The organism is Desulfosoma sp. (genome assembly GCF_052743555.1).
Window position 1 is genome coordinate 1 of sequence record NZ_JBRAHS010000022.1, and the last position, 43135, is coordinate 43135.

Consider the following 43135-nt stretch of genomic DNA (forward strand, 5'->3'; position numbering starts at 1 on the left):
TTGACGACATCTTCCTCTCAAAAATTTGCATAACTGTGCCGCCGTAACCAGGGAGTCGGGATTTTTCGCCAGGCATTTTCTAAGCAAAGACAGTGGCTGCGGGTCGCAAGACGCTAAAAAGAGATCGGGCAAATAAGATTCCGGAGCCAGATGCGAAGCTTTCTGAAAGCAGGCGCGAGCCTCCTGGATCCGTGCGTTTCGCAGGCACGTCAACCCTGCGCGCAAAGCCGCTTCAAATGCTGTGGGAAGAAGAAAAAGGCTACGACCGTATCGCCGCCCGCCTTCCAACGCGGCCCAAGACTTAAAACGTTGCAAAGCAGGATGCGAAAGAGTGCGGTATCCAGAAGTTTGCATCAAATCTCGGTAGAAAGCGATTCTTTGCTGAGCGTCACGCTGAGGGTGTCTCATTTGGCACACATGCGCTCGCGCTGCATTTGCCAGAGTGATGCGATAAGCATCGTCGTCGACAAGCCTTTTCAGGTGCAGCAGTAACTCCTCAGGCGTGTCAAAAAAGAGCCCCGTCTTTCCGTGTTGCACTAAACTCACATAAGGTTGGCTCCGCTGGACCACAGGAGCCACCTGGTGCACTGCATACTCCAGGTACTTCACGTCGGAACGACATCGGTTATACGGAGTATCCAGCATAGGCGCTATACCGATATCGAGACCTCTTAAGAACTGACAATAGTCGATGATGGAGCCTGGAGGGGTCCACGCCTTTCGATCATCGGGAAGCGCGGAAAAAACGTCCCGTACACTGGGAACGCCCATGACGTGCCACCGCACATCGTCGCGACTTTCAAGCCATCGTATGAGAGGACCAGCTATGGCTCGTAGATCTTCAAGATGCCCCACCGAGCCACCCCAGCCCAGCACTAAAGGCCGATGCTTTTCGAGGGTCCGCGGTGCCGGCACATATCCAAGATGATTCGGAAAAACCGCGCTTGGGGCGTCCGCACGAGCATATCGGTTTTTCAATTCTTCCGTACTGAACTGGAGCGCGTCCACCGTCTCCAACAAACGAATCAGAACTCGACGATTGAAGGCATTGTCCCAAAAACCTTTGGATGGGTTTGCACTCGCATGATGAAAGACATCATCATTCATTTCATAGATCGTCAAAAGTCCAGCCCGCTTTCGCCGCTGAATGACCGGAATCAGATCCGCGTCGGCCAACATGTTGAGAATCAGTACATCTGCCGACTCCATTAACGAAAAGCGGTAGCGATGCTCGTTCGTCAAATTGATGACATAAACCCCAGGCAGAGCCGCCAATGCGCGGGCTGGAAGAAAAGCACGATAGTAATAATCCCCTTGCGTCTCATCGCTAGGGACGTTGACTTGCACAATGAGCATTTCGTAAAGGACCTCGGAACGCACAGTGCCTTCTTTAAGACCCCTTAGGCAAACCAGAGTTGAACCACCCTTTCCCTTGCCAAGCGTCCTGCGAGCCTGCCGATCTACGCGCGAACCCGGTTCGTCTCAGATGCTCGTGCCTTGTGGGTTCCACTGCGTTGGTTCCCTTGCATGGTCACCTTTCTTTGTGCAAAGACCGTTCCTTTTTTGAATCAGCAGCTTTCTCGACCGACATCTCTGTTGATTACGGGTCCTTTGCGCCTGCACGCCACGCGCCCTCACCACGCAAATCAGGGCTCTGACAGCCTGCCTGAGAATGCCGATTTTGTCCGAGTATGGCCTTGGAAATCAATCAAATGGCTGACGGCGGAGCACCGCGCGGGGGACAGCCAATTGTGGAACGCGTGCCTAAGGTCTTGGCCTAGGTGTGTCAATTGGATGACGGCTCACTTCCTTCATCTCGGCAAGTGAGCCTTAGGGAACGCATCCAATGCGATGCATGGTTCAAGTATTTTGCGCACCGGTCGGGTTTCGCTCACGATGCCCCATAGGGGCGGTTTCGCGTCCCACGAAAGGCGGATCACTGGCAGCGCTGACCATTTTTTGTCTTGACGATGGGAACCGCATCCTTCAGGTTCATCCTGGCAAGGCTCCAAAGGCCGAAGCAACCGGGCGAAACCACATCGTTCAAGGAGTGAGGGCAGATGTCGAAATGCGCCTTTATCACGGGAATCACAGGGCAGGACGCGGCGTATCTGGCGAAGTTGCTTCTGGAAAAGGGCTACGAGGTTTATGGGGCTTACCGTCGCAGTGCCGCCGTCAACTTATGGCGCCTCCATGAGCTGGGGCTTGACGGGAAGATTCAGCTCGTCCCCATGGACCTTCTGGAACTGACGAACATCATGCGGACTTTGCAAAAAATCATGCCCGACGAAATCTATAATCTGGCAGCCCAAAGCTTCGTGGGCATCTCCTTTGACCAACTGATCTACACCACCAACGTAAACGCGGTGGGTGTGGCGTACCTTCTGGAGTCCGTGCGCACCATTTGCCCGGAAGCCCGGTTTTACCAAGCTTCCACGTCGGAAATGTTCGGCAAGGCTCAGGAGGTTCCCCAGACGGAAAAGACGCCTTTTCACCCTCGCAGCCCCTACGCTGTGGCCAAGCTCTACGGCCACTGGATCACGGTCAATTATCGCGAAGCCCACGGCATACACACCTCTTCCGGAATTCTTTTTAATCACGAATCGCCCCTTCGAGGCCGGGAGTTCGTAACGCGAAAGATTACGGCCAGCCTCGCTAAAATCAAGTACGGTCAACAAAAGGTGCTTGAACTGGGGAATCTGGACGCCAAGCGGGATTGGGGCTTTGCCGGCGATTACGTGGAGGGGATGTGGCTCATGCTGCAACAGTCCACAGCCGACGACTACGTCTTGGCGACGGGAGAAAGTCACTCGGTGCGCGAATTCGCTGAGAAGGCTGGAGACTGCCTTGGATTTCGCCTCATCTGGGAAGGTGACGGCCCCGACGCACGTGGCATCGATCAAAAGAGCGGCAAGGTCATCATTCGCGTGAACCCGGGCTTCTACCGCCCGGCCGAAGTGGATTTTCTCCTTGGGGATGCGTCCAAAGCCAAAGAGCGGTTGGGTTGGGAACCCAAAGTGCGATTTGAACGCCTAGTGGAAATGATGGCCAAAGCCGACATGGACCGCGCCGCCCGCGGTGAACTGGAGCACTTGAACTTTTAAAGCCGGTGCCATGGGGCCCGCCGCTTTCGCCCACTTTTTAGGGGGACATGCGCCTTCAGGTAAGAGCACGAAGGATATGCTGCTCGAAAAGGCGACGCGGTCGTCGGCCGCTTGAATGCCACGTTCTCAGAATCCATGAAATGATGGCTTAAGCGCGGGACATGCGGCCTGCGAAGGCGCCCTCGCGGTCTTGTGCCAATCTTTTGACGTACCTATGGTTCATGTCTTTGCAAGCCTTTGTCCCTGGTCGGCGCCTCATGGAAGCCAGTCTGAGGACGCACTCAATGAGTCGGACGCAAGTGGCAATGGCCTTTGTCGTGCCGAGGGGCGGCGCTGGGGTTTTGAACGCGTACGGGCTCGAAGGCGCTTTTGCAAAGAGGTTCCTAACCGCGGGTGAGGCGATCGGAATAAAGGCTCCGTCCCATGGAATGCAAAGTGACGTGAGTGGTGCCGTGAAAAACTCGCAGGAAAAAAAACCAAGCCGCGCCTGCTGGTCCTCACGTCCACCTATCCACGGTGGGCGGAAGACCGGGAACCGCGTTTCGTTTATGATCTTTCACGGCGTTTGGCTCGCACTTTTGAAGTGCATGTGGCGGCCTCTCATGCTCCCGGGGCCGGATTAAGGGAACGCATGGACGGCATGATGGTGCACCGCTTTCAGTATTTTCCGCAAAGGCTCCAGGAGCTGTCTTACGAAGGAGGAGTGCTGGAAAAAATCAAACGTAAGCCGTGGGCGCTTTTCCAGGTTCCCGGTTTTCTCGCAGCGCAGATTACCCTCATACGGCGCCCCACGGCCCAAATTCCCTTTGACGCCATCCACGCCCGCTGGATTCTGCCTCAAGGATGGTGCGCTGTGCTGGCACAGACGGGACGGCGCTTCAAGGTGCCCATTCTGTGCACCAGCCCCGGTGGAGACCTTTTCGGCCTGCGGGGCCCGCTGTTCGACGCTCTTCGCCGCTGGGTTCTGCAACGATTGGCCGCGGTCACGGTGGTCAGCCGCGCCATGGCCGAAAGAATGGCATCCTGGGGCATCCGGACCCCTCGCCATGTCCTTCCCATGGAAACCGACCTGACCACGCTCTTCACTCCCACTCCCGAAACGCCTCGCCGGAGAGCGACCATCCTCTTCGTGGGTAGACTGGTGGAAAAGAAAGGCGTGCGCTATCTCATCGACGCCTTTGAGGACGTGCGCCGCCGAATGCCTCAAGCGGAACTGTGGATCGTGGGTTCGGGTCCGGAAGAAACCTTTCTCAAAAAACGGGCATCTGCCGTTGCACCGGTGCGGTCCCGGGATTCCCTTCCCCGGAATTTTCGGCCTTCAGCGCTGCATCCTCACCCGGGCACCATCACTTTTTTCGGCTCGGTGGCCCACAAGGACCTTGCCAACTTCTACCGGTCAGCCACCGTTACGGTTGTCCCCTCTGTGGCGGGTCGAAGCGGCGACCAGGAGGGTTTGGGCCTTGTGCTCGTGGAAGCTATGGAGTGCGGCTGCCCCGTGATCGCCTCTGACCTTCCCGCCGTCCGCGACGTCATCCGCCACGGCGAAACGGGACTCTTGGTACCGCCAGAAAAAGTGCGTCTAATGGCTGACGAAATCACCAACGCGCTCTCAACACCTCATCTTCTAGAAAAGCTTTCAAAAAACGGATCTGAATGGATCCGTGCACGTTTAGACTGGAATCAAACAGCGGAAAAGTCTAAGAATCTTTTCTTGAGTTTGATATCAAAGAATAGCCTTTAAGGCCGATAAAGCTTTCGAAAAGCCGCAGGATTTTTTTTGGTAGAGATTGCACAATTTCAAAACGAGCCCCGACGATGATGAAAAAGACCGATATCGAGCCCGCTGTGTAGTTTCCCACCATTCGCTGCGGCACGGGCACCGATGTGTTCACTATACGTCTTGTGAAAGGTTTGTAAAAGTGCGGCATTCGGGCCGAGATCTGCTGGCTCCCGCACCGGTCAGAATATACCCCGTGGACGGTACCGATTCCCAAGCCGCCAGCCTGGGCCAACATCGTCCATATTAACTCTTGGCTGCCCCACGCTTTGTGCCCTAGCATATTTCCCTCGTGGTTGCGATACATCACAATGTACACGGCACTCAAGGAAGTGCCGTTTTGCAACGGCTTTATCACCTTCTTTGGAACAGGACCATCGAAAAAGCCAATTTTTCCAAGGCCACCGTGCTCACTACCGTCAGCAACTTCAGCGCCCGCAGCGTCGCCGCAAGTTTTGGTCCTTTAAAGATTGTGACAATCCATAATGGCATTGATCTAAACCTCTTTTATCCCTCTAATCGTCAAAGCCCCTCTCATCCTTTTCGGCTTATCTTAGTCGGAACTTGGTCGCGATGCAAAGGATGCGATTTGGTCTGTCCTATAATGCAACACCTAGGTCCAGATTGTGAGCTCATACATACCGGGCGGCCGAAGCTTTGTTATCCTAACAATCGCGCCGTCGCATTTCTTAATGAAAACATGCTTTTGGAACTTTATCACCAGGCCGATGCATTGTTGCTCCCCTCCCGGTTGGAAGGCTTTGGCCAAGTAGCGCTAGAGGCGATGGCCTGCGGGGTACCTACGATAGCAACTCGTGGTTCGGCATTGACCGAGCTCATCGAAAACGGGGTAACAGGAACTCTTTGGAGTCAGAACGATATTCATGCTTTTGTCAATGCTGCCAAACGGTTGGCTGGCAACCCAGACTTATGGCGAAACATGCGGATTGCCGCGCGGAAATGTGCGAAGCAAAACTTCAGCATCCACGCCATGGTTGACCGATATCTTGGCCTCTACCAGCTGGCACTCGTTAAAAACTTGTCGGACAATAAGTTCTGAATGGTCACAGCCATGGCTTCAGCGGCCTGCTTCCACGAGTGCTGAAAATTCATCGCACCTGCTAGAAAATCGCGTTTGGTGCTTAAAACGTATTCATGGCACGACAGCGAGGCGCTCGCTATTCCGTCAGGTGTCGGGGTAAAATAATACCCCTGATTACCTGAAGCTTCTCTGAGCTCTGGAAGATCGCTAGCACGTACAGGAGTTCCGCAAGCCAAGGCTTCTAAAACCGGCATGCCAAAACCTTCGTAGAGAAAGGGCATTACAAATGCGTAGGCGCCGGAATATGGAAGGGGTAAATCATCCGGTGGAACATAACCCAACCAATGCACTCGATATTTTCTGGATTCTGTGACCAGTTTTGTTAGACACGAGTTCTTCCAGCCGGAAGCCCCAACGAAGACCAAGGAATAGTCTTTAAGTCTACCTCGTTTTTTGAGAGCCACAAAAACCTCAACGAGCATTTGTATATTTTTACGGGGTTCAAACGTACCGACTGAGAGAAAATAAGGAGACTCTATAGCTAATGCAGATAACTTCTCCCGAACAGCCTCTGAGGGTTGTGGGACGTATTGCCTGCTCACGGGCGGTTTGATGATGTAATCGGCGTTTTGTTGGAAACGAACAAGTAAACGATTGGCCGTGGATTGCGAATTTGCTATAATTGCATTTGATCGGAGAACATCCTTAGCAAACCACGCGGCATGCGCCAATCGTGTCATAAGTGGCATCGTATGTGGAACAAGAAAGTAATTTAAATCATGGACTGTCGAGATTGTTTTCAAATATCGTGAGCGAGCTGGCAGTATGGTTCGAGTACCCCAAAATAAATCCACCCTGTCTCGTTCTGCCGCTGTGGCCACGGCGGTTTTAAGCCATAAATAGGACCTAGGAAAGCGCCTGCCAATGCGCATCTCTTGCCATTTTGGTGAAGCCGGTTTCTGCAAAAGCGGCTCTGGGGTGTAAAGGAAAAAAACGGGTTTTTGGCATCAAAAGCGCAAGCTCGTTGCAAATTTCCACTACATAACGCCCTATACCAGTAAGTGATTTCGATAATGGAAATGCGTCGATTCCAATGATCTGAGTCCATATCATTTTTCCGCTATCTCTATTAGATTAGGATCAAAAACATGGGGGCTAGTTAAGTCAGCAAACGAATACAAGGCCCGATGGATAAAGTTGTTGCAATACCACCGGACACGATTGGCGAGCCGAAACAGTGCCCTGTGGGGTGTATGCCATGACCAGAACAAACGTGGCGCCTGGCTCTGGAGGGCTATGCGATAGGGGTCGAAGCCAGAGGCTTCGAGGACCTGGAAGAGCTAAATTTCGGTGAACGGTGTGACATGAGTGAAATGGGAAGCCATGAGAAAAACACCACTTAACCCTGCAAGATTGGGTACACGCACGCTGAGGCGTCCCCCTGGGCCAAGGACACGGCGGACATCCCGCAAAACATCCACAACAGTCTCACGAGGCAAATGTTCAAGGACATCGTGAAGAAACACCACATCGAAACTCTCATCCCGCTCTTCTTTAAGACACTCACACAAGTCGGCTTGAATCAGGCGGACCGTTTCGGGCAATAGACGCCGCACGCCGCTCAGAAGTTCGGATGAAAGGTCTGCGCCGGTAAGGCGCGTATAGCCCACACGTCGTAAGGCTTCCAAAAAGTGTCCCTGGGCACAGCCTAGGTCAAGGATGCGGGCATCTCGCGGACTTTCGGATAGCCAAGGAGGCAGACGGTCGCGCTTCAGTTTTTCCAAGTCTTCGGGCAGGCGCTCGTGACGGGCCATGCTGTGGTAGTGGCGAGCATACTGGGAAAACAATGCATGATTCAGATCTTTCAACTTTCATCTCCTCTAGACCGTAAGCAGACCTTTGAAATTTAAAATTCGCGATGACAAGCAGACAACACAGGCCTAAACTTTACGGAAAAACAGGACTGCCAACATCATGCTCATGAAAATCTCAGATGCGTAAGTTGCCGCCGCTGCACCCTGCCACCCCCACAGGGGAATCCACCATACTGTTAAAATGACGTTTACCACCGCGCCAAGTAGAACGGCCATCATTCCCAGCCGCTGAGCATCTCCCGTGGCCGCAGCGTATAGAAGCAAAAGACGCGGCAGCCCCACAAGAGGCATCCAAGAAAGCCATCGCACCACCTGAATAGACCCGACATAGTTCTCGCCCAATAAACGACCAATCAAGGGTGCGGCCAGCCACATTCCTATCCCAATGCTTAAGGCATACCCTAATGCCGGCCATACAAGCGGCAAACTCCCGCTCAGAGCGAATGCCGGACCTTGAGCGCCAGCACGAAACAGACGAGGAACCGCCGCATCCAGCAGGGCATGTAAGGGGAGAAAGGCGAGATCAATAAGACGGTAGCCAGCGGAATAGATCCCAGTGATTTCCAGTGAAGCCATCCTGGCAAGAAGGAATTTGTCCGCATCGACATAGATTTTGTTCGCGCTCCCCCAAAAGGAAAACGGCAAGCCGTCAACAATATACGGCCACAAAGTTCGGCGGCTGGGCCATGATGGTCGGCCTAGATCGCGCGTGGCACGGAACAAGGCATACACCGCAGCCATCAGCGAGGCAGCGGCATAAAGCCATCCCCAGAGCGTTACGCGTTCGGCTTTCGTTTGCCAATGGACCAGGCCCACCAGCGCGAAAGCTGCCACCAGCCGGGCAAGCACCGGCGTCAGTAACAGCCGAGCCGAACGCCCCATGCGCTCAAAGCCCCTGTAGGCGAAGTCTCCGGCGTTAGCCAAGGGCCAGAAAACCAGTTCTGCAAGCCCAAGACTGACCAGCAGCCAGCAGGATAGATCTGGTAAAAGCCTCCAAGCGGTCCAACCAAAGACCACCAGGACGGGAAAAGTCCCAAGCGCCATTGCCGCCAGGCTCAGGCCCCAGTTTTGCGAAAAACTTTCAGGATCGCGGGCGACATTTCGGATCAGGATGACAGGTCCCCCCAACCCACAGAAATGAACCCACACCCCCGCCCAGGCAAGCACTGCGCTAAACGCTCCATAACCTTCGGTACCTAAGGTGCGGGCAACGATCAGGAACACCAGCCCTTGGACCAGCGCTCGCAGCCCCATTCCCATTCCAAGGGCTATCGTATTTTTCGCTAGCCGTCCCGGGCGCCACCGCCGTTGTTCGAAAAGTGACATTGTTGTCAATGACGAACGGTCCTCGTGAATTGGCCCCATCTGTTCCAACTTTCAGGATGATGGTTTTTGCGCTCAACCGTTGGAGCCTGAGTTTTTTGAAACTTTATCACTCAACATCGCTCATGACATAAACAAACAATCATAAGGGACCTCATGCCTGAAACTATTCCTGTTTTCGAGGCAGCAGCCGGTACACAAGAGTGGGCACGAGAAAATAGAACTTACGAAAAACGCTCGGCGGTATTGCTCTAAACATACGAGCATTAAAAGCATGGACCACTTCCGTACGCAACATTTCACGTATAGCGGCTTCGGCCAAGTTTTGGTAATAAAAACCAGCGCCTTTCATGCATCGCTCGAGAAGACTCGGGGTAAGGGGATTGCAGTCGTAATTTTCTCCTTTTTTTGTTAATCGCACATAAAAATGTCGCAAAGAATCCGGCAGCCAGCTCAAAAAAGGCAGTCGATAATGAGGCTCCATGACCATCCATCGGTTTGGAGTGGCCAGATATCCCACACCATTCGTGGTCATGACACGGCGCATTTCTCGAAGGTGATTCTTCTGCTCTTTCATGCTCCCGACATGTTCGATGACATGGTTGGATATGACCACATCGAAAAATGCGTCTGGGAAGGGAAGGTCAGTATTTTCCACCAATAGGAATTGGAAACCGTCTTTGATCAGACGTTGATCCACAATATCCACAGCTACCACATCACAGTGGAGATTTCGATGCGTCGCAAAGTAATGGGCAATGGCCCCCGAACCCGTTCCGATATCCAGGAGCTTGAATGGCTGACGTCTGTCGCAGAGACCAATCAGCCTCTCAATTTTAAGCGCCTTGCGTCTTCGCGAGTCAAGATCCAGTACCGCATGAGATTTTCTCATGGACAAACTATACAGGGATGGCTCCTTCCGCTCAGTTGAACTTATACAAAATCCAGCAGACAGTCGACTGCTTTAATCTTTTATCCTCCGTCGCTGACGCGGTCGTAGCGCAGTTGGGTGATCTGTTCGCTGACGAGGCCCATCATGAAAAGGATGACGGAGGTGATGAGGAGCAGAGCGGACATGTTGGTGAAACGGTGCTGGGTGATATAGGTGTAGGCGTAATTGGCCAGCCCGAGCAGGAAAAAGGAGCCGCTCACGGGAAGAAAGATCCTCAGGGGCGAAAAGAGTGTGGCGATTTTCAAGATGATAAGAAAAAATCTTACGCCGTCTTTCAAAGGTTTAATCTTGCTTTTTCCGTGACGCTTTTGGGCCTCAATGGGCACGTAGCACACCGAACGGCCGCTTCGAAGATATGCCATCGTCAAGGTCGTGGGATAGGAAAAGGTGTTGGGTAAAAGATAAAGGTAGCGAAGCACCGTTTCCCTGTGCACGACACGGTAGCCGGATGTCAGATCCTTGATGGGAAATTTGGTGGTGTAGCGGGCCAGCATGTTGTAAGCGGCATTGGCTAGGCGGCGAAAAGCATTGGCGTGGCTCTTGGGATCACGAGCCCCCACCACCATGTCGTATTTTTCGGCCGCTCTTAGAAGCCGAGGAAGGTCTGCCGGATCGTGCTGGCCGTCGCCGTCCATGAGCACCACGTAGTCCCTGGAGGCCATGCGAATGCCGGTTTTGATCGCGGCACCATTCCCGATGTTGTAGGGATGCGACCACACGTAAGCCCCAGCACGCCTGGCTTGTTCTGCCGTTCGGTCTCGGGATCCGTCATCCACCACAATCACTTCCGCTTCGGGAAGGATTTGCAGGATTCGAGAAACGGTTCGGGCGATAGCCCCCTCTTCATAATAGGCTGGAATGACGATCGAAACGTCCGCGCCTCTGGTTTCCACACCGACTCCCTCTTCCTGGATTCACTCACGCCTTTCCAGCAAAGCAATAGATGGGCCACAAAGCGACTCATTCAAGCCGGGGTTTCCCATGCTTGAGCAGGCGCAGAATTTTGTATGCTGCGAGAATCCAAAAGCCAGCCCCAAGCATGGCTGCAGGGGCGCCTCGGCGAAACCGATGCGGCCCCCGCGCACGATTCCCCAAAACCATGGAAGCAAGGGCGGCTTGCATCGAACCGTCAAAGCCACGGAAACGCCTTTCTGCGGCATGAGGTCATGACGCCAGCACATGCGATCCCTTGGCCGGTGACTCGGTCGAGTGGATCCCTTTCTTTTGACTCTTGTTCACGCCCTGTGCTAGTCACAGGGGCGGTCAGACGCAAAAAAGGCTGAAACGCTGAATCGGAGCCGCTCCATGAACGCCCCTTTTGCTTCCACCCCCATTCCTCGCAAAGGCTACCTTTATGTCATTGTCGCCGCCATGCTCTGGGCCGTTTCCGGATCCGCCGGAAAGTATCTATTTAACCACGGGGTCACACCGTACCAGGTGGTGCAGATGCGCGTCACGCTGGCGGCTGGCCTCCTTTTTCTCTGGCTCGTCGTATCAGCCCCCCGAAAGCTTCGCATCGCCTGGCGCGACGTCGTCTATTTCATGATCCTGGGCATTACCGGCCTTGCCATGGTTCAGTTTACATACTTTTACACCATCAGCAAGATTAAGGTGGCTGCAGCGATTCTTTTGGAATACCTCGCCCCGGTGCTCATTGCCCTGTATTCGGTCACCATTGCCCGTGAAAAGCTCACCTGGCCCACCATGGTGGCCGTCACCGGCGCCACTTTGGGCTGTTACCTGGTGGTGGGCGGCTACAACCTGAATCTTTTTCATCTGAACAAGGTGGGGCTGCTGAGCGGTCTGGCTTCCGCAGTGAGTTTTGCCTGGTATTCTGTCCATGGCGAACACGGCATGCGCCGTTACAGCCCATGGACTGTGCTCTTTTACGCTTTCTTTTTCGCCGCCCTCTTTTGGAACATCGCTCACCCCCCTTTGGAAGCCTTTCGTCACGCTTACGCGCCCGTGCAGTGGGCTTGGATACTTTACATCGCCGTTCTGGGAACACTCATGCCCTTCGGCCTTTACTTTCACGGCATCAACCTCATACGATCCACTCGAGCCAGCATCACCGCGACTCTAGAACCTATCCTGGCAGGATTCGTGTCCTACTTTTTCTTGGGAGAAACCCTGGAAAGGCTGCAGATCATCGGTGGCTTTCTGGTCATCGGCGCCGTCATTTTGTTGCAGGTGCGTCGGGAATTTGACGACGCCACGCCGGAGCTTTTGCGGGCACGGCAGCACGGCGTGTCGTGAACCGTGCAGCGGTGTCAGTCCGCGCATGGACTCTTAGCTCGCCACAAGGCGGCAAAGCAAGGTGAAGGTATTGAAGTTCTGCGGGGAGCGTGCGTATCTTGATCGCGCCCTGTACCGTCAGTCGATGCGGATCTGAGACGGTCCGGCTTTTCTGGAATGGAGCATCGAGGCTTGCGCGGCTCCCAGAAAGTGAAAAGTTTTCGTTTCATTCAGTAGGAGCGGCGCAAGACGCAACGAGGCATCGCGGCGTGCGCCGCTCCTACTGAAGGTGTGCTTAGAAAAGCCCCCCAGGAATTTGTTTTGTGGCTGGATGAAGCCTGCAGCGCACCGTTTTTGAGTGGTTATGGCACCTTTGATCACACTGATGACGGACTTTGGACTCCAGGACAGCTACGTGGCGGCCATGAAGGGCGTGGTGTTGGGCATAATGCCTGAAGTGCGCTTTGTGGACATCACCCATCTCATACCTCCTCAGGACATTCGGTGGGGATCCTACGTTCTAAAGAGCTGCTATGCGGATTTTCCCCCCGGGACCATTCACCTAGCGGTGGTGGATCCTGGCGTGGGAACACATCGGCGGGCCATTGCGATCCAAGCGGCTCGGCAATTTTTTATCGGCCCCGACAACGGCCTCTTTTCCTATATCCTGGAAGAAGAAGCTTCCGCGGAAGCCCGCCTTTTGGAAAACCGAACCCTCTTTCGGGACACGATTTCTTCCACCTTTCACGGTCGGGACATTTTTGCTCCCGTAGCGGCGCATCTGGCTGCCGGAACACCCTTTGACTCCCTTGGCCCTTTTGTGAATCCTTTGGTGAGTTCGTGGGTGCGGCCCACCATCGCCGCCTCTTCTTTGGATGGTGAAGTTCTGGGCATTGACCGTTTTGGCAACATTGTCACCAATATCCAACGAAAACACGTGGCCGAATGGGGCCAAGAAAGCGCTTTGGAAATCTTTTTGGAAAACCAAAAAATCCCCGTTTTTGCCCTGACCTATGCGGATCTTTTCCCAGGTCGGCCTTTGGCCCTTTGGGGCAGCTCGGATCATCTTGAAATCGCCGTGAGTCAGGGAAATGCCGCCGCCTTCTATGGCGCTCGACCTGGGGACAGGGTTCGCCTGATGCGGCAGGCCTGAATCTCTAGAAATCTTCCGAAACCATACCGTTTTAGCCAACGTTTCTCGCATTGGCACCCGCCGTCGGCCAGCACACCGCTCGAATCTACCCCCAAGAGGCGTCAAATCGGGCGGGGGAAACGGTAACTTTCCGTGAGAAAGGTTCATGAAAGGCCATGGGTCTTCTCTGAAAGGTGCTTAAATTGGGCTCTGAGTACATCACCGGCTCCATGGTCCGTTGAATTTCGGAAAACAAGGAGGAGAAAATGGAACAGAAAAAGGGACTCGTGTTGGTGGAGGATCTCTACCAAGAGCTGGAGGTTTGGTATCCTCTGCTGAGATTGCGTGAAGCGGGAGTGCAGGCGGCCACGGTGGCTCCGGAGAAAGGAAAAATTTACAAGAGCAAGCTTGGCTACCCCGTAACCTCACAATTGGCGGCCGACGAAGTATCCGCTGCCGAGTGGGACGCGGTGATCATCCCCGGTGGCTATGCCCCGGACCTCATGCGCCGCCATCCTTCCATGGTACGATTGGTCAGAGAAGCCTTTGAAACGGGCAATGTGGTGGCCGCCATTTGCCACGGAGGTTGGATGCTGGCCTCGGCGAATATCCTTAAGGGGAGAAAAGCCACATGCTTTTTTGCCATACGTGATGACCTGGTTCACGCAGGCGCAGAGTATCTCGATCAGGAAGTGGTCGTTGACGGGAACCTCATCACCTCACGCACTCCCGACGACCTGCCGGCATTCATGAAGGCGGTGCTGGAACGGATCTAGTCGGCGGCGCTTCCCCAAAAAGGCTTGGGGCTGTATCTGCAGATCCTTTCAAATCCAAGAAGACTCAAACGAATTGGGGCCGAATCACGGCGCCAATAGACCTAGCCTATTTTTTCCATATTGACCCGTGAGCCGAAAAGCACTCATTGTGCAGTCCACATTGCCGAGAAACGCGTGGCTTCGCCCAATAAGGAAAAATTCAATTCCCTGATGGAAAACGCCGAGGAGTAAAGTGAGGGTTCAACAAAAGACACGGGCGTGAGGATGTATGAGCTTCCCGCAAACTCCATCTTTACGACGCCTCCCGCCGTGCTTAAAGTATGTGTGCAATGAAACAACCCCAAGGAGGCTGAGATGGATAAGAACAACGTTCTCGAGATGCAGCTCGATGTGCTCAAAGGGACCGAGATGGCCAAAGAGGGGCTTCAGGCTCATGAGGCTTTGGAATCGGCCAATGCGCCCGCTCCGTCCGTGGACAAGGACACGACCGCCCATATGGAAAGCGATATACCCGAGAAGAAGCTGCAGGAAAGAATCGAGCGAAGCATGGATGCCATCAAGCACTTCATTCGCAACATCGACATCAACAGTTTGTGATTCGCCTTCCCGCAGACGAGCCAGGCCCCTCCGCCCATCATCGGGGAGAGGGGCTTTTTTTCGTGCCGACGCCGTGGCGATGATCCTTGTTGGCATAGAGCGCTTTGTGATAGAAGCCCGATGCGTGGGCACGGTTTCAAGCTGCGGCGCCGCCGGGTTGACATTGCACATCGTCCAACAGGTTGCGACGCAAAGTTTTTCTGCGGCGGTGGCGATTGGTTTTATCTAACAAACTAAGGACAACTCATGGACACTTTCTCCACCGTGGCTCTTGGCGTGCTTCAAGGGATCACAGAGTTTCTTCCCGTGAGCAGTTCCGGTCATTTGGTTATCGGGCAGCATCTTTTAGGATGGAAAGAACCCAATGTGTTTTTTGACGTGTGTCTTCACGTGGGCACCTTTCTGGCCGTCGCTTTGGTGTTTCGCCGGGACATCGCTTTGCTTGTTCGAGGCGGGTTGAATTGGCTGCGGCATCCCCTGAGCGGCAATCCCCACGAGCGCGATGAAGCCCGGCGCATTTTCACCCTTGTGCTGTGGGGGACCGTGCCTACTGGGATTATAGGCTTCGCTTTCAAGGACCTTTTTGAACGCCTGTTCTCTTCGGTCACCGCGGTGGGCTTCAGCTTGCTCGTGACAGGAACCCTTTTGTGGCTCAGCCGCCGCAAAAGCCTCTCATGGGGTTTAAGCCCTATTGATATGCGCTTTCGACATGCCCTTCTCGTGGGACTGGCGCAGGGCTTGGCCATCGCTCCCGGTCTATCGCGTTCGGGAACAACCATCGCTGTGGGACTTCTTTTGGGGCTTCAAAGGGAATGGGCCGGGCGGTATTCTTTCCTGCTTTTCGTGCCGGCCGTGCTGGGGGCCGTTACCCTCGAAGCCTTTCATTTGAAGGCCGTGCCACATCCTTTAAGTCCGGTCCTGTGGGGCACCGTCGCCGCCGCGGTCACGGGGGTTGTGGCTTTGCGCTTTTTGCTGGCCATGGTGCAACGGGGCCGCTTCCATGTTTTTGCTCCTTATTGCTGGGCCCTAGGGACCATCAGCCTCGCGGTGATGCTTTTCCACCATGGGAATCCATAACACATGACAGCACTTTTTCATGATCTGGCGGTCTGGGTAGTGGCTTGGGCGCATACCCCTCACGCTTCCGCGGCCCTAGCCGTTTTGGCTTTTGTGGAATCCAGCTTCTTTCCCATCCCTCCCGATGTGCTGCTCATTTCCCTGGCGCTCATTCAGCCGCATCAATCCTTTGGCTATGCCCTCATCTGCACGGCCTTTTCTGTGCTAGGCGGCATGTTCGGTTATGCCATCGGCCGCTATGGAGGACGGCCCATATTGGAGCGGTTCATGAGCATGCCCAAAATTCAGGTCGTGGAGCGCTATTACCAGCGCTATGATGTGTGGGCTGTGGGCATGGCCGGCTTCACTCCCATTCCTTACAAGGTGTTTACCATCAGCGCCGGCACATTTCTTCTGGATTTCAAGCGCTTCATTGTGGCGTCTGCCCTGGGCCGAGGGGGGCGCTTTTTTCTAGTGGCCGCGCTGTTTTATTTCTTCGGCCAACCCATCGGAGAGTTTGTCAAGAAATCTTTGAACACGCTGTCGGTGGCTTTCGCCGTGCTTCTTGTGGGAGGTTTCGCCGTGATCCACTGGTGGTCCAAGCGCCACGGGCATGGGGCGGCACCGCCCGACGCCGAGCGCACCGAAAAACCTTGAGACCGCAAGGAACTGGTCGGGCCATGGGGCTGAAGGCGTTTTTTTTCGGTATCATCGTGGCAGTGATTGGAGCCTGGTCGGCAGGGCCTTTGTTCGCGGCAGAAGCCGTCGACGGCGATTGGCTCATCGTGCACCTGGGGGCCGAACCGGGGACACTCAACCCCATCACGGCCACCGACGCCTACGCCGGCCGGGTGAACGACCTGATCTACGAATCCCTGCTTCGCCGAGACCCTCAGACGCTGGAATTGGTTCCCGTCCTGGCTGAGTCCTGGAACATTTCCGAAGACCGCCTGACCTACACGTTTCATCTGCGCAAGGATGTGCGTTGGCAGGACGGCACGCCCTTTACGGCTCGGGACGTGTTGTTTTCCTTTGAAAGGATCAACGACCCCGCCGTAGATGCCGCCCATCTTCGAAATTACTACCGAGACATCGAAAAATTGGAAATCCTGGACGATCATACCATTCGCTACCGGTACCGCATGCCTTACTTTCGAGCGTTGGAGTTTTGCGGAGGCATCCCCATCGTTCCGGCGCATCTTTTTAAAGAGGGGGAAGATTTTAACCAGCACGCCATCGGGCGAAATCCTCTTGGAACAGGCCCGTATCGTTTCGTGCGCTGGGATACGGGCAGGGAGATCGTTCTGGAACGCCACGAAGACTATTGGGGAAGAAAGCCGCACCTTAAGCGCATCATTTTCAAGATCATCACGGACAACACCGTCGCCTTGCAGGTGCTGAAAAAGGGCGGGCTGGACCTCATGAATCTTCGGCCCATTCAGTGGGTGAAGCAGACCGGCAGCGCCAGATTTCAGGAGCGATTCCGTAAACTTAAGTACTACCTGCCCAGCTATACGTATATCGGCTGGAATCAGAGGAAACCCTACTTCGACGATCGGCGCGTGCGCCAGGCCATGACGTTGCTGCTCGACCGCGAGATGATTCTGCAGCGCCTGCTCTTTGGGTTGGGGACCGTGGTGAGCGGCACCTTTTACATCAACAGTCCCGAATACAATAAGGCCGTCGCGCCGTACCCTTACGACCCCGAGCGCGCTCGGACGCTGCTCAAGGAAGCCGGCTGGGAAGACCACGACGGGGATGGTGTCCTGGATCGCGAAGGCACTCCTTTTCGTTTTGAATTCCTCATCTCGGCCGGATCCCTTTTTGCCGAACAATTGGCCACCATCGTGCAGCAAAACCTCAAAAACGTTGGCATCGCCATGACCATTCGAAAGCTAGAATGGGCCGTGTTCATTCAAAAGATTCAATCCCATGAATTCGATGCCTGCACGTTGGGCTGGAGCCTGGGGTGGGAAACGGATCCATACCAGCTGTGGCATTCGTCCCAGGCAGACAAGGGATCCAACTTTGTGGGATTTCGTCACGCGGAAGCGGATCGCCTGATCGAAGAAGCCCGCCGGGAATTCGACCCGGTCAAGCGCCGCGCGCTGTACCACAGATTTCACGAAATCCTTCACGAAGAACAGCCGTACACGTTTCTGTTCACCACCGAAGCTTTGGTGGCCGTGGACCGACGTTTTGAAGACGTGAACGTCTATCCCATGGGGCTGGAAGTGCGAGAGTGGTGGGTACCGCTGGAAAAACAACGATACCGGTAAAAGGCGCACGGCGGCGCCACCTTTTTTTGTGATAGGGGCGGGCGACCCATGCGGGCGTATCTGGTTAAAAGGTTGTTACAGATGATCCCGACGCTCTTGGGGATCACTTTCATCACCTTTTGCATCATTCAATTGGCACCGGGAAACCCCGCCATGTTGAAATTGCAGATGGCGTCTCAAGGTGAGATGGCCGATACCGCCTACGCCAGGCAGATGATCGAACAGACGAAAAAGCTCTACGGCTTGGACAAGCCTCTGCCCGTCCAGTACATGCTCTGGGTCAAGCGGGTGTTGACCTTAGACTTCGGGACTTCGTTCAAAGATCACCGCAATGTGATGGACAAGATTGCCGAGCGGCTTCCCATCACCATTCAAATCAATCTCATTTCCATCTTTCTCGTTTACCTTATCGCCATCCCCTTCGGCGTCTATTCGGCAACGCATCCGGACACCTTTGCGGACAAGGTCTTGACACTCCTTTTTTTCTTTCTTTACTCCCTGCCTAACTTTTGGGTGGCCGTGCTCCTGATTATGCTCTTCGGCGGCGGCGACTTCTGGAACGTCTTTCCCATCTACGGCATCTCGTCCCTCAATACGGAAAATTGGCCTCTGTGGCGCCAAATTCTGGATCGTCTTCACCACCTGGTGTTGCCCGTAGCTTGCCATACCTACGGCGGTATTGCCTATCTTTCGCGGCTTACACGAGCGGAACTGCTGGAGGTGATTCGCGAGGACTACGTGCGCACGGCTCGAGCCAAGGGGTTGAGTGAGCGGGTGGTCATTTTCAAGCATGCCTTTCGCAACGGGCTCTTGCCTATTGTCACCTTGCTGGCCTTTTTGCTTCCGGCTATGTTTGGCGGCAGCGTCATCATTGAAAGCATCTTTTCTATTCCCGGCATGGGACAATTGGGCTTTGAAGCGGTACTTTCCCGTGACTATCCGGTGATTATGGCCATCACCACCATTTCGGCGCTGCTCACTTTGGTTGGGCTGCTGCTTTCGGACGTCCTGTACGCCGTGCTGGATCCCAGAATTCAGTTGGATTGAACAGATGTCTTACTGGAAAGTCGTCTGGCATCATTTCAAGAAAAAGCGCCGAGCCATGGCGGGCCTGTGGATTTGCGTGTTCTTGGCGGCCGTGGCGATCTTGGCCCCTGTGCTGGCCAATGACCGGCCCATTGTGGCTTACTGGCAGGGCCGTTTAGTTTTTCCCGTATTTGACGAAGAACTTCGTCCGGGAACGGGTACATGGAAGGATTTCCGGAATCCTGAGGTTTTTCTCTTTCAACAACTTTTGGGCGACCCTTCCTCCTGGGCTCTGTGGCCTCCGGTGCCTTACTCCCCATCCGAATACGATCTGCTGGAAAATCTTTCACCCCCTACACGCAAACACTGGTTTGGTACTGACGATCGAGGAAGGGACGTGCTGAGTCGCATGATTCACGGCGCCCGCGTTTCCCTGTCCGTGGGCTTTGTAGCCGTGAGCATCGCTTTGGTGATCGGCGTCATTTTAGGAGGACTTGCCGGCTATTTCGGCGGCAGGATCGATGCCTTGATCAGCCGCCTCATCGAAATTCTTTTGACTATACCCACTTTTTTTCTCATCATCGCCATCATCGCCTTCTTGCCACCCAGCATTTACAACATCATGGTCGTCATCGGACTGACGGGCTGGACGGGTGTGGCTCGGTTCGTGCGGGCCGAGTTTTTCAAGCTGAAGCGGTTGGACTTTATACAGGCCTCGGCGGCCCTAGGGGCATCACACCTGAGGATCATTTTTCTGCACATGCTCCCTAATGCCATGGCTCCCGTGTTGGTTTCGGCGGTCTTTGGCATTGCGGGCGCCATTTTGACGGAATCCAGTCTGAGTTTTCTCGGCTTCGGCGTGCCACCGCCGACACCCAGCTGGGGGGATATTCTCAACCAGAGCCGTGACTACATTGAATTTGCCTGGTGGCTGACCACCTTTCCGGGTCTGGCCATCTTTTTGGGCATCACGTCCTACAACCTGGTGGGAGAAGGCCTTCGAGACGCCATGGATCCCAAACTCTTTGAATAAGGGCGGACAGTTTGTCCCAAGTTCGGCCCAAGCTGCAGCTTTATTGCGGATGCGCTTTGTCCAAGCGCTGCAGGGTGGCTATTCATTCTCCGAAAGCGCCGTCCCTTCGTCAACTTGGGCGGATAAAATTTACAATTCGAGACTGAGTGTTCTTGGAGCGCCTTTTCGGTAGCTCCGCCGGCTGTCAAAAAAACGTTGTGGGGTAAGCTTCAGGATGCCGAAACCTATCCGTTTCATTGCACAAAGGAACTCCTCGCCATGCCCGTGATCTCACCCTTTGCCACCACGGCATCGTCGGTGGTTATGACGGTCAGCCAGCTGAACGCGCGCATCAAAGGCCTGCTGGAAGCCAACTTTCCCTATGTGTGGGTTCGAGGGGAAATTTCCAATCTGAGAATTCCCGTATCAGGGCATGCGTATTTCACGCTCAAAGATAAGAACAGTCAGATTCGAGCGGTCATGTTTCGAGGCCAGTTCGGTCGGTTAAAGTTTCGTCCCGAAGACGGCATGGCGGTCCTGTGTCAGGGGCGGCTCAGCGTGTATGAACCCCGCGGGGAATACCAGATCATTGCCGACATTTTGGAACCCGAAGGCCTCGGGGCTCTGCAGCTGGCCTTTGAGCAGCTCAAGGAAAAGCTTGACAAAGAAGGCCTCTTTGATGCCTCGAGAAAACGCCCCTTGCCGGTGCGACCGCAACGGATCGCCGTGATCACGTCGGCAACGGGCGCGGCCGTGCGGGATATCTTGAAGGTGTTCCAACGCTGTCCTTACCCTCTGACGGTGACGCTGCTGCCTGTGCGCGTGCAAGGGGAAGAAGCCGCGCCGGAAATCGTTCAAGCTTTGCGGGCGGTGTCTACCCTGAAGGACGTTTTTCGTTGGGACGTGGTGTTGGTGGGCCGAGGCGGTGGCAGCCTGGAAGATCTTTGGCCCTTCAATGAAGAAATGACGGCGCGGGCCATTGCCCATTGCACCGTTCCGGTGATTTCCGCCGTGGGCCATGAAATTGATGTGACCATCGCGGATATGGTGGCCGATTGGCGTGCCCCTACGCCGACGGCCGCCGCCCAGTGGGTGGTGAACCGCCTGGAAGAGGTGGAACGGCAGCTCGACGATCACGCCAAACGCCTGCGTGCCGCATGGATCGCTCGACTGGAACGCGCTCGAACCCGGCTTGCCCACGCCGAAGCCCGTCTCATCGATCCGCGCCGTCGCCTCGTGGACTGGCGCTTGGCCGTGGACGATCGACTGGAGCGCCTGGTGCGCGCCATGACCCATCGGCTTCGTGTCTGGCATATGCGCTCCATGCACGCGACTCAAAGACTGCAGCAGGTGCATCCACAAAAGCGCCTGGTCGATTTGCGCACCCGACTTGATCTTCTTTCCCGACGCATGCTGGCAGAAAACTTTCGGGTCATGGAACGGCTTCGCCTGCAGCTTGAAGCCGCCTCGGCTCGCTTGGAATCCTTGAGTCCTCTGGGGATTCTTGCACGAGGGTATTCCTTGACATTCAAGCTGCCGGAAAAGATTCTGGTGCGGCGCACATCTCAAGTGCGCCCGGGAGACATGGTGCGCATTCAGCTGGCTGAAGGGCAGGTGAAGGCTCGGGTCATGGAAATCAACCAAGAGCTTTTGGCAGATTTATATGTGCCAAAGCCTTCGTAGAGTTGTGCATCGTTGATGAGAGAGGATTTTCCCATGGTGAGTGCCGAGGCCCAGAGCAGAGCTAAGAGAAAAAAAACCGAGAGCTTCGAAGAGGCCATGAAACGCCTGGAAGAAATTGTGGACAAGCTGGAAAAAGGTGATCTGCCTTTGGAAGAGGCTATGGAAGCCTTTACCGAAGGGGTGAGCCTTGTGCGGCAGTGCCACGAAAAGTTGGAAGAAGCCGAAAAGAAGGTGCAAATGCTGGTTCAGGGAGAAGACGGGCGATGGATCGCAACACCCTTTGATAAGCCATCGGAAAACAACGAACCGTAGCGCCGACGCAGGGCCTTGCGATCGCACCCGTGGGCTGAGAGCACCTCAAAGGTTGTTTGAGACATCGGCTTCATGGATTTACGGCTTAGCCATTTCAAATGGTTCCCCGGCAAAATTTGTCTGAAGTTCCTAGCTTGAGACATGCGCTTCGAAGTATGTCGCAAAATACCTTCGGTAGGAGCGGCGCCAGCCGCGATGCTTGATGGCGCCTCGCGGCGCTCCTACAGCCTCAAGGCGAAAGGAGGTGCCCGCGCTGTTCTTGGATAGGCTCCTCGGAAACCACGCAAGCGTGCCCTTTTCAGCTCCATGTGGCCTTGTCGCGGGTTGAATTCTCAAAAATAGATTTCCCACTGGCATGGAACACGGGTTCATGATACAAGGAAGCCCAATTTGAAGAAAGAGGGTCTTTTTCTGTGGAATCCTTTGACCTTAAAGCCTATATGGCCGAAAAGCGCCAGGCGGTCGACGAAGCCCTGGATCGGTTATTTCCCGCGTCCTCAGGCCTTGAAAAAACCGTGGTGGAGGCGGCCCGTTACAGCCTTTTCGCCGGAGGCAAGAGGGTGCGGCCGGTTTTGTGCCTGGCGGCCGCCGAGGTGGCGGAAGGATCCGTGAGCGCCGTGATGCCGGCGGCGTGTGCCTTGGAAATGGTGCACACCTATTCGCTGATTCACGATGATCTTCCGGCCATGGACAATGACGATTTTCGGCGAGGCCGGCCGACGAATCACCGAGTTTATGGAGAAGCCGTGGCGATCCTGGCCGGAGACCTTTTACTGACGGAAGCCTTCGGTCTTCTCGCTGCGCCGCCGGCTGTCGAGGACGCCGTCATCCCTGCTGAAAGGCGCCTACAGGCCGTCGCCATTTTGGCCCGAGCTTCCGGTGCGCAGGGCATGATCGCCGGCCAGGTCATTGACCTGGAATCGGAAGCTCGTGACGTGGATCTCACCACGGTAGAATATATGCACATTCGCAAAACGGGAGCCCTCATCAGTGCGTCCCTGGAAATCGGGGCCGTCCTTTCGGGAGCTTCGCCTGAAGCTGTGGAAGCCCTGACCCGATACGGGCGGCATGTGGGCTTGGCTTTTCAGATCACGGACGATCTGCTGGATGTGGAAGGCAACCCCGAGGTTATGGGAAAATCGGCGGGATCGGATGCAGCGAAAAACAAGAAAACTTATCCGGCCCTCGTGGGAGTGGTGCGCACGAAAGAAATCGCTCAAGACCATGTGCAACAGGCCGTGAAGGCTCTGGACGGCTTCGGGCACAAAGCCGATCCTTTACGGGCTTTGGCGCATTATCTGCTGATTCGAAAAGCCTGAGGCTCAAGGCCATGAAGCCCGCTCTTGAGAACTTGTCTGAACCCGCTCCTGTGATTTCGCCTCGTGCGCGTGCCGGAAAGTTTCATGAGGCTTGGTAGGGTGTACCACTTTCACAGGTTGCCTTTTTGGACAAGCTTCGAGCACATCGCAACAGAACGTCGCGGATTCAAGGAGAAACAACTGGACGTGGAACGAAATGTTGACCGTCAACGGGGACCCAACAACGCCGAGACCCCTCTGTTGCAAACCATCGATTCACCCGCGGATCTCAAGCGGCTTTCCATCAAGGAACTGGAAGCCCTGGCCGAAGAAATTCGACGGGTGATCATTCAGACCACTGCGCGCACTGGAGGCCACGTGGCCTCGAACCTCGGTGTGGTAGAACTGACCTTGGCTCTGCACTATGTTTTTGATGCGCCCACCGATCGCATTGTTTGGGATGTGGGGCATCAATGCTACACGCACAAACTGGTCACCGGCCGGCGTGACCGTTTCCACACGCTGCGCCAATGGCAAGGAATCAGCGGATTTCCCAAGCGCGAAGAAAGCCACTACGACGCTTTTGGAGCGGGCCACGCCAGCACTTCCATCTCCGCCGCTTTAGGCATGGCCAGTGCCAAATATCTCAAAGGATGCCCAAGCCGAATCATTGCCGTCATCGGGGACGGCAGCATGACGGGAGGCATGGCCTTTGAGGCGCTCAATCATGCGGGAGACCTAGGCCGGGATCTCATCGTTGTGCTCAACGACAACGAAATGTCCATTTCCCCGAACGTGGGCGCCCTGTCTTCTTTTCTCAGCCGCAAGCTGTCCAGCCGCGCGGTGATGAGCTTTAAAAGGGAAGTGGAAAACACTCTCAAGGCTATTCCCGGGGTCGGATCCAACATTGTCCAGTTGCTCAAGAAAAGCGAAGAATCCTTTCTCTCTTTTTTCACGCCCGGCATGCTTTTTCAGGCGTTGCGGTTTCAGTACATCGGTCCGATCAAAGGGCATCGGCTGGACCGCCTTATCGAAACCTTTGAAACTGCAAAATCCCTCAAGGGCCCCGTGCTCATTCATGTGGGTACCGTCAAAGGCAAGGGGTACGAACCTGCGGAATGCGACCCGGCTCGATTTCACGGCATCGGCTGTTTCAACCCCAAAACGGGCGAAACCAGTAAGGAAAAGATACCGTCCTACACGGCCGTCTTTGGAAGATGCCTCACGGAACTGGCGGAAAAGGATCCGCGCATCGTGGCCATCACCGCCGCCATGCCGCAGGGCACTGGGCTCGATCTTTTTGCGCGGGTTTATCCCAAGCGCTTTTTTGATGTGGGGATCGCCGAACAGCATGCCGTGACCTTTGCCGCAGGGCTCGCCGCCGAAGGGTATCGCCCGGTGGTGGCCGTGTATTCCACTTTTCTGCAGCGTGCCTATGACCAGATCGTTCATGACGTGTGCCTGCAAAACCTTCCGGTCATTTTCGCCATAGACCGGGGCGGCCTTGTGGGCGAAGACGGCCCAACCCACCACGGCGTCTTTGATCTCGCCTACCTTCGACACATTCCTAACATGGTGGTCATGGCCCCCAAGGATGAAAACGAATTGCGTCACATGCTGCAAACCGCCGTGCTCCACCAAGGTCCCATTGCGCTGCGGTATCCCCGAGGCCAAGGTGTGGGCGTGCCATTGGATGCTGAACTGCAATCCATTCCCATCGGAACGGCGGAACTGCTTCGAGAAGGCAAAGATGTGACCCTTGTGGCCGTGGGGGCTATGGTCCCGGAAGCCGTGGCGGCGGCGGACATCCTTGCCGGTGAAGGGACCGAGGCGGCCGTGATCAACGCTCGCTTCGTCAAGCCTTTGGACGTGCACCTTCTTGGCCAATGGGCACACAAGACCTCCTTGCTGGTCACGGTGGAAGAAAGCGTGCGCCAGGGTGGTTTTGGGAGCGCCGTCTTGGAAGCACTCAGTGAGGAAGGCTTTCTGCCCCGGCGCGTGCTTCGCCTTGGCATTCCCGATGCTTTTGTTCCGCACGGCCATCTGAAACAACTGCGCAGGACATTGGGGCTGGATGCGGAAGGCATCGCTCAAAGTGTTCGACAAGCCTTGGCCGCCGCACCACGCGCGATCCATGACCTCCCGATACGAGCGGTTAGATAAGATTTTGGTGCAACGGGGCTTGGCTCCCAGCCGAGAAAAGGCTCAAGGCCTTATTCTGGCCGGCTGCGTGCGGGTGGACGGTCATTGCGTCACCCAATGCGGACGAAAGATTCCCGAAAACGCCGACATTCAGGTTCAGGGACAGGACCATCCTTATGTAAGCCGTGGCGGTGTCAAGTTGGCCCACGCCTTGGACCATTTCGGCTTGAATGTCGCTGGTCTCGTGATCATGGACGTGGGGGCGTCCACAGGCGGCTTTACGGACTGTCTGTTGCAACGGGGCGCTGGCAAAGTGTACGCCGTGGATGTGGGCTATGGCCAGCTGGCGTGGAAGCTTCGGCAGGACCCTCGAGTCATCGTTCTGGAACGCAGCAACATTCGCTATCTGGACCGGTCTGCCATCCCGGAATCTGTGGACGGGGCCGTCATTGATGTGTCTTTTATCTCCCTGAAACTGGTCCTTCCCAAGGTCCTGACATTCTTAAAACCCGAAGCCTTCCTTGTGGCCCTCATCAAGCCTCAATTTGAAGCGGGACGGGAGCATGTGGGAAAGGGCGGTGTCGTGAAAGACGCAAGCGTCCACGAAGCCGTGTGCCGAGCGGTGGCTGAAACAGTTCAATCGTTGGAATGCCAGGTCCTCGGAATCATTCCTTCTCCCATTTTGGGGCCCAAGGGGAATCGCGAATTTCTTCTGGCCGCGAGATACGCGCGGGACGATCGGACGCCTTCCCCCGACACGGGTTTATCCCCAGCACATAGGTTATGAAAATTCATTTTGTTTTTGTGGGAAAAACCGTTTTCCCGGAAATGCAACGCGGTATCGACCGATACCTGGAAAGGCTCGGTCATTACGTGCGAGTGGAAGTGCACGTGGTGCGGCCCGAACGGGTCGGCCCCAAGGCCGACGAAAAGGTGGTGCTGGAAAAAGAAGGGCGCCGCATTGCGGATCTGGTTTCAGGCCGTGGCGTGCTCATCGTCTGGGACGAAAAGGGTAAGGCTTTGTCTTCCCCCGAATACGCAAACGTGCTTCAGCGCCTCTACCACGGAGGCCATGACGTGTGGATGGTGCTGGGCGGGCCCTTAGGGCTGTCGCAAGATGTCAAGCGAACGGCTCACCACATGTTTGCCCTCTCCGCCATGACCTTTCCCCACGACCTGGCACGACTTCTTGTGGCTGAACAAACCTACCGAGCCCTGACCATCCTTCGCGGAGAACCCTATCACAAATCGTGAGGACTCGGCGATACGAACAGAATCCCCCGCATCTTCAAAATGGGTGGCAACCGAGGAAGCACGCAGCAAATCTACGATCGAATGATCGGATTTGAGATCCTTGAAGGCAGGCCATGGCCTTAGGGGACCTCTTCCACGCGCTGCAATCGCCCGCCTCCGGTCTCTTTTGAAGCAACCAGAGCCTACCGGTGAGCAAGTTCGGCGGACGCGCAGAAGCTCGTCCCTCCGTTACCAAGGCCACGCCCTTCGATTCACATCGGAGAGCCGCATCCTCGCCGTCCGCACAATGCCCCCCGCTTGCTCGCTTTTCGCCGTGGGGACATCAAAACGGGCACGCACAAGCGCTTTCCCGTACTAGCCAGGGGGGCGGCCTAAAGGGACCGCGTCCTCGCCGTCCGTCGTCGCCAGGCAGTGGTATGTCTCGAAAAGACCGAATCCTGCTGGTCCGCAGGTCCGGCCTGCAAAGGCGGCTTTCAAATGGCGATGACTTCCGTCACGGCCGGCACTTCCTGCCTGACGATCCTTTCCACACCGGCCTTGAGCGTCATCTGGCTCATGGGGCACCCATGACAGGCTCCCGTGAGCCGAATTTTCACTACCGATCCCTCCACATCCACAAGCTCCACGTCACCGCCGTCTCTTTGCAACATCGGGCGAATTTTGGCCAGAGCCTTTTCAATCTGATCGCGCATGACGTCTCCTTCCTTTGTCAAGGATTGGCCTCACGCCATTATTAAGACTTCCGTGCGGGCAACGCAAACGCTAAAAGGGGTCGGCTGCTGTTTTTTGTATTGTGAATGGTTTTAAAGAGTTAACAAAAGACAACGATTGACCTTTATGTTTTTTTCCGCTAGGTTGATCGGTGCATGATGGCAAGGGTGCCCATGAAAGCTCTCAAAGAAGGACGCGCGTGAATCCATACAGACTGGTGCTGAAGATTTCTCAGGATGAGATTCAGAAACGGATCCATGCCCTGGCTACTCAAATCCGCAACGACTATCGAGGCAAGGATCTGTTGCTGGTGGGCGTCCTCAAGGGAGCCTTTATCTTCCTTGCGGATCTTGTCCGTTCCCTGGATCTTCCCGTGGAAGTGGATTTTATTCGCATCGCCAGCTATGGAGCATCCACGGCATCTTCCGGTGGGATCACTCTCTCCAAGGATTTGGAATGTACCATCGACGGCCGTGACGTGCTCGTGGTGGAAGACATTGTGGATACGGGTGTGACCATGCAATGGCTCATGGCCCATCTGGAATGTCGCCATCCCCAATCGGTCAAGATCTGCGCCCTGATCGACAAGTACGAGAGGCGTACTGTGCAAGTCCCCGTGCATTACATAGGCTTTCGCATTCCCTCAGGGTTCGTCGTGGGTTACGGTTTGGATTTCGCCGAAAAATACCGGGGGCTTCAGGGCATTTACGAAGTGGTGTTTGACACGGTCGAGGGCAGTCATGCTGGTCAGCTGTGAATTGTGCGGAACCAAGTACCGTGTGGATCCCAAGCGGCTTCACAAGGACAAGGTGAAAGCCCGTTGTAGCCGATGCGGCCACACCTTTGTGGTCCGGCGCTCCGAAGAGCCCGAACCGGATGATTTTGACCCGTCGCTCATGGCTGCCGAGCCCGCAAGACCATCGGAACATGCGGACGAGGAGGAAGAGCGCGATGCCGACGGGGCCATTCCTGTGGCTCGGCCCGAACCACGTGTCCTTCGGCCCCGTGTAACTCAAAAAGAAACACCAACCAAGCGCCTTGTTCCCTTTGCCGTTCTCGCCGTCCTCCTGCTGGCCACCGCTGGAGCAGGCTATTATTTCTATTCCAAGGGGTTGATCTTTCAGAAAAAGGAAAAGGTCCAACCGAGCTCTGTGGCCTCCCCTGGCATTCCTCAGGTGACCATTGATCCTGACATTCGAGCATACTTTTTGGAAAACCTATCGGCAGGACAAATCTTCGTGGTGGAAGGCAAAGCGGTCAATGAATCCGGAGGCCCGGTGAGTTTCGTTCTTGTGGAAGGCAAGCTCTACACCACAGAAAAACAACCGGCCCAAGTTCAGAAAGCCTATTGCGGGAACACCATGTCCCGGGATGAGCTCATGAGGTTGGACATGACACAGATTCAAAACGTCATGATGAACCGGGAAGGTAAAGATTTAAGCAACGTTCACATACCGTCCATGGGCAAAGTGCCTTTTATGATCGTTTTTCATAACCTGCCTGAATTGAGCCTCTTGTCAGACTACAGTGTGGAAGTGGTCAACGCCCAGGCGGACAAATAATGGGCGCGTCGTGGAAGGACAAACATGCTGGATCTCAAGTTTGTACGGGACAACATGGATCGGATCGCCCAAATGCTTCGGGACCGGCACATGGACATGGACCTGGAGCCGTTTCGAAAGCTGGACGAGGAACGGCGAGCCCTGCTCAAGGAAGTGGAGCAGCTTAAGCACGAACGCAACCGAGCCTCCGAAGAAATCGCACGGCGAAAGCGCGAAGGGGCCGAAGCGGAAGAGCTTTTGCAGGCCATGAAAGGCGTGTCCCAGCGCATCAAGGAATTGGAATTGCTCCTGGGAGGCATTGAGGAGCGATTTCGAGAGATTCTCATGTACATTCCCAACATGCCTCATGACTCCGTGCCCGTTGGGGCGGACGACAGTGCCAATCCCGTGGTCAAGACGTGGGGGGAGCGGCCTCGTTTCGATTTCGAGCCCAAACCGCATTGGGACCTGGGAGAAGCTTTGGGGATATTGGACTTCGAACGGGCCGCTCGCATGACGGGAGCCCGCTTCACGCTGTATTGGGGCGCAGGCTCCGCCCTGGAACGGGCCCTGATCAGTTTCATGCTGGACGTGCACACAACCCGTCATGGCTATACGGAAGTTTTGCCGCCTTTCATGGTTAACCGTACCGCCATGACCGGCACGGGCCAGTTGCCCAAGTTTGAAAAGGATCTTTTTAAGCTGGAGGGCTGGGATTATTTTCTGGTGCCGACGGCGGAAGTGCCGGTGACCAACATTCACATGGACGAAATCCTGGAAGAAGACGAGCTGCCCAAGTACTACACGGCCTACACGCCGTGTTTTCGATCGGAAGCGGGATCCTACGGCAAAGACACGCGGGGGCTCATTCGTCAGCACCAATTCAACAAGGTGGAGCTGGTTAAACTGGTCAAGCCGGAAAGTTCCTATGACGAACTGGAAACCCTGCTAGACAATGCAGAAACCATTCTTCGGGAACTGGGGCTGCACTACCGCGTGGTGGTCCTGTGCACGGGCGATCTGGGATTTTCGGCCGCCAAGACTTATGACATCGAAGTGTGGCTTCCCGGGCAAAACACGTACCGGGAAATTTCCTCATGCAGCAATTTCGAGGACTTTCAGGCTCGACGCGCCAACATTCGCTTTCGCCGCAAGGGCAAAAAGAAAACCGAGCTGGTGCATACCCTCAACGGATCCGGTCTGGCCGTAGGCCGCACGCTCGTCGCGATTCTGGAAAACTATCAGCAGCCCGACGGAACGGTCCGGATCCCCGAGGTTCTCCGTCCTTATATGCGAGGTCTGGAACGCATCACACCTCGGCATTAGCCCTTAAGGAAATTTCACTCAAGGAGCAACAGCGATGACCAAGAGTCAACTCATTGAAGCCCTGGCCAAGGCCGAGGGCATCACACTGAAAGCGGCCGAAGTGGCCGTAAATGTGACCTTCGAAAGCATGGAAAAGGCCCTCATGCAAGGAGATCGCGTAGAAATTCGAGGATTTGGCAGCTTTAAGGTCAAAAACTACGACGGCTACAAGGGCCGAAACCCCAAAACGGGGGAACTCATCGAAGTGCGCCCCAAACGGCTTCCCTTTTTCAAAGTCGGCAAGGAACTGAAAGAACGAGTGGACAAGCACTGATTGACCAACGCACTGATGCACACCAGCCATGATCTCGCCATGATTCAGGCAACGGCTTTTCCATAACAGCACACGACGCAATCCGTTACCGATCGGAAAAAGACGGGCGCCCGCTGCAAAGCGGGCGCCGAATTTTTCCACTTAGATGCCCATAACCTTATGAAGGCACTGCAATAAATGGGCGCTCACTTTGCCTGCGCAATCTTTGCCTTCGCCAAACACGTCCTGGGGAGTCCAGGAGTCCAGGTAAATGTGTACGTGATTTCCTTGAGGCGCCCAAACCGCGGGATTGGACCGGCCAAAGATCACCAGGCTGGGCACTGCCATGGCCGCCGCGACATGGGAGACGCCGGAATCAACCCCTAAATAAAACCCCGCCCCGCTCAATAATGCCGTCAGCTTTTTCAGGTCGCCGCTCTCGTACACGGGCCAACCCCAGGTCGTGGAAAATGCGTCCACGTAAGGCATGAGTCTCTTATCGGCCGGCCCCATCAGCAAAACCATGGGGGCGCCGAAGAAGCCCGACGTCACTTGGAAGAGGCTTCGCCATCGGGACGTGGGCCAGACCTTGCCAATCCCACCGCTGCCCATGTGCACCACGCCGTACCCTCTGGACGGAAGGTTTTGCCGACCCAGCCATGCCACCACATCCTTCACCACGTGGGGATCGGCGGCCAGCTTTGGACGATGCTTCGGCACGGTGAATCCCAAGGATGCCATCTGATGCACGAGAAACTCCGTCACCGACACATCCACATCGGTCTGCTCATCGGGAAAGGACCGCAGCCAGTAAACGGGGCGGGCCAGGCGTTTCTTCAAGCGATCAACGATGGGCAGGGCCCTTTTTTGTCCCACCCAAAAGAAAGCCTGACACTGGAGCAAAGGATTCGGGACCGGAATCGATGCCCAGATATCGTCCACAAAAAGGGATCGCCAAAAAGGCTCGTCACACGATGCCAAACCATCACGATACGGCTTGCCATACAGAAGGTCTTTGTAGGCCGGCATCGTCCAAAGGAACAGAGGAACATGAGGAAACATTTCCTGAAAGGCGTCCAAGACGGGAGTAAAAAGCACGAAATCTCCCAGAGCGCCCTGATGCCAGAAGCCTACAGGCAATGGTTCACGAAACATGTTCATTCCATCCACCATCGCACCGATTAGATGCCGTCGCGCGGAAAAGAATCATTCTCTCCGCAAGGTTTTCGAGAAAAAACATTCTGGACCTCTTCCCTGGCTTATTTTACCTCTTAGCGCATCTGTGGAATCTGAAGTTTGCGACCAAGCAGAACCGAGGCAGCTGCGCTCTCTCGAGGCCTGTTTCCTGTGCCGACGGAGAGGAGGACCACCGTAAGTGACGGACGCTTCAAGAGGACCACAACCGCACATTCGGCATCATCGCCAACAGTTGATTCCCGGCTGGCGGCAGGAAAAGCTCGCTCTTGCCCAAGTGGGCATCGTCGGAGACGGGCCGTATCCGGCGTCGTTTTTTCTTGCAGCGGCGTCAGCCTTGGGAATGCGGCGTTTCCTCATCATTTGCCCGGAACTCCACCCCGCCTTCGTGAATGTGGCCCAGGCCTTGGAGCCCACCCTCGAATGGGTTCACCTTCGAGGGTGGCTCACCCATTCCGCACCGGCCGCTTTGTTGACCACTTCTTCGGTGCTTGTGGATTTTTCGCAGCTGGGACTCACCAATAAGATTCTTTTCAACACCGCTCGGGCTCACTCCATCCCCCTGGTCACGGTGCGATGCACGACCGACCCGTCGAAAAGCGGCTTTCGTTTCTGGAGTTACACTCCCGGCAAGGAAAGCGCCATAATTCAGGCCATGGTCTCGCAGCGGTCCCTTTCGGCCGTGGATTGGCAGGATGCGGCCACGGCCATGGCCGCCGCAGGTCTGGCCTTGGAAGAAGTCAAACGCGTGCTTTTCGGGCAGCCCCAAACGTTCGCACCCGTGGAATATGTCCGGCCGAATCCTCGAACTTCCCTGGAAAATCTTCGAGTCGCGGTGGTGGGAGCCGGAGCTTTGGGAAATTTTGCCGCTTCTACGCTGACCCTGTGCGGATGCCGCTACTTGACTCTCTTCGATTCCGACCGGGTGGATGTGACCAATCTGAATCGTCAAATCTTTTTCGCTCACGACATCGGATCCCCTAAGGCGCCTGCCTTGGCCCATCGGCTGAACACCTTATTTGGAGCACACGCTCGAGGCGTTGCGCAATCCGTGGACGAACGCACGGATCTCTCTCCCTTTGATGTCGTTCTGGATTGCGTGGACAATTTTGAAACACGAAGGCTTCTGAGCCTGAGGGCTCAGCAGGAAGGCAAAATCCTCATTTCCGGGGGGACCGGCCCGGACAAGGGACAGGTGGTGGCTTTTCATCCCCACCGCAGCCGGCACACGCCGGCGCAGCTTCTGGATTTGGATGGGATTCTTTCCAAGCGGCAACGGAACGGGCAAACAGCCCGAACTCGAGAAAAGCGTGTCCAAGAAAAGACCATGCAACGTGGTCCTCCATCAGACACGCCTTTGGAAAAGACCTTCACGGCAAGCGCTTCGTGCCTTGTTCAAGCGGACCCTTCGGTGGTCATGAGCAACCAGATCATCGGAGCCTTCATGGCCGATGTGTTGCGCCGCATGCTTTCCGGAGAACCTTCTGTGCTGATCTTTTACGAATCCAGGGAACCTCATGGGGTGCGGCTCGTGAGCGTCGACGACACGAACTGGTAACCCTCAAACAACGCCCTATGGTACCACGATGTTGGGGGCGGCTCTCCCCAGAACCGCCCCCATGAACACCCTCTCCCAGCCCCTCCTGCCGGATCGGGTACAATCGCACATCACGGGATGAGATGAAGGGGTTCTAGAAGCTAAAGAACACCTTCTGCAGCACTTTGGGGGTCACTCCCGCCATGTCCAGGTACATGGTGATGCCGCCCATAAAGAAGGGCCAGCCAGCGCCCATGATCATGGCCAGATCCACATCCCGGGAACTATTCACAATCTTTTCCTTCAGGATCAGGTCAATTTCCTTCGCCAGATTGCTCAGCACGCGATCGCGAATCTCGTCCGAGTGGAATTCCTTTTGGCCTTTCCTGACCCAGAGCTTTTCCACTTCAGGGTCCACCTTCTTGACCTTAGCCCCCGGCACATAGATGCTCTTCTTGCCGGCCTCCACCAGTTTCTTGAAATTGGCGTTGAGCGGAAAGCGTTCTGCACCGAAGGCATGGTTGAGGGTCTCCGCCACGTGGTAAGCCACGGGAAAGCCCACCAGAGCCAGCAAGTCAAAGGGAGCCATGGGCAATCCCAAACCCAGCAGGGCCTCATCGACCTGAATGAAATCAGCGCCTTCGTCCACCATGGTGAGGCAATCGGCAAGCATCTTGGTCAAAATGCGATTGACCAGGAAAGCCGGGGCGTCCTTGACGAGCACGCCCGTCTTCTTGAGCTTCTTGGCCAGATCAAAGGCGGTGGCCAGGGTTAGGTCGTCGGTCCGGGGGGTTTTGATGATTTCCACCAGAGGCAGCACGGCGACAGGATTAAAAAAGTGGAATCCCACCACGCGTTCCGGGTGCTTGAGGTCCGCACCCATTTCGGTGACACTCAGGGACGACGTGTTGGTGGCCAAAATGCATTCCGGCACCACCACGGCTTCCACTTCTGCGAACACCTGTTTCTTGATGTCCATGCGTTCAAAAACGGCTTCGATGACGAAATCACAGTCGGCAAAATCGTCGTAGCTCAGCGTGCCGTGCAGCAGGCTGGACAAGTAGCGGGCACGGGCTTCCGGCATGCGGCCCTTTTCCACCATCTTTTGAAATTCCTGATGCACGTAGGCGCAGCCCTTGTCCACAAATTCCTGCTTGATGTCTTTCATGACCACGGGCACACCCAGCCGATAGATGAACAGCTGAGCCAACTGGGAGGCCATGAGGCCGGCGCCGATAATCCCCACCTTCTTCACGGGCTTCGGCTTGGCGTCCGGAACACCTTTGACTTTCTTGGCATAACGGTTCACCAGATCAAAGGCGTAGATGGAACACTTGCACTGGCGGCTCTTGATGAGGTCTCCCAGAGCCTTGTTCTCTTCTTCAAAGCCCTGCTCCACGCTCCACTTGGTGGCGCCTTCAATGAGTTCCATGGCGCGATAGGGGGCCGGAGCCGCCCCGTGCACCTTGGCGTCCACGAATTCCTTGGCTTTGCTCATGGCCGCTTTGAGGTTGGTGGTTTTCGAGGCCTGACGCTCCACCTTTTCCGTCCCCTCAATGATGCCAATAAGAAACCGTAGGGAATCGTCGAAAAATTCCGCTCCGTCATAGAGTCGGTCCGCCAGACCCATTTCGAAGGCCTGCACACCGTTAATCATGCGGTTTTGGTTCAGGGCATTGAAGATGATGAGCTCCAGGGCCTTTTCCGGACCCAAAAGCTTGGTGGCCAAGGTGCAGCCGCCCCAGCCCGGAATGAGCCCGATGAAACATTCCGGAAAGCCCATGGCCGGCACACTTCGAGCCACGGTGCGATACTGGCAGTAGAGCCCGATTTCCAGGCCGCCGCCGAGAGCCACCCCGTTGTAAGCCGCGACCGTAGGGAAGGGCAAATCCATGAGACGCTTCATGATGGTGTGGCCGGCCTTGCCAATCTGATAGCCTTGATCAAAGGTGGTCACAAAGGGCACCTGGGTCAGGTCCGCTCCGGCCGCAAAGATGTACGGCTTTCCCGTGAGCATGAGACCCTTCACGTCGCCTTGGGCCAGCACCGAGTTGATGGCCTCATTGAGAGACACGAGGGCAGCTTCGCTGAATACGTTGGGTTTCTTGTAGTCATGCCCGTTGTCCATGGTCACGATGGCCAGTTTGCCAACGGGAGAGTTCCAAAAGTTCACCAAAAACTTGGTCACCGGTTCACCCATGACAGTCCCCTTTTATTCGGACTTCGCGGTTTGAAGATTTTCCCAAATGACCGATCCGCCCTGGCCCAACCCCACGCACATTGCCGCCAGGCCGTAGCGCGCTTCCGGATGGGCTTCAAAATAGTGCATGAGGTGGATCATGAGCCGCGGACCGGAAGAGGCCAAAGGATGACCAAAGGCGATGGCACCGCCGTAGGGGTTAAGACGCTTGTCGTCGGGAAACTTCATGCCGAATTCCTTCATGAACACCACGGCTTGCACCGCAAAGGCTTCGTTGAGTTCAATGACATCGAGATCGTCGAATTTCAGTCCCGTACGGGCCAGGACCTTGTGAGTGGACGGCACAGGACCGTAACCCATAATTTCCGGCTTGACGCCCGCAAAAGCATACCCCACCAGACGCATCTTAGGCCGAAGGCCCAGTTCCTTGGCCTTGTCGGCGGACATGAGCAGGACGCCGCAGGCGCCGTCGTTCAATCCCGAAGCATTCCCAGGAGTCACCTTGCCCTGCACACGAAACGGCGTCTTCAGGGTGGCCAGACCTTCCATGGTCGTTTCCGGGCGAGGCTGCTCGTCGCGGTCCGCCACCACCCAACCGTTTTTGGTGTAAACGGTCATGGGTACAATCATTTTCTGAATAATGCCTTCTTGGTACGCCTTGTAGGCCTTTTTCTGGCACAGATACGCGTACTCGTCCGCCATTTCTTTGGTGATTTCGGGAAACATGTCATGAAGGTTTTCCGCGGTTTTCCCCATCACCAGAGCATCTTCGGAAACAATGCGTTCCGCGATGAAACGCGGATTGGGATCGGCGGTGGCGCCCATGGGATGATGCCCCATGTGTTCCACGCCCCCAGCGATGGCCACGTCCACGGAACCCAAAGCAATCTCGGAAGCCGCGCACGTGACCGCCGTCATGCCGCCCGCACACATGCGATCCACGGAATAGCCCGCCGTCGAAACGGGAAGTCCGGCCAAGATGGCCGAAGTGCGTCCCATGGTCAGGCCCTGGTCGCCCTCCTGCGTGGTGGCTCCCCAGACATTTTCCTCCACCATTTCAGGTTTTACCTGAGGATTACGCCGCAAGAGCTCCCGAATGACCTTGACGACCATGTCGTCGGCACGCGTCATCCAAAACATGCCTTTTTCCCCGGCCTTGCCGAAGGCCGTGCGAATGCCGTCCACTAAAACCACATCCCTTGCCTTCATTGAACGTCCTCCTTGGTGTTAAACCAGAGCAAAACCTTCTTCGGGAATTTCCAAAGGCGACTTGTCGCTGGTCATGATCGCTCGGGCCTTGCCAGGTGCCTGGGTGAGCACCTGGGTCATCCAGAACCTGGCGGAAGCGATCTTACCGGCGTAAAAGGCCGCACTGCGATTGGACGCCACTACCGCCTGCCGCGCCTTGTCATCCTTGGCCCCATGATCAGCGTAGATTTCAAACAGCTTGCGATCGGCAATGTAGGCCTGCCACAAGAGCAAGAGGCCCAGAGTGACATCGCCGAAGAGATCCAGGTAGGGTTTGGCGTAGAGGATGGGCACATGAAATTCGTCGGTCATCCCCTTCAGTCCAAAGAACTTGGTGACCTGAATGAGACTTTCGGCGGCTTCTTCGTAAATTTCAAGCACTTCCCGCATGCGGTAGTTCTTGCGGAACTTAGCCGTCAGTTCTGCGCTGAATTTGGCGGCGTTCTTGAACAAAAGGCCGCGCTTCATGGCGATCTTTCGACCCACCAGATCCAAGGCCTGAATGCCGTTGGTGCCTTCGTAAATAGAAGCAATCTTGCAGTCCCTCAGGAACTGATCCACCGGGTATTCCGAGGTGTACCCATAGCCGCCATAGACCTGCACCGCGGTTTCACAGACACGAAAGCCAAGGTCGCTGCCCATGGATTTGCAGATGGGAATCAGAAGATCCACATAGCCCTGGTAGAGGTCTCGCTCCTCGTCGGTTTCGGCCACCCGAACTCGGTCCAGGCAGTAGGCGGCCAAGTGCATGAGAGCCCGAAGGCCTTCTGTACTGGATTTCATGAACATGAGCATGCGGCGCACATCCGGATGATTGATGATGGCCACACGTTCAGCGCCCGGATCCTTCATCTTTTCCACCGGCGTTCCCTGAACCCGCTCCTTGGCGTACTGAAGCGCATGCAGATAGGCCGTGCTGGCATGGGCCAAGCCCTGCATGCCCACAAAGAGGCGGGCTTCATTCATCATGTCAAACATGATGCGCATGCCCTTGTTGGGTTCGCCCATGAGGAAACCCAGGCACTTGCCGTTTTCGCCGAAATTGAGCACGCAGGTGGCGGAACCGTGAAGGCCCATCTTGTGCTCGATGCCGCCGCAGTTGACGTCATTGTCCACTAGGTTGCCGTTGTCGTCCACGAGAAGGCGAGGCACAAGAAAGATGGAAATGCCCTTGGTGCCCTTGGGTGCGCCTTCGATGCGGGCTAGTACCATGTGCACAATGTTCTCCGTCAAATCGTGCATGCCGGAGGAAATAAAAATTTTTTGGCCTTCGATCTTGTAGGTGCCATCGCCCTGGGGCACGGCGCGGGTGCGTAAATTTCCCACATCACTGCCCGCTCCGGCTTCCGTCAGGCACATGGTGCCGCCCCATTCCCCGGAAAACATTTTGTACATGTACTTTTCCTGAAGCTCCGGCGTGCCGTACTTTTGCAGCAGGCGAGCCGCGCCGTGCGTCAGGCCGGGATACATGAGCAAAGCCCAGTTGGCGGCGGCGAAAAATTCCACGCAGGCATTGGACACCGTGAATGGAAAGCCCTGGCCGCCCACTTCGGGATCGTCGGCCATGGCCAGCCACCCGCCTTCGCAGTACAATCGGTAAGGCTGATGAAAGGATTCGGGCACCGTGACCAGACCGTTTTCAAAACGGCACCCTTCCTTGTCCCCCTTTTTGTTAGTGGGGTAGAATTCTTGTTCTGCAAGCTTTTCCGCCTGTTCCAAGGCCATATCAAACATTTCCTTGGAATATTCAGAAAAAAGAGGATACTTGCATAGGTCCTCGACGTTCAGTTGTTCATAAAGAACAAACTTGAGATCCCTCTCGTCCACAAGCAGCTTCATGATTTTTCCTCCTTGACCCATGTCCCAGAGCCGATTCCTTCCGTGACCGCCTGTGCGCCCCGGCGCCGCGGCAGCCTGCACGGATCACGTGTTCACGCCAGCCACGCGGGCTTTAACCTCAGGCACCCCAAGGCCGTTGACGAATAGATCCATCAAGGGTTCCGTCAGGGTCTCCAAATCATAAGGACGCCCTGCCAACACCCACGTGGACACCACTTCATCCAGAGTGCCGAAAATAAAACGCTTGACCAAGCTCAACGGCAGATCCTGCCGAAACACACCCTGCTGCTGGCCCTCACGGACCACATCACCCATGAGGTCCAAATAGTTCTTGAGTTCCACCTTTTTGTATTCGCGCATGAAACGACTGCTCTGGCGCAGTTCCACCTGCAGCACCGCCGCCAGTTCCGGATAGGCCTGAAACCCTGCCAAATGCATGGCAATGAGGCGGCGAAAGCGGGCGAGCGCGTCTTTCTCCCCGGCCAAAGCGTCGCGGAATTTCACGTTGATTTCCTTCATCTTTTCTTCAAAGATGGAAATCAGAAGGTCATCCTTGTTCTTGAAGTAAAGGTAGATGGTGCCGTCGGCCACCCCGGCCAGGCGGGCTATATCGGCCACTCGGGCCTGAAAGAACCCCTTTTCCGCAAAAACGGAAACCGCGGCATCCAAAATCCGCCGCCTTTTGTCGGAATTCCTGTGATGGCCGCGCTCGTGCGCCATGGTCTTTCGCTCCCGCTTGATCCTGAATGAATCGTCATTCATTACCTGCTTAAACTTTTCTCCCTTCTGCTGTCAAGGGAAAAAAACACCGCAGAAACTGCATAAGCCATGACCATACAGAAGCCTTGGGAATCCTCCAGGCTCAAGCACCGGCGGGTTTTTTAAAAACCGACCGTTGCTCACCACAGCTTGTGCAAGCCGGCCTTGGGGTCGGCTTTCCGCCGGCGTTTCGTGAGGCGTTTCTTGCAAAGGCTTGGTGAACAGGCAAAGATTTTGTAAGATAAATTTGGTTTTCAACAAGGCTATCCCTGGCTAAAGGATGGGTCATGGTCTGCGCCGAGGGAACCCCCAAGGGGCCCGGAAAACGCCTTTTGCTGTACATGCTCCATTGCGGTCTTGATGGAAAGCTGCTCCAGAAGATCTGCGCCCGCCATGGCTTGGACTTGGAAATCCGTCAATTTCCCAGGGAAGAGGCCTTTGCCTACCATATGCATCCGCAGTTGCCGACACCCGATCTCATCCTCATTCGCGGCCATTTTATTGAGCTTGTGCATGCGTGCGACAAAGAGCGCCACATTCCCTATGTGGTGGTTTCATCCAAGCTGAAGTACGGCAAGGGACAACCGGTGTTCATTCATGCGGACAAAGGCTACGGAACCCAGGAGACCCTGGCCGTCTACCACGCCATTGCACAGAAACTCAAAGAAATGACCGGTTACCGTCCACCCGCCATTCCCATGGAAGCCACTACCTCTTCCGAAGAGGCCACGGAGCAGGCTCCATGCTGAAAGTGGTCTTTCACGAGGCCTACATGGCGCGCTATCCCACAGGGGCCGTGGAAACGCCTGCTCGAGTGCGTTCCATCATGGGGAATCTGCAAGGATGCTACGAGGTGGTGGTGCCTCGGCCCGCTTCCAAGGAGGATCTTTTGCGGGCGCACACACCGGACCATCTCACCCAGGTGCAGCTGGAAGGCAAGGCCGTGTGGGAAGCGGCTGTCCTGGCTGCGGGGGGAGCCCTTTGCGCGGCACGGCTCACCGCCCAGACCCGACAGCCCGTCTTCGCCGCCGTGAGGCCGCCGGGGCACCATGCAGGCCGAAATCGTTACGGCGGTTTTTGTTTTTTCAACAACATGGCCGTCTCCCTTTTGGCCCTGCTCCACGACGGCACTGTGAAGCGAGCGGCCGTCATCGATTTTGATATGCATCGAGGCGACGGTACGGCGGAGATTTTTAATGGGGATTCCCGGTGTCTTTTCCTCGACGTGTCCTCGGCCGAAAAGGAATGTTTTGTCCAGAACATCGCCGGCTTTCTGGACGCTTTGCCTCTAGTGGACATCATTGGGATCTCCGCAGGCTTTGACATGCACCTCAAAGACTGGGGGGGATGCTTAAGCAACAGCGATTATCATCACATTGGCCGGCTTTTGGGTGAAACGGCGCGCCGAAAAGCCTTCGGGAGGGTTTTTGCCGTGCTGGAAGGAGGCTACATGCCCCATGAATTGGGCAAGGCCGTGTATGCCTTTTGTCGAGGTTTGGAAGGCAAAGAGTTGATTGATGTGACACCCATGACGAGGCCATGAGAGCACCGCATCGAGAACTGGAACAGCTCAAGCGCGAATTGAGCGGCCCACCGTCGGATTTCAGTGCCGCTTTTCTCAAAACCCAGGATCTGCGCCGCCTTATTCAGAAGTATGCAGATGTGGTGGACGAGGGCGCGGTGCGCCTTCTTGGAAAGATACTGACTCATCAGCCTTATCTGGCGCAAAAACAGGCCTATTTTCTCGCCCGAGAAACAACTTTGGCGCTTCAGGACCTTCTGGAAACATCTCCACGCCTGAACGTGGTGCGTCAGGCGCACCGGATTCTGGAACGGCTCTGTCTGGAACCCCACGGGGCGTGTCAGCGCGCGGCGTGCGAAGCCTTGGGGACGCTTGCCGTGCCCATGGCACCTCCGGATCTTCCCCTCGACATCGATCCGCACTCTGTGCCCGTCCTTTCTTGGCACGATGTCGTGAACCCCTGGGGAAGCGCAGACCCAGGAGGCCCTTGGCACGCCTGTGGTCGAAGCTTTTGGAAAACGGAGCCGAAAACGGGACGCCTCCTCGTCCTCAAAACCGCTCAAGAGCCCGAGAGCGCTCGCGCCCTATTTCGAGAAATCCAATGGATCCGTTTTCTTCACGACAATCCGATCCTGCGCTTTGAGGACAAGGCGCAACTCCCTGCGCCCCTGACACCCAACGGCTCTTGGCTGTGCCGTGTGAATCCCTTGCCGAAGGTCTGCCCGCCATACGGCAATGGATACCAAGACAAGCTATGGGCTATTGCCTTTTCGGCACCCTTGGCTTACTTCGACTATCCTAACCAGCCGGTACAAGGCCGCATGCTGCCCAAAGCGGCATTCCTGGCCGCCATGATACGCAGTGCCCGCATGCTGGCACGTCTGGCGTCCCGAGGGATCGTGCACACAGCACCCATTCCTCTGTTTCATAACCGTGTGCAAAGCCATCGCCGGGAAGACGGCGGCCTCTACCGGTGGCCTCGAGCCGGCCGGCTCGATCGGTGGCTGGCATCTTGCGATTATCCTAATTTCGGAGCCTCGGGCCTGCGGGACTTGGAACATTTGGAGCCGGCGGGGGCCAGCGGTGTATCCTTGTATGAACAGATGGGAGCTCATTTTCTCAGCTTTTTTCTCGTCTTCGGAAGTTATTTCAGGAACCGAGACCGGCGGCTTCGAGGTCTTCAGGCGAGCGGAACACCCGTGGATGTGCGGCATTGGTTTGACAAGCCATTTTTGATCAAACTCATTGAATCCATCTTTCGCGCTTATTACGAGGCTTTTACTGGTCATGAGGCGCCCATGGCCATCCTTGGGCACCTGGCGCCCTTGGTGGAACGCATGATCGAGGAAATGGGCGTAGACCGGCACATGGAAGAAATTCTTCGTGTGACAGACCAGCACGGCATGAGCGACGAAGAATTTTGGACCTTTTTGGAGGAGCGAGGGTATTCACGGGCCGAAGCCCGCCGGTACGTGCGCGGTCAGGAGGATGTGGTGCTCCTGACAGGGCCTCACCTCGGCGCTTTCAATGACCGTATCTCATTGCCCGAGATGATTCAGTTCGTGGGCGCCGCGGCAGCCCTGTGCGTCAGCGGGCGTTACTTTCACGAACACCATGGCACTGGAAACTTCGGCCTACGCGCCACTTAGTGGCCATCCAGCGCTTCCAAGGCGTCTCTGACCGAGCGAAGGAGGGCATCAAAGGCTTCGGACCGATAAGGGTCGATTCCACCGCAGCCAGCATCCCCCATTTTGTCAAAAACAAACTCTTTTTCCATGTACTCCATTAGCTGCCGAGTGGACCGAACGAGGCGTTGTACGGCATCTTCCATTCGTTACGCTCCCTTACCTCATTTAGAGAAACCAAGCCGAACCCGCACTGAAAAAGGAACCCATAAGGCCATCCTTAGGCAACCTCTTGGCCCAATCAAAGGCATCGGCACTTCGTATGGCCTTGACAACACCCGAAGGACCATGGTGCACAACGGATGGGTCCCCTTCAGGGATTTCTTGAAATCGGCGACGGTCCACACACACATCGTCCAAGCCTTTGGATCGAATCATCTGAAGATTGGCTTCCGTCGCCATCCCGG

At 55.7% G+C, this 43135-nt stretch carries 40 protein-coding genes; 26 read left to right on the forward strand and 14 right to left on the reverse strand.

Annotated features, from left to right (window positions below; all coding sequences use genetic code 11):
• Window positions 1–1380: hypothetical protein (locus ACUVSA_RS12775; RefSeq protein WP_445895118.1), on the reverse strand; the 1380-nt coding region annotated here is incomplete at its 3' end.
• A 680-nt stretch (window positions 1381–2060) separates the two neighbouring features.
• On the opposite strand from ACUVSA_RS12775, the gene gmd reads away from it, so the two are divergent.
• From gmd to ACUVSA_RS12790, 3 genes are all read left to right on the forward strand, one after another.
• Window positions 2061–3104, forward strand: coding sequence for a GDP-mannose 4,6-dehydratase (gene gmd, locus ACUVSA_RS12780; protein WP_445890727.1), 1044 nt, complete (start codon window positions 2061–2063; stop codon window positions 3102–3104).
• Between the two features lie 490 nt (window positions 3105–3594).
• Window positions 3595–4845: a glycosyltransferase gene (locus tag ACUVSA_RS12785; protein ID WP_445895140.1), complete on the forward strand. Its 1251-nt coding sequence runs from the start codon at window positions 3595–3597 to the stop codon at window positions 4843–4845.
• A 376-nt stretch (window positions 4846–5221) separates the two neighbouring features.
• Window positions 5222–5941: a glycosyltransferase family 4 protein gene (locus tag ACUVSA_RS12790; protein ID WP_445895119.1), complete on the forward strand. Its 720-nt coding sequence runs from the start codon at window positions 5222–5224 to the stop codon at window positions 5939–5941.
• On the opposite strand, the gene ACUVSA_RS12795 is transcribed toward ACUVSA_RS12790, so the two are convergent.
• The 5 genes from ACUVSA_RS12795 to ACUVSA_RS12815 all read right to left on the reverse strand — a co-directional run bounded on the left by ACUVSA_RS12795 (window position 5896) and on the right by ACUVSA_RS12815 (window position 10965).
• On the reverse strand, window positions 5896–6855 hold the full coding sequence (locus tag ACUVSA_RS12795) for a glycosyltransferase family 4 protein (protein ID WP_445895120.1): 960 nt from the start codon (window positions 6853–6855) through the stop codon (window positions 5896–5898). The genes ACUVSA_RS12790 and ACUVSA_RS12795 overlap by 46 nt on opposite strands.
• A 408-nt stretch (window positions 6856–7263) precedes the next feature.
• Window positions 7264–7791: a class I SAM-dependent methyltransferase gene (locus ACUVSA_RS12800; RefSeq protein ID WP_445895121.1), complete on the reverse strand. Its 528-nt coding sequence runs from the start codon at window positions 7789–7791 to the stop codon at window positions 7264–7266.
• Between the two features lie 72 nt (window positions 7792–7863).
• Window positions 7864–9162 (reverse strand): oligosaccharide flippase family protein, encoded by a 1299-nt coding sequence (locus ACUVSA_RS12805; protein WP_445895141.1) that lies wholly within the window; start codon window positions 9160–9162, stop codon window positions 7864–7866.
• Between the two features lie 124 nt (window positions 9163–9286).
• Entirely contained in the window at window positions 9287–10012 is a 726-nt protein-coding gene (locus ACUVSA_RS12810; protein ID WP_445895122.1) for a class I SAM-dependent methyltransferase, read from the reverse strand.
• An 80-nt stretch (window positions 10013–10092) separates the two neighbouring features.
• Window positions 10093–10965, reverse strand: a complete 873-nt coding sequence (locus tag ACUVSA_RS12815) for a glycosyltransferase family 2 protein (protein ID WP_445893239.1) — start codon at window positions 10963–10965, stop codon at window positions 10093–10095.
• Between the two features lie 412 nt (window positions 10966–11377).
• Between ACUVSA_RS12815 and ACUVSA_RS12820 the strand changes: the two genes are divergently transcribed.
• From ACUVSA_RS12820 to ACUVSA_RS12890, 15 genes are all read left to right on the forward strand, one after another.
• Window positions 11378–12328, forward strand: a complete 951-nt coding sequence (locus ACUVSA_RS12820; protein WP_445895123.1) for a DMT family transporter — start codon at window positions 11378–11380, stop codon at window positions 12326–12328.
• Between the two features lie 343 nt (window positions 12329–12671).
• On the forward strand, window positions 12672–13460 hold the full coding sequence (locus ACUVSA_RS12825; RefSeq protein ID WP_445895124.1) for an SAM hydrolase/SAM-dependent halogenase family protein: 789 nt from the start codon (window positions 12672–12674) through the stop codon (window positions 13458–13460).
• Between the two features lie 245 nt (window positions 13461–13705).
• Window positions 13706–14215, forward strand: a complete 510-nt coding sequence (locus ACUVSA_RS12830) for a type 1 glutamine amidotransferase domain-containing protein (RefSeq protein WP_445895125.1) — start codon at window positions 13706–13708, stop codon at window positions 14213–14215.
• A gap of 354 nt (window positions 14216–14569) precedes the next feature.
• Window positions 14570–14812: a hypothetical protein gene (locus ACUVSA_RS12835; RefSeq protein WP_445895126.1), complete on the forward strand. Its 243-nt coding sequence runs from the start codon at window positions 14570–14572 to the stop codon at window positions 14810–14812.
• Window positions 14813–15058: 246 nt separating this feature from the next.
• Window positions 15059–15889, forward strand: coding sequence for an undecaprenyl-diphosphate phosphatase (locus ACUVSA_RS12840; protein ID WP_445893100.1), 831 nt, complete (start codon window positions 15059–15061; stop codon window positions 15887–15889).
• Window positions 15890–15892: 3 nt separating this feature from the next.
• Entirely contained in the window at window positions 15893–16525 is a 633-nt protein-coding gene (locus tag ACUVSA_RS12845) for a YqaA family protein (RefSeq protein ID WP_445893099.1), read from the forward strand.
• 23 nt (window positions 16526–16548) lie between these two features.
• Complete coding sequence (locus tag ACUVSA_RS12850; protein WP_445893098.1) at window positions 16549–18147, forward strand: peptide-binding protein; 1599 nt, start codon at window positions 16549–16551, stop codon at window positions 18145–18147.
• A gap of 48 nt (window positions 18148–18195) precedes the next feature.
• On the forward strand, window positions 18196–19194 hold the full coding sequence (locus ACUVSA_RS12855) for an ABC transporter permease (RefSeq protein ID WP_445895127.1): 999 nt from the start codon (window positions 18196–18198) through the stop codon (window positions 19192–19194).
• Between the two features lie 4 nt (window positions 19195–19198).
• Complete coding sequence (locus ACUVSA_RS12860; protein WP_445895128.1) at window positions 19199–20206, forward strand: ABC transporter permease; 1008 nt, start codon at window positions 19199–19201, stop codon at window positions 20204–20206.
• A gap of 258 nt (window positions 20207–20464) precedes the next feature.
• Window positions 20465–21868: an exodeoxyribonuclease VII large subunit gene (gene xseA, locus ACUVSA_RS12865; RefSeq protein WP_445893095.1), complete on the forward strand. Its 1404-nt coding sequence runs from the start codon at window positions 20465–20467 to the stop codon at window positions 21866–21868.
• 15 nt (window positions 21869–21883) lie between these two features.
• Window positions 21884–22180, forward strand: coding sequence for an exodeoxyribonuclease VII small subunit (gene xseB / locus ACUVSA_RS12870; RefSeq protein WP_445895129.1), 297 nt, complete (start codon window positions 21884–21886; stop codon window positions 22178–22180).
• Between the two features lie 440 nt (window positions 22181–22620).
• A complete protein-coding gene (locus ACUVSA_RS12875; RefSeq protein ID WP_445895142.1) occupies window positions 22621–23499 on the forward strand; it encodes a polyprenyl synthetase family protein in 879 nt (292 codons plus the stop codon).
• 237 nt (window positions 23500–23736) lie between these two features.
• Window positions 23737–25641, forward strand: a complete 1905-nt coding sequence (gene dxs, locus ACUVSA_RS12880) for a 1-deoxy-D-xylulose-5-phosphate synthase (protein ID WP_445895143.1) — start codon at window positions 23737–23739, stop codon at window positions 25639–25641.
• Complete coding sequence (locus ACUVSA_RS12885; RefSeq protein ID WP_445895130.1) at window positions 25613–26407, forward strand: TlyA family RNA methyltransferase; 795 nt, start codon at window positions 25613–25615, stop codon at window positions 26405–26407. Before dxs ends, ACUVSA_RS12885 begins: the two co-directional genes overlap by 29 nt.
• The gene (locus tag ACUVSA_RS12890; protein ID WP_445893092.1) at window positions 26404–26874 is read left to right on the forward strand and encodes a 23S rRNA (pseudouridine(1915)-N(3))-methyltransferase RlmH; all 471 of its coding nucleotides are present in this window, start codon (window positions 26404–26406) and stop codon (window positions 26872–26874) included. The genes ACUVSA_RS12885 and ACUVSA_RS12890 overlap by 4 nt, the downstream gene beginning before the upstream one ends.
• A gap of 473 nt (window positions 26875–27347) precedes the next feature.
• Here ACUVSA_RS12890 and ACUVSA_RS12895 read toward each other — a convergent pair whose 3' ends face one another.
• Window positions 27348–27566, reverse strand: a complete 219-nt coding sequence (locus ACUVSA_RS12895) for a NifU family protein (protein WP_445895131.1) — start codon at window positions 27564–27566, stop codon at window positions 27348–27350.
• Window positions 27567–27784: 218 nt separating this feature from the next.
• Here ACUVSA_RS12895 and hpt point away from each other — a divergent pair, with 218 nt between their 5' ends.
• The 4 genes from hpt to ACUVSA_RS12915 are packed head-to-tail and all read left to right on the forward strand — an operon-like array spanning window position 27785 to window position 30765.
• Complete coding sequence (gene hpt, locus ACUVSA_RS12900) at window positions 27785–28342, forward strand: hypoxanthine phosphoribosyltransferase (protein ID WP_445893090.1); 558 nt, start codon at window positions 27785–27787, stop codon at window positions 28340–28342.
• Window positions 28326–29147: a zinc-ribbon domain-containing protein gene (locus ACUVSA_RS12905; RefSeq protein ID WP_445895132.1), complete on the forward strand. Its 822-nt coding sequence runs from the start codon at window positions 28326–28328 to the stop codon at window positions 29145–29147. The genes hpt and ACUVSA_RS12905 overlap by 17 nt, the downstream gene beginning before the upstream one ends.
• A gap of 24 nt (window positions 29148–29171) precedes the next feature.
• A complete protein-coding gene (gene serS, locus ACUVSA_RS12910) occupies window positions 29172–30452 on the forward strand; it encodes a serine--tRNA ligase (RefSeq protein ID WP_445893088.1) in 1281 nt (426 codons plus the stop codon).
• A 34-nt stretch (window positions 30453–30486) separates the two neighbouring features.
• Complete coding sequence (locus ACUVSA_RS12915) at window positions 30487–30765, forward strand: HU family DNA-binding protein (RefSeq protein ID WP_445893087.1); 279 nt, start codon at window positions 30487–30489, stop codon at window positions 30763–30765.
• Window positions 30766–30906: 141 nt separating this feature from the next.
• Here the strand turns inward: ACUVSA_RS12915 and ACUVSA_RS12920 are convergent, their stop codons facing one another.
• Window positions 30907–31899 carry a glycosyltransferase family 9 protein gene (locus tag ACUVSA_RS12920; protein WP_445895133.1) on the reverse strand — a complete coding sequence of 331 codons (993 nt, stop codon included), beginning with the start codon at window positions 31897–31899 and terminating at the stop codon, window positions 30907–30909.
• Between the two features lie 220 nt (window positions 31900–32119).
• Here ACUVSA_RS12920 and ACUVSA_RS12925 point away from each other — a divergent pair, with 220 nt between their 5' ends.
• Window positions 32120–33496: a ThiF family adenylyltransferase gene (locus ACUVSA_RS12925; protein WP_445895134.1), complete on the forward strand. Its 1377-nt coding sequence runs from the start codon at window positions 32120–32122 to the stop codon at window positions 33494–33496.
• A 133-nt stretch (window positions 33497–33629) separates the two neighbouring features.
• Here the strand turns inward: ACUVSA_RS12925 and ACUVSA_RS12930 are convergent, their stop codons facing one another.
• The 4 genes from ACUVSA_RS12930 to ACUVSA_RS12945 all read right to left on the reverse strand — a co-directional run bounded on the left by ACUVSA_RS12930 (window position 33630) and on the right by ACUVSA_RS12945 (window position 39482).
• Window positions 33630–35675, reverse strand: coding sequence for a 3-hydroxyacyl-CoA dehydrogenase NAD-binding domain-containing protein (locus tag ACUVSA_RS12930; protein WP_445895135.1), 2046 nt, complete (start codon window positions 35673–35675; stop codon window positions 33630–33632).
• A gap of 12 nt (window positions 35676–35687) precedes the next feature.
• Entirely contained in the window at window positions 35688–36884 is a 1197-nt protein-coding gene (locus ACUVSA_RS12935) for a thiolase family protein (protein ID WP_445893165.1), read from the reverse strand.
• Between the two features lie 18 nt (window positions 36885–36902).
• On the reverse strand, window positions 36903–38762 hold the full coding sequence (locus ACUVSA_RS12940) for an acyl-CoA dehydrogenase (protein ID WP_445895136.1): 1860 nt from the start codon (window positions 38760–38762) through the stop codon (window positions 36903–36905).
• 84 nt (window positions 38763–38846) lie between these two features.
• Window positions 38847–39482: a TetR/AcrR family transcriptional regulator gene (locus ACUVSA_RS12945; RefSeq protein WP_445895137.1), complete on the reverse strand. Its 636-nt coding sequence runs from the start codon at window positions 39480–39482 to the stop codon at window positions 38847–38849.
• A 326-nt stretch (window positions 39483–39808) separates the two neighbouring features.
• Here ACUVSA_RS12945 and ACUVSA_RS12950 point away from each other — a divergent pair, with 326 nt between their 5' ends.
• Genes ACUVSA_RS12950 through ACUVSA_RS12960 form a run of 3 tightly spaced genes read left to right on the forward strand, consistent with a single transcriptional unit; the run spans window position 39809 to window position 42692 of the window.
• The gene (locus ACUVSA_RS12950; protein ID WP_445893162.1) at window positions 39809–40270 is read left to right on the forward strand and encodes a hypothetical protein; all 462 of its coding nucleotides are present in this window, start codon (window positions 39809–39811) and stop codon (window positions 40268–40270) included.
• Window positions 40264–41064 carry a histone deacetylase family protein gene (locus ACUVSA_RS12955; protein ID WP_445893161.1) on the forward strand — a complete coding sequence of 267 codons (801 nt, stop codon included), beginning with the start codon at window positions 40264–40266 and terminating at the stop codon, window positions 41062–41064. Before ACUVSA_RS12950 ends, ACUVSA_RS12955 begins: the two co-directional genes overlap by 7 nt.
• Window positions 41061–42692, forward strand: a complete 1632-nt coding sequence (locus tag ACUVSA_RS12960; RefSeq protein WP_445895138.1) for a SidJ-related pseudokinase — start codon at window positions 41061–41063, stop codon at window positions 42690–42692. Before ACUVSA_RS12955 ends, ACUVSA_RS12960 begins: the two co-directional genes overlap by 4 nt.
• Here the strand turns inward: ACUVSA_RS12960 and ACUVSA_RS12965 are convergent.
• Both ACUVSA_RS12965 and ACUVSA_RS12970 read right to left on the reverse strand, forming a co-directional pair.
• Complete coding sequence (locus ACUVSA_RS12965) at window positions 42689–42874, reverse strand: hypothetical protein (protein WP_445893159.1); 186 nt, start codon at window positions 42872–42874, stop codon at window positions 42689–42691. The genes ACUVSA_RS12960 and ACUVSA_RS12965 overlap by 4 nt on opposite strands.
• 22 nt (window positions 42875–42896) lie before the next feature.
• Window positions 42897–43135, reverse strand: a 239-nt coding sequence (locus ACUVSA_RS12970) for a hypothetical protein (RefSeq protein ID WP_445895139.1), incomplete at its 5' end; no start/stop codon positions are given.

Excerpts from the sequence above, each read along its gene's own strand:
- gmd (WP_445890727.1), top strand. The coding sequence starts at position 2,061 with ATGTCGAAATGCGCCTTTATCACGGGAATCACAGGGCAGGACGCGGCG.
- ACUVSA_RS12795 (WP_445895120.1), bottom strand. The coding sequence starts at position 6,855 with ATGCGCATTGGCAGGCGCTTTCCTAGGTCCTATTTATGGCTTAAAACC.
- ACUVSA_RS12805 (WP_445895141.1), bottom strand. The coding sequence starts at position 9,162 with ATGGGGCCAATTCACGAGGACCGTTCGTCATTGACAACAATGTCACTT.
- ACUVSA_RS12810 (WP_445895122.1), bottom strand. The coding sequence starts at position 10,012 with ATGAGAAAATCTCATGCGGTACTGGATCTTGACTCGCGAAGACGCAAG.
- ACUVSA_RS12820 (WP_445895123.1), top strand. The coding sequence starts at position 11,378 with ATGAACGCCCCTTTTGCTTCCACCCCCATTCCTCGCAAAGGCTACCTT.
- ACUVSA_RS12825 (WP_445895124.1), top strand. The coding sequence starts at position 12,672 with ATGGCACCTTTGATCACACTGATGACGGACTTTGGACTCCAGGACAGC.
- ACUVSA_RS12830 (WP_445895125.1), top strand. The coding sequence starts at position 13,706 with ATGGAACAGAAAAAGGGACTCGTGTTGGTGGAGGATCTCTACCAAGAG.
- ACUVSA_RS12835 (WP_445895126.1), top strand. The coding sequence starts at position 14,570 with ATGGATAAGAACAACGTTCTCGAGATGCAGCTCGATGTGCTCAAAGGG.
- ACUVSA_RS12840 (WP_445893100.1), top strand. The coding sequence starts at position 15,059 with ATGGACACTTTCTCCACCGTGGCTCTTGGCGTGCTTCAAGGGATCACA.
- ACUVSA_RS12845 (WP_445893099.1), top strand. The coding sequence starts at position 15,893 with ATGACAGCACTTTTTCATGATCTGGCGGTCTGGGTAGTGGCTTGGGCG.
- ACUVSA_RS12850 (WP_445893098.1), top strand. The coding sequence starts at position 16,549 with ATGGGGCTGAAGGCGTTTTTTTTCGGTATCATCGTGGCAGTGATTGGA.
- ACUVSA_RS12855 (WP_445895127.1), top strand. The coding sequence starts at position 18,196 with ATGCGGGCGTATCTGGTTAAAAGGTTGTTACAGATGATCCCGACGCTC.
- ACUVSA_RS12860 (WP_445895128.1), top strand. The coding sequence starts at position 19,199 with ATGTCTTACTGGAAAGTCGTCTGGCATCATTTCAAGAAAAAGCGCCGA.
- xseA (WP_445893095.1), top strand. The coding sequence starts at position 20,465 with ATGCCCGTGATCTCACCCTTTGCCACCACGGCATCGTCGGTGGTTATG.
- xseB (WP_445895129.1), top strand. The coding sequence starts at position 21,884 with ATGAGAGAGGATTTTCCCATGGTGAGTGCCGAGGCCCAGAGCAGAGCT.
- ACUVSA_RS12875 (WP_445895142.1), top strand. The coding sequence starts at position 22,621 with ATGGCCGAAAAGCGCCAGGCGGTCGACGAAGCCCTGGATCGGTTATTT.
- ACUVSA_RS12885 (WP_445895130.1), top strand. The coding sequence starts at position 25,613 with ATGACCTCCCGATACGAGCGGTTAGATAAGATTTTGGTGCAACGGGGC.
- ACUVSA_RS12890 (WP_445893092.1), top strand. The coding sequence starts at position 26,404 with ATGAAAATTCATTTTGTTTTTGTGGGAAAAACCGTTTTCCCGGAAATG.
- ACUVSA_RS12895 (WP_445895131.1), bottom strand. The coding sequence starts at position 27,566 with ATGCGCGATCAGATTGAAAAGGCTCTGGCCAAAATTCGCCCGATGTTG.
- ACUVSA_RS12905 (WP_445895132.1), top strand. The coding sequence starts at position 28,326 with ATGCTGGTCAGCTGTGAATTGTGCGGAACCAAGTACCGTGTGGATCCC.
- serS (WP_445893088.1), top strand. The coding sequence starts at position 29,172 with ATGCTGGATCTCAAGTTTGTACGGGACAACATGGATCGGATCGCCCAA.
- ACUVSA_RS12915 (WP_445893087.1), top strand. The coding sequence starts at position 30,487 with ATGACCAAGAGTCAACTCATTGAAGCCCTGGCCAAGGCCGAGGGCATC.
- ACUVSA_RS12920 (WP_445895133.1), bottom strand. The coding sequence starts at position 31,899 with ATGTTTCGTGAACCATTGCCTGTAGGCTTCTGGCATCAGGGCGCTCTG.
- ACUVSA_RS12930 (WP_445895135.1), bottom strand. The coding sequence starts at position 35,675 with ATGGGTGAACCGGTGACCAAGTTTTTGGTGAACTTTTGGAACTCTCCC.
- ACUVSA_RS12935 (WP_445893165.1), bottom strand. The coding sequence starts at position 36,884 with ATGAAGGCAAGGGATGTGGTTTTAGTGGACGGCATTCGCACGGCCTTC.
- ACUVSA_RS12940 (WP_445895136.1), bottom strand. The coding sequence starts at position 38,762 with ATGAAGCTGCTTGTGGACGAGAGGGATCTCAAGTTTGTTCTTTATGAA.
- ACUVSA_RS12945 (WP_445895137.1), bottom strand. The coding sequence starts at position 39,482 with ATGGCGCACGAGCGCGGCCATCACAGGAATTCCGACAAAAGGCGGCGG.
- ACUVSA_RS12950 (WP_445893162.1), top strand. The coding sequence starts at position 39,809 with ATGGTCTGCGCCGAGGGAACCCCCAAGGGGCCCGGAAAACGCCTTTTG.
- ACUVSA_RS12955 (WP_445893161.1), top strand. The coding sequence starts at position 40,264 with ATGCTGAAAGTGGTCTTTCACGAGGCCTACATGGCGCGCTATCCCACA.
- ACUVSA_RS12960 (WP_445895138.1), top strand. The coding sequence starts at position 41,061 with ATGAGAGCACCGCATCGAGAACTGGAACAGCTCAAGCGCGAATTGAGC.
- ACUVSA_RS12965 (WP_445893159.1), bottom strand. The coding sequence starts at position 42,874 with ATGGAAGATGCCGTACAACGCCTCGTTCGGTCCACTCGGCAGCTAATG.